Source organism: Anaeromyxobacter oryzisoli, from assembly GCF_022690765.1.
Classification (GTDB): domain Bacteria; phylum Myxococcota; class Myxococcia; order Myxococcales; family Anaeromyxobacteraceae; genus Anaeromyxobacter; species Anaeromyxobacter oryzisoli.
This window is the reverse complement of the sequence record NZ_JALCZA010000002.1, coordinates 113,703-162,291: the sequence shown is the minus strand read 5'-3', so window position 1 is coordinate 162,291 and position 48,589 is coordinate 113,703. Positions and strand designations below refer to the sequence as shown.

23 protein-coding genes (1 of these 23 running past the window's edge) are annotated in these 48,589 nt (G+C 65.3%); 4 read left to right on the top strand and 19 right to left on the bottom strand.

All coding sequences use genetic code 11. From position 1 onward, the window contains the following. Positions 1-777 precede the first annotated feature (777 nt). Positions 778-1,209, top strand: coding sequence for a very short patch repair endonuclease (locus MNZ27_RS01335; protein WP_308197886.1), 432 nt, complete (start codon positions 778-780; stop codon positions 1,207-1,209). Next, on the top strand, positions 1,193-2,644 hold the full coding sequence (locus MNZ27_RS01330) for a DNA cytosine methyltransferase (protein ID WP_242392218.1): 1,452 nt from the start codon (positions 1,193-1,195) through the stop codon (positions 2,642-2,644). Before MNZ27_RS01335 ends, MNZ27_RS01330 begins: the two co-directional genes overlap by 17 nt. On the opposite strand, the gene MNZ27_RS24195 is transcribed toward MNZ27_RS01330, so the two are convergent. The 7 genes from MNZ27_RS24195 to MNZ27_RS24185 all read right to left on the bottom strand — a co-directional run bounded on the left by MNZ27_RS24195 (position 2,619) and on the right by MNZ27_RS24185 (position 20,343). Beyond that, positions 2,619-3,554 (bottom strand): PD-(D/E)XK motif protein, encoded by a 936-nt coding sequence (locus MNZ27_RS24195; RefSeq protein WP_408629671.1) that lies wholly within the window; start codon positions 3,552-3,554, stop codon positions 2,619-2,621. The two genes, MNZ27_RS01330 and MNZ27_RS24195, sit on opposite strands and share 26 nt — an antisense overlap. A gap of 9 nt (positions 3,555-3,563) precedes the next feature. Continuing rightward, positions 3,564-5,891: a Z1 domain-containing protein gene (locus tag MNZ27_RS01325; protein ID WP_242392217.1), complete on the bottom strand. Its 2,328-nt coding sequence runs from the start codon at positions 5,889-5,891 to the stop codon at positions 3,564-3,566. Between the two features lie 796 nt (positions 5,892-6,687). Beyond that, positions 6,688-7,890, bottom strand: coding sequence for a RecB family exonuclease (locus MNZ27_RS24190; RefSeq protein WP_408629670.1), 1,203 nt, complete (start codon positions 7,888-7,890; stop codon positions 6,688-6,690). A 14-nt stretch (positions 7,891-7,904) separates the two neighbouring features. Beyond that, positions 7,905-14,576 (bottom strand): DEAD/DEAH box helicase, encoded by a 6,672-nt coding sequence (locus tag MNZ27_RS01320; protein ID WP_242392216.1) that lies wholly within the window; start codon positions 14,574-14,576, stop codon positions 7,905-7,907. A 19-nt stretch (positions 14,577-14,595) separates the two neighbouring features. Further along, complete coding sequence (locus MNZ27_RS01315) at positions 14,596-17,694, bottom strand: hypothetical protein (protein ID WP_242392215.1); 3,099 nt, start codon at positions 17,692-17,694, stop codon at positions 14,596-14,598. Between the two features lie 501 nt (positions 17,695-18,195). Beyond that, on the bottom strand, positions 18,196-19,914 hold the full coding sequence (locus tag MNZ27_RS01310; protein ID WP_242392214.1) for a tyrosine-type recombinase/integrase: 1,719 nt from the start codon (positions 19,912-19,914) through the stop codon (positions 18,196-18,198). A 3-nt stretch (positions 19,915-19,917) separates the two neighbouring features. After that, entirely contained in the window at positions 19,918-20,343 is a 426-nt protein-coding gene (locus tag MNZ27_RS24185; protein WP_408629669.1) for a helix-turn-helix domain-containing protein, read from the bottom strand. Between the two features lie 312 nt (positions 20,344-20,655). Between MNZ27_RS24185 and MNZ27_RS01305 the strand changes: the two genes are divergently transcribed. Then, positions 20,656-22,098 carry a toll/interleukin-1 receptor domain-containing protein gene (locus MNZ27_RS01305; protein WP_242392213.1) on the top strand — a complete coding sequence of 481 codons (1,443 nt, stop codon included), beginning with the start codon at positions 20,656-20,658 and terminating at the stop codon, positions 22,096-22,098. Beyond that, positions 22,070-23,611 carry an argonaute/piwi family protein gene (locus MNZ27_RS01300; RefSeq protein ID WP_242392212.1) on the top strand — a complete coding sequence of 514 codons (1,542 nt, stop codon included), beginning with the start codon at positions 22,070-22,072 and terminating at the stop codon, positions 23,609-23,611. The genes MNZ27_RS01305 and MNZ27_RS01300 overlap by 29 nt, the downstream gene beginning before the upstream one ends. A gap of 116 nt (positions 23,612-23,727) precedes the next feature. Here the strand turns inward: MNZ27_RS01300 and MNZ27_RS01295 are convergent, their stop codons facing one another. The 12 genes from MNZ27_RS01295 to drmD form a co-directional block, all read right to left on the bottom strand. Continuing rightward, entirely contained in the window at positions 23,728-25,440 is a 1,713-nt protein-coding gene (locus tag MNZ27_RS01295; RefSeq protein ID WP_242392211.1) for a DUF429 domain-containing protein, read from the bottom strand. After that, the gene (locus MNZ27_RS01290) at positions 25,437-27,233 is read right to left on the bottom strand and encodes a DUF262 domain-containing protein (protein ID WP_242392210.1); all 1,797 of its coding nucleotides are present in this window, start codon (positions 27,231-27,233) and stop codon (positions 25,437-25,439) included. Before MNZ27_RS01290 ends, MNZ27_RS01295 begins: the two co-directional genes overlap by 4 nt. An 89-nt stretch (positions 27,234-27,322) precedes the next feature. After that, a complete protein-coding gene (locus tag MNZ27_RS01285; protein ID WP_242392209.1) occupies positions 27,323-28,627 on the bottom strand; it encodes a hypothetical protein in 1,305 nt (434 codons plus the stop codon). 34 nt (positions 28,628-28,661) lie between these two features. Further along, positions 28,662-29,468, bottom strand: a complete 807-nt coding sequence (gene drmC / locus MNZ27_RS01280; RefSeq protein ID WP_242392208.1) for a DISARM system phospholipase D-like protein DrmC — start codon at positions 29,466-29,468, stop codon at positions 28,662-28,664. Then, entirely contained in the window at positions 29,465-31,309 is a 1,845-nt protein-coding gene (gene drmB / locus MNZ27_RS01275) for a DUF1998 domain-containing protein (protein WP_242392207.1), read from the bottom strand. Before drmB ends, drmC begins: the two co-directional genes overlap by 4 nt. Continuing rightward, positions 31,306-35,040, bottom strand: a complete 3,735-nt coding sequence (gene drmA / locus MNZ27_RS01270) for a DISARM system helicase DrmA (RefSeq protein ID WP_242392206.1) — start codon at positions 35,038-35,040, stop codon at positions 31,306-31,308. The genes drmB and drmA overlap by 4 nt, the downstream gene beginning before the upstream one ends. Positions 35,041-35,092: 52 nt before the next feature. Next, complete coding sequence (locus MNZ27_RS01265; protein WP_242392205.1) at positions 35,093-37,204, bottom strand: UvrD-helicase domain-containing protein; 2,112 nt, start codon at positions 37,202-37,204, stop codon at positions 35,093-35,095. A gap of 58 nt (positions 37,205-37,262) precedes the next feature. Continuing rightward, positions 37,263-39,092 carry an AIPR family protein gene (locus MNZ27_RS01260; protein ID WP_242392204.1) on the bottom strand — a complete coding sequence of 610 codons (1,830 nt, stop codon included), beginning with the start codon at positions 39,090-39,092 and terminating at the stop codon, positions 37,263-37,265. Positions 39,093-39,381: 289 nt separating this feature from the next. Further along, positions 39,382-40,413: a hypothetical protein gene (locus tag MNZ27_RS01255; RefSeq protein WP_242392203.1), complete on the bottom strand. Its 1,032-nt coding sequence runs from the start codon at positions 40,411-40,413 to the stop codon at positions 39,382-39,384. Between the two features lie 172 nt (positions 40,414-40,585). Continuing rightward, the gene (locus MNZ27_RS01250) at positions 40,586-41,659 is read right to left on the bottom strand and encodes a PGN_0703 family putative restriction endonuclease (RefSeq protein WP_242392202.1); all 1,074 of its coding nucleotides are present in this window, start codon (positions 41,657-41,659) and stop codon (positions 40,586-40,588) included. A 122-nt stretch (positions 41,660-41,781) separates the two neighbouring features. Next, a complete protein-coding gene (locus tag MNZ27_RS01245) occupies positions 41,782-45,975 on the bottom strand; it encodes an Eco57I restriction-modification methylase domain-containing protein (RefSeq protein ID WP_242392201.1) in 4,194 nt (1,397 codons plus the stop codon). Beyond that, positions 45,975-48,589, bottom strand: partial view of a DISARM system SNF2-like helicase DrmD gene (gene drmD, locus MNZ27_RS01240; protein ID WP_242392200.1) — the 3' portion only. 532 nt of this gene lie beyond the right edge of the window; 2,615 of the gene's 3,147 nt are visible here — the last part of the coding sequence; its start codon lies beyond the right edge, outside the window — the gene reads right to left on this strand; its stop codon occupies positions 45,975-45,977. Before drmD ends, MNZ27_RS01245 begins: the two co-directional genes overlap by 1 nt.

Genomic DNA, 48,589 nt, shown 5'->3' with positions numbered 1-48,589 from the left:
GTGCGCGACTGGAAGCTCACGTTCCGGGACAACGGTGAAGCGTCGCTGTGGGCGGAAGCAGTCGTCTCTCAGCCCTGATCCTGCGCCACGCGCGCTCGCGTCAACACGGGGAGCGGCGAGGACTTACGGCCGCTTCCATGCGCCCGGGGCTTCCCTGTCTCTGCGATCTCCCCAGGATCGACCACCGCACCGATGAAACTGGGAAGCCGACGAACCAGGGCGGTGAAAGATGGTGACACGCGGACGGTGGAAGAGCGTGGGAAGCAACAGGGCCCACGTCCGACTGAAATTCGAGGGCCATCGAGGCGTTCTTCCCGGCCGAGTGCCGGTAGATTCTGGGTCTCATCGGTGAGCTCTATGCCATCGAGAAGCCCTGCCCCACCGCCCCGCCCGGCGACGAGCGGCGCCGGAAGCATCGCAGCGAGAGGTCGCGCGAGATCCTTGCCCCCATCCAGCGCTGGACGAAGGCGGACTTGACCATGGGCCAGAAGCCGGCGAAGTAGACCTACTCGGCGGCGTCGCGCCCCGGTGATCGGCATCGGCCGGAATGGCCGATCGGCTTGGCCGGAATACGCAGACGGGCGACATCCCAGGGACGTAAGGCGAGCGGCGGGCGCGGCCGCCGCGGCTGCCGCTCGCCCTGAAGTCCAGCCGATCAGCCGGCCCGGCGCCCCGGGCGGAGGGGCGTAAGCTTGGGATCGGACAGGCCGAGGGAGTCTGACCAGCAACCTTCGGCGCTCGAGTCCGACAGGGCATCGTGGTAACTTGCCATGCATCGTGAGAAGGGCTTCGAGCCAACCAACGGATGAGACCCGCGCGCGGATGCGTGCCGTGAAGCGATCGGGGACTACACCGGAGCTCCAGGTGCGCAGGGCTTTGAGCGGGCTCGGGATTCGCTATCGCTTGAATGTTCGAGCGCTGCCGGGCTCGCCCGACATCGCCAACTCCACGAAGAAGTTTGCGGTCTTTGTGAACGGCTGCTTCTGGCACAGACATCCCCGCTGCTCTGCGGCGACTACTCCCTCCAGCAACAGGGCCTACTGGCTCAAGAAGTTCGAACAGAACGTTGCGCGCGACCGAAGGAAGTCGGCGCTTCTGAGGAAGCAGGGCTTTCGGGTCATCGTGGTTTGGGAGTGCCAAACAAAGGCAAACACACTCCAGAGTCTTCTCCGCAGGCGCTTCGAGGGAATCCGTGCGTCACCAGCTTGATCTCGTGGCCCCAGACTTTTCCAACGCTTCGCCGCTCGTCGGCGAAGCGTTCGACGTCGATTCGAGGGGGCGTGTCGGCAAGAGGGTCGTTGCCGGGGCTCTGGAGGGTCCGCGTGTGGCCGTGGCGATGCCCCCGGAAATGCGGCACGTCGCCGACCTCGACCTCCGATCGGTCTGGGACCAGCAGTTGCTGCGCGCGCCCGAGGAGCCGTCGCCGTCCGACGCAATTCCGTTTCGGAAGGCATTTCGAGTGGTCGACGTATTCGCCGGCTGTGGAGCGATGTCGCTGGGGGTGAGGCTTGCGGCGCAAGCCCTCGGGTTGCGATTCGAATCCGTGTTCGCTGCCGACTTCGAGGAGTCGGCCCTTGGAGTCTACGAGACGAACCTTAAACCGGTCGTAGTTCACGACGGCGATATCCTGGACCTTCTCGAGCCCGGGTTCTCGCTCGCAGACGGTCGTCCGTCCCTGAAACCTCGTTGGAAGCAGCCCGGATGGGCCGAACGGCGCTGGGACATCGACCTCCTCGTCGGAGGCCCGCCCTGCCAAGGCCACTCTGACCTCAACAACCACTCCAGACGCGACGATCCGAAAAACCAGCTCTACTTGGTCATGCCGGCGCTCGCGCTGCTGATCAAGCCCAAGGCGATCCTCATCGAAAACGTCCCCGCAGTCGTTCATGACAAGACTGGCGTGGTCCAGGCCACGACGCGCCTCCTTGAGGAGGCCGGCTACCACGTCAGCAAGCTGATCGTTTCGATGTCCGAGCTCGGGATCGCCCAACGCAGGAAGCGACATGTGCTCGTCGCGGTGCGCGAAGGTAGAGTGGACCTTGCCGGAACGCTTGAGGCACTGTCCGCGGAGGAGCGATCCGTAGAGTGGGCGATCTCGGACCTGCTTTCCGTCGATGGTGACCGCACCATCGACACGGCCTCGAAACAAACCGAGGAGAACCGGCGGCGAATCAAGTGGCTGTTCGACAACGCTCAGGACGACCTCCCGAATCGGTTGCGGCCGCCCTGTCACCGGCTGAAGGCACATTCCTACATGTCGATGTACGGTAGGATGAGATGGAACGAGGCCGCGCAGACCATCACCAGCGGCTTCGGCTCGCCTGGGCAGGGCCGGTTCATCCATCCAAAGAGACGAAGGACGATTACGCCGCACGAGGCCGCACGGCTCCAGTTCTTCCCGGACTTCTTCCGCTTCGAGAGCAAGCGAGGCAAGCTGACGCGCGGCCAGCTAGCGCAGATGATTGGAAACGCGGTTCCCCCCAAGCTGTCCTATGCAGCAACTCTTGCAGTCTTGGCGGCCACTCGCGCCAAGGCGATGGAGCCAGATCCGATGATCATGAAGGATCGGACCTACGAAGGACTCCTCGCCTACTCGGCAGCGACGATCGACAACGCGCTCAAGCGGACCCCAACCCGCGGATAAGCCTCGCCGCATCCTCTTGGGGCAGGGCCCGGTGCCGTTCCAAGCGAGCCTCGTATCGGACCCGGATGACTCCGGGATCCAACTGCCTCACCTGGGGAATGGAGTCGGTGGGGAAGACGAGAGGGGCCTCCAGCAACACGAATCGGGTGGTGTAGAGCCCCGCGTCCGAATGCGAATAGCCCGCCTGGGCGAGTTTGCGTTCGAACTCCGAACTTTCGGGAAGACGGCTCGTGACCCGCATGACAAGATCAGGAAGGGACTCGCCCGCACTCGAATCGTGTCCCACCCACAGCGAGGCAACGTAGGACGGCACGTCGCCTCGGGGCCGACCCGCCTGGCTGGCGGAGAAGTGGTGAACGAGCTGCCTCGTGGAGGCCTTGCACTCTAAGGCGACTCCGCCTCCGTGAAAGTCGACGTTCTCGTCGTCGGGACCCGTCCATGCCAGGACGGCTTCCTGCGGAGAACGCGCTAGCGATAGGAGCCGTAACTCCGCCCAGAGGCCAAGCTCTTCTTCTGCCGATAGATGACGGAGCCGGCGGAAGAGCGCCTCCCAGGAGTCCAGGACCTCAAGAACCGTGCTGGCCGAGCAGCCGGTCGTAGGGAGGCGAGCAGAAGCATCCGTAGCCAGTGCAACGAAGGTCGGAAGCACTGCCTCATCGAGGCAGCGAACGATAGCAGCGGACGCTTCCCACTGCCGCGTACCCACGTCGAACCGGACTCTTTCGAAGCGCACCTCGACACGTCCGAAGACGCGCGGGATGGCAGGGGTCTCGGCGGACAGCGCGACCATGTAGGCTGCATGCCCGTCTGGAGCCCTGGCGAGATATCCAACAGTCAGTGCTGCACGAATTTCGAAGTGCGCCCCACCGTGAACCCGCGGGGCTCGAATCGCATCCAGAGCCGTTGTCATTCGGCGTGCTTACTCGGACGCATTGAAGACGTGAACCCCCATGTTCGGTGGGAAGACGACCGTAGGGTGCCAGAACTGGACCGCGCCCCAGCGAGCCGCGGCACCAGCGTCGAGTTTTAGGGCAAAGAGCGTCGGCAGCCTTCTCGCCCGCGCCTCGTTTTGCTCTGGACCACCGATGGTCCCCGTGGGGAACACCGGCTCCTCACGACGCGAAGTGAACTCGCGACAAAAGATGAGCGCGCGTTCTCCGTACATGGCCTTGGTCGCGCGCAAGACCGCACCGATCGCATCAGGGTCCCATTCGCTGTCTTCGTCATCGAGAACGCGAAACTCGTGCAGCAGCTCGATGATGGACTCGATTGGCACCTCGAGGAACTCGTCATAACGCACTGGTCCGCCGAAGGCTCGCTCCAGCAGGCGTTCAATATGACGGGAGCTGTTGCCGACCGCATTGCTGTGCCACGCTGGTTCCACTGGGTAGACCTGTTGGCCGGGACGGTAGGCGAGGATCTCGTTCCGATCCAGGACCCCGACCCGGGTGGCCGCGGTGCCAGCGGCAAGCTTGATGGGAACGCGGGTCGAGCCTGGGTGACTTCCCAGCAGCGCACGTAGCTGTTCCTCGGCTTCCTGAAACTGCCGGAATCTCGCTGCGAGGGTTCGAGGAATGAACACGCGCATCAGCGGCAAAATCTTGCTCCGGTATCCGTACATCCGGGCGTGTTGAAGCGCTGTGTCCATCTGGGTGCGCTGTGCACGGCGGAAGTAATACGTGGTCAGGAGGTCGTCGATAGTGAGTCCTCGGCCCAAGATGTTGCCGCCTACGACGAAGTTGTAAAAGCGGCCATACCGAAGCACGTCGCCTGCCGAGTTCACCTTCAGCATCGTCCTGTTAGGCGCTCTGCGATGAATGAACTCGAGTAGGTCGCTAAGCGGCGTGATGTTCGGGACGGTGCGAGCCAGTTCGTCGTGTGCGGCCTGGAGCTCGGTCAGGCGGCCGGCGTCGATGTTGGCGATGACATCGTTGACGCAACGAGCGATCAGGTTCCACAACGTATCGTGGTCGATCGTTCTTTGACTCGTGTGGCAGAGGAACTTGAAACCATCCTTCGGCACACCGTGCGACCTGAAGTAGAGCGCACCAGCCACGAGGAACGAATGGACCGCGCTCCGCAGTCCACCGGGCACCTCGTGCGGAGTCAGTTGAATGCGCTGCGCCTCGGACTCGTCCACGAATACGAGAGGTGGTTCCGAAGGATCTTCGATGGAAGCAAAGAACGTCTCGCCGCCCGCATATCCCTGTCCCGGCTCAAGGAGCGAGGTGAAGCCCTTGGCGCGAAGCGCGCTATCGAGATTCTGGAGGAGGAGTGCGTACGGCGTCGCCGTGACCTGCAAGAACACGTTGTGATGAAGAATCTCGCGGAGCGAATCACCGATCTCGTCAGGCCTGTCGTTGTGGACGATGCGACGGAAGATGGCGCTCCCGAACCTGGGAGCGTTGGTTCTGCCCGACGAGCGAGCGCGAGTGGTCGTGTCGGGAGTGGCCTGGTCCGCTTCGTCATCCAGGATAAGGGACGGGTGCCGGTTCGCCCCAACGTCACGAAGGAACTCGGCTAGCGCGGTCTGGTGGTTGACGTTCTTCGCGACGATGAGGACGAGGCCACGCCGCGGCATCTCGCGACGAATCGTCTCGATGTTGGCGTTCCAGTCGTACTCGCCAGCACCATTCTGGCGGGACGAGTACACCAGCGGACCGTCGATGACTTCGAATCTGTTTCGGGTCTGCTCCACGAGTTCGAGCGAATCGGAAGTCACGACGACAATGACACGAAAGCCATTGTCCACCGCAAGGGCAGACGTGACAATCATCGCCGCCGTCTTGCCGCTCTGGATTCGCCCGTAAAGGAGCCCCGTTGGGCAGCTTCCCGACACCGGGGGGGAGTCCGTCGTGACGGTGCTACCCGTCGCTCCGACCTCTCCAGCTGCTACGTCCCTCGCGTAGGTGCGAAGGATGTTCTCCATGAATCCAATGGTCTGGCCTCTCAGCGCGTCTCGCGCGTCCTCGGCCAGCGGAAGGAACTCAAGGGTACCCGTCAGGCAGGGGCCATCGGTCTTCATCACCACGGGAATCTCGGCCGCAGCATCCAGGGGCGTAGCGGTATCGGGCGTCATCGTCTCGGTGATTGTGCGTTGGTGCTTCTGGTCAGTGCGAGGAAGAGGGAGCTCCGGCGCGAGGACGTACTCGCGCCACCGTTCAAGAGTATGTGCGCGGCGCTCTGCGGTAGTCGGGTTGAGACGCGATCCGGACCTGATCCGCTCGACGAGCTGCTCGCGCGTCATGTGCCGACCATCGAAGAAGTCCCAAAGCGGGGCGAGTTGGGGCGCAGATCGAATCGCTCGGAGAAGCACCTCGCGCTCTCTCGGCGACCGCGGCGCAGTCCGAACGAGAGCTCGTCCACCGCGAGTTGGTAGAAAAGTCCATTGAAAGCGCCGGACCAGACCGAGGGTGGTGGCCGCCGCAAGGTAGTACGCCACATGCCGAGGTGTCGCCTTCCAGACGTTAGCTAGTAATTGCGGGGTAAGCCCGCCCGCGAAGGCCTCGACAAGCGCTCGAACCTTGTCGAGTCTATCAGCCTGAGGGATCTCGCCGGGCACGAACGGACGCGATGAGATCGAAGTGGCGCGTCGAGTGGTCAGAAGTCCCTTCCGGAGGCGTACGGTCACATCATGCCACGAGCGGCGACACGACGCTCAGGGAGACGTATGACGTCGATCAAGGCGGGGCGTCTGAAGCCTTCTGGCTTTCAAATTCGGTCAACACCGTTAACGAGTACAGACCCAACTGCGTATTCGAGAGCCCGCACGCGCGCGCGATCGCTCGGTTCGACTGCCCGGCTTGGAGCTTCAGCCTGATGATCTCTCGCAGCTTCCGCATCGGTAGCCTCTCGGCCGCCATCCCGCCTCCTTGGTGAAGGCGGCATGAGCGGCGGACTACCCAGCGGCGTCAACGCGCCCGGGCGATCGTTAGCGGTCTCCTACAGGTTCATGCGTTCAGCGATCGGCTTGCTCCGGAATCAGTGATCGGCTTGCTCCGGAATCCGTGATCGGCATGGGCCGGCACCCGCACGCAGGCCAGTCACCGACCGCTATACACCCTGCTCCCCACCGCGCTCCTCCAGGGAGGACCAGGGGCGTTCTCGTAGAAATTACGCGGATGGACGGCTAGTCCGTGAGGCCGAACGTCCTCCGCTGGCTCCAGGCCGAAGAGAAACAGCTCTTGGCTGGCCTGTAAGGACTCAAGCGGGCGCGCCTGCGCGAGGCCTTCGATCTGAACGTTCCGCCCCGCGGGATCTCGCAGCCACACCGACCAGCCACGCGCAGAGGCCCGGACTGAAGTTACGAGTCCCCTCGCATCCCACGGCAAGGGCCTTGGATGTCCGCCGCCATTCGGCCACCACCCCGGAACCACTTCGAGATAGGCCTTGCAGCGGTGGCGCACTCGGCAGCCCACGCAATGGGTTCCGGGGTTCGCAAGGGATGAAGCGCTCGACGCCTGCCCTACGGGATGCGCTTCGCTGATGTCCCGCAGCCTTGCTCTAACCTCTCTCCGTTCCTGGTCGCCCCACGACAGTTCGCATTCGGCACCACCGCTCACGAAAAGCCGCACTCGCCTTCCTGGAGCCAGCGCCTCGGCCATGAGCGCGTAGAGCTGCAACTGGAACCGAATCGAGTCCGCGACATCCCCGGTTTGATCGGTCACCCGTCCTGTCTTGAAGTCAGAGATGGCGAGAGTACCGTCCTGCTCATACCAGACTTCGTCCGGACGCCCCTTCAAGCGGAGCGCACCGCAAACCCACAGAGGCTCGACCCCGACTCCGAACCGATCCGCATGCGTCTGGGCACATGCACTCTTTGCCATGGACCGCGGTGCGTGCGTCTCAGATGTGCCTGGGTACGGACCCTGCGCCGTCGCCCACGTGTATAGGCGCTTGGTTCGGTCGTTCCACCTGTGCCACTCGAGGTGGCGCTTCAGCGGGACCAGCTCCGGCTGACCTCCTTCCACCAAGTCCTTCTCGACCTCATGAAGGAGCTCCGCGAACAGCTCCTTCATCGTCTCGCGAGGATCGCCGATGCCGCCCCAGGTCGCACGGAACCGCTTCCTGGCCTCGTGCAGGAGCGTTCCAAACACCGCCTCTGGCGCAGAGGGAAGCAGGTCGGCCGTGCCCAGCTCACCCCAGACTGCAAGCGGACAGGACTCCAGCTCGCTCCACCTTGAGGGCCAGAAGAAGTCTGGATTGGCGACGGACTCCAGTGCGGAGGGAAGTAGCGGAAGGCCCATGTGCGACGCCTCCGCTACGCTCCCGCTTCACTTCTGATCTGCTCGCGAACGAGCACTTGCCGACGTTCGAGGTTGAACGTATCCCACGCAAGTGGTGCTCCATCCGCACCATCGTCCTCCAGCGCTTCTTGTGCGGCCGTTTCCAGGATCGTACCCGGCGTCGGCCCAAGGTCCTTGTCCCAGTCCCACAGCGGGTGGGCCACGAGGACCCAAGGACTCATCTTGCGCCGGCCGGTCGCTATCGTGAATGCGGAGAGCTCACCGAACTTCTTCGTCCTCCCTCCGAAGCGACTGGCCATCTCGTTCGCAAGTCTCTCGGCCTGCAACCGCCACAGATGCAGACCGGGGACGTCGAAGTCCTTGTCCAGGCCACAGCTGAATGATGGATCCACCATAGCCCTGAGAAAAGTCATGCCTAGCTGCCAGTCCAGCAGTCCGTGGAAGGGCTGATTCCCGTACCTGAGGAGGCAGCGATAGCACCCGGTCACGCAAGCCTTGTGGGACTCGTGCTCGAGTTCACGCCGCGGGTACTCATCGGGATCCTCGAGCATGGAGCGAATCAGCTTCGAGAGTAGGACCGCGCCATTCTTCGGTTGCGAAAGGGTCCGACAGAACCCAGCACCGTTCACGAGATGGTCTGTAAACTGCAGCAGTGGTGCCCGAGAGTCCGCCCCGTAGATCCTGGGTTCCATGACGTCGAACTCCTCGGGGTCGATGTCGAGGTGCAGCGATGCCCGATTCACGAGGAAGTACGTCGCGGACAGCGCCGCCGACCGGACGCCAAGCCAGCGCATGCTCGCAGCTGCTGGGTCGTCCGAGCGGGCGGGCAACCGATGCAAGCTCAGGCCCGGGGAGATCTGCGAAGGCAGCAGGTAGATGGAGTCGGTAGTCTTGGGCGCTGCGAGCCAGATCTCCTTCGCTCCGCCTGCTTCTGGCCGAAAGTCCTTGGGCCTGAGATGCTTCTCTGAAGAAACGATCTGGCCCGGCAACAGTAGCTTCGGATTCCACGGGAAAGGTTCCTCCCCGCTCTCCACCCGGAACGCCTGTCTCCCGTCCTCCGCCGCAGGACCGCGGTTCAAGCGGAACGTGATCGCCGTCCCGTCGAATCCCAACCGATAGGCCCCCAGGTGCCCGTCGATCTCGAGCTGCTGGTCCTCCAGTTTGAGTTCCTTGCCCTCGGCCTGAATCGAGCGGTGCCGAACTCCGGAATCGGCGTCCTCCTGACTCGTCTTGGGCTTGAAGTTCGTTCGGAATGCCACTGGCACTCGGCATTCATGGCTCTGAGCTGCATCGAGGGCTTTGCCGCACCCTTTGCAGGTCCACTCCGACTGCGCTGCAGCCGCCGCCTGGGTCCATGCGTGACAGTGGTTGCATTCGACGAGGTCGAACCGCACGCCCAGAGCTTTTTGGCCCTTGAAAGCCTTGACCAGCTCTTCTCCCTTTCGCACCCGAATCGGGTTGCTGAGCTCAGGCGTGAACCCGACGGAGAGGTGTTCCTTCTTGTCCATGACGACCGATGCGCCAGGCGCGAACTCGTAGATAGCGAGATCGAGATCCCTGTCGACCTTGCTCCACTCCTTCCGCTTTGCTTCGGGATTCCACCGCAGATCGAGGTAGAGCTCCCTCACTCGAGTGGGCATCCCGTACATCGGAAGCCACCCTCGCTCCGCCAGGGCGTGAGCAAGACCGTCCACCTGGACGTCTCTTACGGCCGTCGCGATCTGTTGCCTTAGCGATGCCTCATCTTGACGCAGCGCCTCAGGATCAACATTGGTACCCTCCACCAATGCCCGAATGACGGCGTCGCGCTCCCCTATGGTCTCGGCCAGGCCCTGAGAGAGTCGCTGCTCCCACTGTACGCCGCCGGCTTCAGGCCAGAACCCGGCAGGCAGGAATTCTCCGTGGATGTCGGGCGGCGACATCAAGTCAGCTGGGTAGACCTCTGTGGCTGCTCGCGACTCGTCCCGAACACGCCGGAATGCAGCCGTGAGCCACGCCCTCCTGGCGAAGCGCTCGGCGATGTTCTGCATCGTCTTCGTGAGGAACGGCGTGGGTGGAACGTCGCCCGTAATCAGCTTTGGGCTGCGGAAGTAGTGAAGATCGTGACTCTTCGTTCTGCAGATGGTGAGTGCCATCGAGAACGCCTGTCCGCGGCGTCCCGCGCGGCCCACGCGCTGCTGGTAGTTGAACCGTTGCGGCGGCATGTTCGCCTGCAACACCACCTGCAGCGGACCAATGTCGATTCCGACCTCCATGGTGGTCGTCACGGTAAGGAGGTCGATCTCGGCCCTCTTCCGGTAGATCGCTTCTGTGGCCGTGACGACCTTTTCCGGCGCATCGTCACCCTCGTCCTCGGACTCGCCGCCATCCCTCTCTTCCTCAAGCCCAAGGCCACTCCACTTAGGGACGAAGATCCCCTTGAACTCCCGCTGTCGGCTGGCCGGATCCTCGGTCTGGCCCGTCAACTCTTCGCAGTGCAGCCGGAAGCTCCCGCTCGCATCCGCGAACTCTTCTCCCGCCTCGCCGAGCACGGCCATCACCCGTCGCGCCAAGTAGTTGCGGTCGTGAATCTCGGAGACTGGGATCTTCGCGAGACCTTTGATGGAGGCGAAACACCTCGTGCAGCACCCGGTCCCTTCGTGCAGGTGCACGCGTCCGCATTTCAGGCATCGGACGAAGGTCGAGTCGGGCTCCGTTAGGCGGAACGCGAGGCTTCTGATTTGGAGGATCCCGTTCCCGTGGCCGCACACGGCCAGGTCACGCAGAGCCTTCTCCACCTTTGCCGGAGCTGCGTCTCCCCAGGAGGCCTTGGCGAACTCCTTTACCTTCTCGTTCGTGATCTCTTCGAATCGAGTCCAGGCCTTGGTCTCATCCTTGTCGTCATCCCTGTACGGGTTCGGATCGAAGCGATAGGAGTCAGCTAGCACCCGCATGAACGCTGCGAGCTCTCTGAGCCAGGTCTCCGGCTCATCTGGCAGGGCCCCGCCGAGGAGACACGGATACCCGAGCGCAGACTCTTCGAAGGAGAAGTAGGTCCTGCTGAAGATCACGTCGACCAAGGAGGCGTAAACGGCCGAGACCAGCGCCTGCCGAGCAGAACAGAGAATCGGATGGTTCGGCTGGTCGGCGGGACCGTCGTCATCGGCCCACGCCAGGGGTGCCTTGATCGAGAAGAGCTTGACCCAGTCGTAACGCTTCGACTCGTCTCCTTGGCTCCCCTTCGGCTTGTCGAGTCCATTCTCGTCGGAAGGGTGAATCCCCTTCCGAACGAGCGAGGCGATGTACGGCTTGACCGGTGTGCCGCGCTTCTCGAGCGCCCCCACGTCCGGCGCCTCCAATACCGCAGACAGTCGGACGGCGCTTTCGGTTGATTCGGATAGTTCTCGCTCGAGCTCCTTCACAGTAGCGCCCATCTTTGCGACCTCCGAGAACTCTCCGCGCTCCACCGCAGCCTTGATCACGGCCTTTGCGGACTTGAGCTCGTCTTTGACCGCCTGGATGGGCCGGCGTGCGGCCAGCGCACCCCGGAGGCTCACCACGAGCAACTCCCTGCGCAGCTCCTGATGGTGATTCTTCTCGATGGACAGAGCCGCCTTCGCCGCGTCCTGTCGGCTATCGGAGAACGAAACGAGCTTGGGTGACGCGTGCGGGTTGGCGGCCCTCTGAACATTGAACAGCTCCGTTGCTAGCAGCTGCGTCGTTTTCCCGAAGCCTGCCCTGAAGTTTCGAATGGGAGACAGGCGCATCTTCCTGCTCCGCTTCGCATAGGACGTCCCACAGGACGGGCAGCCGAAGGGAACGTTCGTACCCGGGGTAGAGCAACCCCGGTCGTGACGGTCTTTCTTGTTTCCGTCCCTATGGTAGTAGCGCCCCTCGAGCATGCCGGGCTTTCCGGCCGCCTTGTCCGCTTCGAGGCCGATCTTGATGCCTCCCGACGACACCTCCAGCACCGCCGGGACCCACTTCGCGGGTCCGTCGTGTTTTCCCACGACGGGGTCCTGCGTCTTGGGCCAGAACACCGCGTACTGATCGTAGCTAAGGTCTTCGAACCGCTGCGACGCAGAAGCGTCCGGTAGCCCTTCCAGCCTGGGTTCGTGGGGAAGGAGCTCCGTGACGTAACCGTCGTTGTGCTTCAACGCCGCACGCATCCCGGAATAGAACAGGTCCCCACAGGCCTCGCAGTAGATCAGCTCGAATAGCCGCAACGACTCGACACGCCCATCCGCGCCTTTGACTTCTATTCTTTGCTCCCGCTCGATGCTCAGCTTGCCGACGCTCGCGTTGCGTTCTTGGAACGGCCCCGGATCCACGCCGGCGTTCTTCACGGCTGGCGCGAACAAACCTTCGATGCTCCTAAAGAAGGTGTGGAGGCGGAAGGACGGAGGAGCTACCTCCCATGGCCCCAACCAGTCGCCCAGAGCGTCGGCTGCGCCTCGCACGAACAGCAGGGACCTGACGGCCTCCAGTGCGTGTTGCTTCTTCTCTTCCCTAGTCTCGAACCGAAACAGCTTCTCCGAAACGCTCGCGGCTGCCGAACTTGTAGAGCCGCTTTCGCTGAGCGGCATGGCGCGATATCGGCCAACGTCGGGGTCGGCGCCTTCCTGTTCCCAGCATGCCCACCCTATCCGCTGGGCGACCTCCTCGACCGCGAACCTAACGGAGTTTCGCAGGTCGAGCGTCTCAGATGCTCCCAGTACGGCTGCAACTTGGCGCCACGCATCTTCTAGAGGGGAGCCGGGCGTCGGGACGAGCGCCCGAGCGATGGACGACGCGCTACTCCCATTACCACTCCTCTCGCGAGCCACATCTAACAACCGCAGGAAGGGGGCGAAGGGCACTTGAGCCGGCTGCTTTTCGCGGTTGTAGCGCGAGGGCAGAGCTCGGCCAGGCACGATCGCCTCTCTCCAGAGAGCCTTGGACGGCTCCTGCCCTGCCGTGACCAAGCCGTAGGGGCCGAACATGTCCCAAAGGTACGTAGCACTCTCCTCTGCCTTCTCCTCAGGCGCGTCCGGCAGCGATGCACTTGAAGCCAGGACGCGGACCTTGTGCCGCATCTCCGCGCGGTCGAGGCCCAGACGCCGCAGAAGGACACGAAGCAGGTATGAGACTTCTGTGCCCGCCGTACCACGCTGGAGATGCAGCTCATCCAGGACAAGATAGAAGCACGCATCTGAATCCTGCTCGAGCCACTCCTTCGTCTTCTTGAAGATGTCGTCGTCGACTTCCCGGTTGAGCATCGCGCTCAACATCGACACGTTCGTGATCAGAATGTCCGGCGGGTGCGCCTGCATGTCCCACCGGGTGACCATTTCCGCGCCATCGACCGAAGGGAACAGGAACGGAGCATCCTCTCCGAACGCCGAGGCAGCAGCCTTGGCGTCAGCCGCGGTCAGTGCAAGAGCAGTCAGCTCTTCGACCTCTAGTGCGTTCGGGGCCGAGCCCACGTGGGCTTCGAAGTCCTGAAGGAGGGCAGCGAGTTGCCGCTTTCCCGCGTCGCGTGCTGCCTTGATGAAGCGCTCAGGAACTACGTGGCCATCACCGTCGCGTTCCTCTGCTCCGAGGAGCCGTAGCAGCTTCAGCCTCGAAGCTTCGTCGAGCGCGAACAGTCGCGCCTGAGCTTGGCCGGCTTCCGCGTCCACCATGAAGTCGAACTGCTGGGTGAGCCGGCGCTTCCTCCTCTCGAACTCACTCTTCCGCACCTCCGCGAGTTCGACGAAGCCGTCCTCCTTTGCCGCCTTGTGATCGGGGAAGTACGTCTTCTGACCAGCAAGCGCTGCAGGCTTGGACTCGAGTAACCTTGTGAGCCCCGGGTGAACGTGGTGACCAGTAACCGGAGCATGGCCCGTGTAGCGGCCGAAGAAGATCCTGTTACCCCCGAACTCTGCATTCATGACGTCGCGGGCCTCTGCAGAGTCCAGGGCCTTGCGCAGTCGCACCATCTGGTCTTCGACTAGTGCATTCATCGGGTACAGGATCAAAGCTCGAACGGCAGCAGTGCGAGTCTCTCCTTCCCGGTGAGGCGTAAAGGGCGAGCGCACCGGATGAGCACTGTCCGGACGAAGTGCATCAGGGATCGCCGTGTACGTGAAGACCGTCTCGCCCTTCTTGTTCTTCTTGGCGTAAGGCGCGCCCGAACTCGGATCCTGCCACCAGCGTCGATCCAGAAACTCCGGCTTAGGCTTGGCCCACTTCACGGCCTCTCTTGTGATCTGAGCCAAGATCGGCAGCAGAAATGATTCCGTCTTCCCTGAACCGGTACCTGAGGTCACGACGCCCGGCGTTCCGCTCTTCACCCCTCTCCGCAGCATCGCGATCTGATGCTGGTAGGGATTGAAGACTGGGACGCGCTTACTCGGCACGCCGCCATCGACGGAGCCTGCCCGCTTGGGACGCGAAGGAAAGAGCCCCGCAAGCACGAGGTTCACGAAGGCCTGCCGCGCGTTCGCCGGGAAGCCCTTCAACGGATCGTCATCCCGGTTGCCTCGAATAAGGTCGGCGAACCCCACGGAGTCCGATTGGTAGCGCGGCATTGGTTCGATCAAGGGATCCGTACAGAGGGTCCCCGGAGTTCGGAGTAGCCATCGCCGCTCTGCCGCGACGCCCGGATCCGCGATGCGGAACGCCGTATCCAGGTAGCTGATGTAGAACTCTCGAACCTGCTCGAAGCTACCGACTGGATCTTGCATGAACCCTCCCTGTCTCTCGCTAACGGGCAATCCAACTGCCTGGGATGACCGATTGGAGCAGACCTAGCAGCCCCTTGCCGAGCGGATACTCGTAGGATCTCACCTTCCCCGACTTTTCCTCGAATCGAGGTCCAGGAAGTCCCGCTCCCGTGAACGCGCACAACCTCGCGATAGGCAGGGGCAGGTGCACGGGCGAGGCCCCCCTGCAGACGAGCGCCCCGTCCGCGCGCGCGAACGGGCGCACACCGGCCATGTCGTAAGCGAATAGAAGCGCCCAGTTGCGCGTGTATGACGAAGCCACCGGGAGACCCTTGTCGAGGACCACGTGAACGGCGCTGCCGTCCGGGTGAAGTCGCCGATGAACGACAACACCGGCCCTTCCGGCCTTGCCGACAGCGGCCTTGGAAAAGACGAGCCTCTCCCAGTCCCATGCGAAATGCGTCTTGAACGCATTCGTCGCGAGATCCGGCCTTAGGTGGCGGTAGGCCGTCGTTACATCGAAGTGCTCTGGCACTTTTGACAACGAGGGCCAGTGAAGCCATTCCGAGGGCTCGAATTCCGCTTCTCGCGCGACTTCTGAGAGCGCCTTCTCGGTGCCGCGAAGACGAACGATGCTGGGTTGCCACCGGTTGGGAGCTTCCAGTTCCGACAGAGAGACCCGAAACCGGCTTGCGATTTGCTCGATTCGCCGCCTTACCGACGGGTTCAACAGACCGATGACCCTGCCTTCGACGCCAGGTCCCCGGCGAACGAGCACGAGTCTGGGCCGTCGCGTGGCGATGACGAGGTGCCCTCCACTGACCTCCCGTAGGACGTCGATCTGGCCGCACTCGGTCCACGCGCGGACCAATTGCTGCACCGCTAGAAAGTCCTCATGCCCCTGCTCTCTGCGCGGCAGGAGCCCCCCCAGAATCGACGCGACTTCCTTGTACCCAAGGCCCGCCCTTCTCGCCGAGAGCGCAGCAAGGGCCGAAACGGCCTCGTCCGTGGCCTCGTCGGCCGCGACCAGACCATCTGGCCTCTCTTCCAGAGCACTAAGCTCCATGGTCGGGCACGTTGCTGCATCGGCCGCAACCCGTTGATGGCGGCGATATGCGCCCAACGCCATCTCGACATGCGGATGCTTCCCGACGGAGTCGAAGTTGCCCTCCGGGGTCCGAACGAGAACCACCTTGGCGTTGCTGAATGCCTCCCGCCAGTGACGACGAGCTCCCGCCGAATCCGCACGCGCCTGTTCGGGCATGCAGGGCGAGTTCGGATTTCCCATGAACACGAGCGCTTCCGGGTTCTTGAAGGTTCCGAGAGCGAGCCAGTCGAACGTCGGCTGCGGCTCTCTGCTCATCTGCCCTATGCCGGGACCGAGGTAACGAACCTGCGTTTCCAAGTGGAACAGATCCGCTGAGAGGCATGCGTCGTACGTCGTGATTCCGAGCCCTACTGGTTCCCCCCCGCGAATCAGCATCTCGGGCTGCGTGCACGCCTCGATGTCGTAGCCGCCAAGCGGAGGCGGCTTGAACTCGACCGCATTCGACTCCTCGCGGAAGTTCAGCCAGGTCTCGGCGACGTCGAGCGATTCGGATGCGGCCCCCTTCCAGACGGCCCGTGCCAACACCTTTCCGTTTCTGGGTATGGAAGCAGCCGGAAGTTCCCATTCAACGCGACCTTCGTGGTCCACCTTTGCACATGGAATCTCCTGGCCGCCGCCGTCCTCGATAACGACCGTCGATGCTCCGTCGGCGTGCAGGTGGGGGAGGAAGTGCAGCGCCCTCAAAAACCCAGCGTCGATCCTGATCCCATCTGAGGCAGAGACGACGCGTGGGAACATCGTGGGCAGGAGTTGGAGAACCCGCTCCAACCCTTGAGGCAAAGATTCCTCGACTCGCACCGCGCACTCGGTCACTGCGGTCCATCCGTCCAAGAGAACGTCGGCCTGTTCACCGCCGAAAGCTCTCAAGAACGGTTCGAGGAGGTCGTTGCGAACGAGTGCTACGTTCACCCCGTGCGCCTCGCTCCCGGACACGACCGCAAACGAGGCAGATGACTGCTCGCGAAGGAGAAGAACTCCCTGGTCTACAAGTTTTCGGTGCGAAAGGCCGAGCAGGTTCCCGTAGACGAATGCATCTTCGACTGGCTCGTCGAGGGCGCCGTCATGCCCACGCAGGTAGACGGTCAGATCACCGACGGGCTCTGGGAGAGCACTCGACGTATAGCCGTTCGGTAAGTTCCATCCCTCGACGCCACAGACGAGTGGCTGAAACCCGTCCTGCGTGTCGGCAACGATCAACTGGACCGGAGCAAGATGGCGTCTGCGTGTTTCGTTCTGCTCGACGCAAGGCGAGAGCGATTCTTGGCGAACGGCACGCCAGAACGCGCTGCTCTTCGCCGTAACGGACCCCTGAGAGAACGCATCCTCGAAGTCCTTCAGGTCCTCATTGAAAGGTTTCGAGAACTCCCGCTTTCGCGCTGCGAGCAACCGGAGGACCTTGTGCACCGGTGGTTCGAAGCCGACGAGCCCTTCCTCCCATAGGGCTCGCGCCAGTTTGCTGCGGTCTTCGGCGTGAGGGAACGTAAGAAACCACGATTGTCCGATACCCTTTCGCTTCCCGACTTCCATCGGCAGCAGTAAGGTGCGGTATGGTTCGCCTCTTCCGTTCGCGGCCGCGAGCCACGCCTGCAGGTCATTCCAGAGCGGTGGCAGGCAAATGGGGTTCCCGCCGCCCAACTCCCGTTGAAGATTGTCGATTTTGCCTAGCAGTTCCCACATGCGCTTGTGGAAGGGGAGGCGCTGGTTCGGGTAGCCGTGCGCCGCCAGGCACGTGAGCCACAGCATTCCGAAGAAGTGCGGTGGCTCTCTCGAAGCAGTGCTCCACCCCTTGTAGTCGTAACAGTAACTGCCGAAGGTCTTGCCCCTCGGAGGCACGTTCGCGCGTGCATTCGCGAGGAACGCCTCGACCACCGCCGGAGCATTCGCCTCACGGTCGTTCACCAGAACGAGCAGTTCGTCGGGCGTGGCCTGGATTCGCTCTACCGGGTCCCGCTGCCACTTCGACGTCGAGCGAAACACGTGACGTAGGAGCGCCAAGTTCCAGTCGGCGTACTTCCATTCCTTCCAGTTCACACTTCTCCCCCCGGAAGCTCAGCCACTGCAAGACCTCTCGCGTGGAGGTCCTCACTGCGTCCGAAGCAGCCTCCGCTTGGGACGGACACCTGGCTTGTATCGAATTTCGGAAGAACTTCGCGTTGACCTAGAACACGAACGAACCCAGCGTTCAGGGAATCCCCGGGTGTGCAGATGCAGGTCGTTCCGGCCGGCGAACCGCTAATTAGGTCGAAGGGCGTCCTCTCGATGCCGAAGAGCGGCCGCTCCCGTCGCGTCCAGATGACCTCCCGCCTTGCGGCAGCGCTTCGCGAGCAGCGCCACCTCCGCGCAGGGCGCGTGCTGTGGCGCGATCCCGAGAACCGGTGGGACAGCCTCACCTGAAGGACGGCGTCTGGGATCGCACACTCCAGAGTTGGATGGAACGCGTGCAGCGCCTGGCCGGCGTCGAGACTCACCGGCAACATCCACATCTGCAAGAGGCTGGCGATGGCCGGCGTTCCGACGCGGGTCATAAACGGGTCATAAGGAGATGGCCGGACACGCGTCCATCACCACGACCGAGCGCCACATGCACCCCGCACCCGGCTCCCACGGAGGAGGCGGTCCGGAAGTTCGAGGCGCTGAGCTTTGGGGTTTTGGTCGCGGAGGCCCCCGCAACGACCTAGAAAACAGAAGGCCTCGGAGTCCTTGCGGATTCCGAGGCCTTCCTGAGTCGGGGAGACAGGATTTGAACCTGCGACCCCTTGGTCCCGAATCGCGGCTGGGGGTCCTAGCACCGGTTCGCACTGCCCGCACCAGCTCGTAACCGCTCGGGATCACGAGGGCCGGCTCGGGGCCGTCCGACGCATCATCCGCACTGCCCGCACGGGTTGTGGTGAGCCGTGGTGCGCCGGTGGTGCGCACGGCACGGCGCCCCTTTCCGCTCACGACGGCGTCCGAGGGTGGCTCGGGGTCGCGGCCTACCGGCAAGGAGGGGGTCCGAAAGGTGAGCGCCCGCTCGATCGCGGCGCGGTCGTCCTCGAGCTCGCTGTGGTCGTACGTGCCGGCGGTGATCTCTGGGCTCGAGTGGCCCAGCGCCTTCTGTACGGTCCCGAGATCCACCCGCGCCTTCCGGAGCAGCGTCGCGTGCGTGTGGCGGAGATCATAGAACCGCACGGCACGCGGCACCCCCTCCGCCCACAACTTCATGCCGCACGTCGGGCACAGCCGCTGGTCGCCGTCCTGGTGCCGCCACGTAAACACGGCGTTCGTGTCCCCGCTCTTGCGGGCGTTCGACTTGCAGCGCCGGCACGTGTGGTCGTAGCCGATGACGAGGCCTGCTCGCCGGAGCGCGCGCCGCAAGTGATCGACGAGTAGCCGACGCGTGTCGGGCTCGAACGACGTCCCATCCGCGCGCGGGAAGACGAGGTGGTTCTCCGAGAGGTCCATCGCCTCGACGAGATACGGCTTCAGTTCCGGGACTATGAGGACGGTTCGCGGGTCGACGTCCTTCGGCCAGGGGTGCATCCACGAGCGGCGGATCGTCAGCGTCCCGGCCTCGAGATCGACGTCCTCCTTCCACAGCCCCATCGCCTCGCCCGGTCGCGCTCCCGCGTACAGGCAGACCGCCGCAGCACCGCGCCACGGACTCCCGAGCCTGAGCTCGGGAAGCGCGTCCAGGACTGGGCGGACTTCGTCGCGCCGGAGCGTGTCGTACCGGAGCTTCGGGACCTTCCGGCGCTTGACCCACTCGACCGGGTTCTCGCCGGCCCAGAGGCGCGCCTTGGGATCTCGCGCGCACCGGAAGATGCGGAACACGCCGCCGCGAAGGTGGTTGAGACTCTTCGGCGAGAGCTCCTTCGTCTCTTCCTTCTTCGCGAGGAGCGTGTCGAGCGCGTCCGCGAACGCGCCGCCGGTCGCTCGCGTCAGAATGAACGGCCGGAGCGATTCGAGGTGCTTCTCGAGAAACGCGCGGAAGAGGCGCTTCGAATCGTCGCGCTGCCGCTGGCCGTGGCGCTCCCACCACCAGTCGAGAAGCTCGCCGAACGTGACCCGCTGCGGGTCGTCGATCTCAAGCCCCTTCACGAGCCGCTCGGCCTTACGCTCCATGTCGCGAGCGTAGTCCTCGGCCTGGCGCTTCGTGCGGTCGTTCGGGCGGCGCTGGTATTTCCACCCTCCCGGCGCGGTCTCGTCGCGCCACTTCGCGACGAGAACCTCGCGGCCGGTCCGCTTGTCCGTTCGCCAGAATGCGGTCGCCATGCGTCACCTCTGAACGCGCGGGTCTGACCGAATTGAGATATCAGGTCGCCCTGGCGCGCGACCGCGCGGCGGCGGGCGCCACCCATCGCGGAAGGCCCGAACGACCTTCGGATCGAAGATGATCCGCGTGCCGATGCGCGGAAGAGCGGGCAGCTCACCATCGCGCTCAAGGTTCCGTATGGTGGACTCGCTCACGTTCAGGAAGTACGCGACCTCCTGGACGCCCCAGCTTCGATCATCGCTCAGCGGCGGACGTGCCTTCGCCTGGCGTCCCGCGTTGCTGTTCTCGGTCGTGTCCACCGCGGCGATGCCCGGCTCCCGTCGGGCCTGCGGCGGAGTGCCGCCGGTACGACGATCATTCCGCCCGACTCGACGCTCCGAGTACGTCGGCGTTCCTGTTAGGTGCTCAGACGTTCCGTAGGTATTCATGGCGTTGCTCGATGTGGGTGCCTGGCGCACATGCGATGATGGCGCGGCATGAGGTGCATGTCAACAGGATGCCTGTTAGCATCTATTGCGCTGCTTGTCCGTGCACTGGCCCTCGGCCGCGGCCTCACGCTTCGCGGCCCGACGCTGGATGTCGGACTGGAGGGCTAAGCTCCCGTCCTCAAAGGGAGGTCGAGGCGTCTGCCTCAAGGGATCGCGAACTCCTCGTCTGCGGTGACGGACGCGTCGCGGAGCACTCCGCATGCTGCGTTATGAGGACTCCGCGCTCTGGCCAGCTGACGCCGTCGAGCCGTGATGACACCACTGACCAAGGACTTGTTTCTCTGTCACAACGGAGCAGACAAGGATTGGACTCGCGCGCTCGGCGGTCGCATCGAGCAAGAGGACTGGGCTGGGCGGAAGCTCACGGTCTTCTTCGATGAGTGGGACATCGAGCCCGGCGCCAACATCCTGTTGAAGATCGACGAGGGCCTTCGCACGAGCCGGCTCGTCGCACTCGTGCTCTCCCCGGAGATGCTCAGGTCCGACTGGTGCGGGCTCGAGTGGACCTCGATCCTCTCCGCGGACCCGGTTAACAGGCTGGGACGCCTGGTCCCCCTGCTCCGACGGGACATCGACAGGGCGAGCGGCGGGCGGATCGAGATCCCGCCGATCCTCCGCCCGTTCAACTACATCGATTTCCGGGACGACAAGACCTTCTCGCGCGGCTTCGCGCGCCTTCTCGCGAAGGTCCGAGGGGAAGCGCCACCGCGCGGCGCCGCCCGCGGAAGCGGCCGCGGCGCCGTCGGCAATGCCGCTCAGCCTGCGCCGGTGCTCGCGACGTTCGCGGCCGAGCGGCAGGAGCCGGACGGCATTCAGGAGACGCTGATCAGCAACCTGTTGCCCGTCTGCGACATGCCGAAGGTGGTCTGGTCCGCTGCGACGTCACTCAAGGCGAAGACGGATCTCCCGCGGGGCAACGCACTGCCTCCCTTCATCCTCCGGGAGAACCAGATCTACACGTTCGCCGACCTGTCGAGGCCGGACAACGCGTTCAAGCCGTGGCTCACTCGCAACGAGTGGAAGCGCAGCGCCGTGACCGACTGGCGCACGGACCCCGACCGCTGGCGATGGGTGATCGAGCTCCTGAACCTGTCGTTGAAGGCTCACCTGGGGAGCCGGGGCATCGCGTTCGACCCCGACGCGAAGCGGTTCTACTTCCGCCCGCGCAAGCCGGGCCGGTCGGTGCGCCTGAAGTGGGGCGCGGGCACGAAGCGCACCGTGGTCCGGGCGCCCGATGCCGAAAAGGGCGGGCACTGGGTCCACCAGGGCGCGCGGCTCTCGTTCGAGACGCTGGGCAACCGCCTCTTCCTGGCGGTGGAACCGTGCTGGGTATTCACGACGGACGGGCGCAATTCCGTGCGCAAGCAGGACATCGGCCCCCTCGCGATGCAGTGGGGCGGAAAGGAGCGGAACGGGGCGATCGTGCGGCACGTGCTCATGTGGTCAGACGTGCTGACGAACGGTCGCCGCACCGGGCACATCCCGTGCGGCGACAAGCCGATCGTCATCGGGCGCCTCCCCGCGACCGTCGGGATGGGGGTGGGCGTTGCGGATGACCAGGTCGCCATCAAGGCCCTGCTGAAGTTCACGACGGCGGAGCAGGAGCTCGAGGTACCCGAGGAAGTGGTCTTCGGGTACGTGGACGACGCGGACGAGGGCGGCCCGGATGACGACGAGACCGATGAGGCCGCGTAGGTTCCGCGAGGACGGGCAGGATCTCGCAGCGCGCCTCCAGGCGCAGCCGTCGGCCCTGAAGTCGTGGCACCTGCCCGAACCGAATCTGTTGTTCGCCCGCGGCGGAACGTCCCCCGATCCAAAGACGGGCCTCTCCCTGTTTGGGCCTTGGGGAGTGGAGGACGGCGAGCCCTTGCTGCAGATCCGTGTCGGCATCATCGGCACCGGCGAGACCATTTCGGAGGCGCAACAGTGGCTCGACCGGTGCCGGCGAAGGGTGGATCCGACGGAGAAGCAGGAAGCCGACGTGGTCCTTTTTCCTTCCTTTCCGGGGATGGAGGGCCCGCAAGGGTTCGGTTGCAAGCTCGAGGTCCCGAAGCAGCTGATCGAGTGCCTCACGCCTGCCGAGGTGAAGCTGTGCGAAGGCGCCGGGACTCGCGATCTCGCGGTCGAAGCGATCAGCCGGATCATTGGGGAGCGGCTCAGGGTGCTGGCGGCGAAGGAGAGTCCGCCCGACGTCGTCCTCATCGCGCTGACGACCGCGATGCGCGCACTCGCAGGCGGTGGAAGGAATCCATCCAAGCGGCCCCCGAAGCCGAAACCCCAGCTCGCGCTCTCGTTCATGGACGAACCGCGCGCCGAGGACGAGTCGATCTCGCGTACGCTCCACAGGGCAATCAAGGCGGAGGGGATGCGGGCCGGCCTGTGCACGCAGCTGTCGTGGCCCAAGACCTTCGCTGGGTCCGACGATGTGGAGGACGACGCCACGAGAGCCTGGAATTTCTGCACCGCGCTCTACTACAAGGCGCGGGGCATCCCCTGGCGCGTCACGGGACTCGCGAAGAACACCTGCTACGTCGGCGTGAGCTTCTTCCGGCCGATCCGCGAGCCGGGCATGCTCCAGACGAGCATGGCGCAGGCGTTCTCCGATCGAGGCGAGGGGGTCGTGCTCCTGGGGGAGACCTTCGAGTGGGATCCTCGCAGGCAGGGAGCGCCTCGTCTTCCTCGCGCGAGCGCGCGGAAGCTCCTCGAGAACGTCATCGCGCTGTACACGGAGCACCTGCGTCAGCCGCCCGCCCGCGTCGTCGTCCACAAGTCGTCGATGATCGCGCCCGACGAGTTGGAAGGCTTCCGGGAGGCGATCCCGAGCACGACGCCGTTCCACGACTTCCTCTCGGTGGGTCGCACATCGATACGGTTCATGAGGGCGGGGGCCGAGCCACCTCTGCGCGGAACGCTGATCGAGATCGCCACGAAGCGCTACCTGCTCTACACGCGCGGATATGTGCCGTTCTTGCGCGTCTACCCAGGCCTTCGTATTCCTCGGCCTCTGTACATCGCGCAGCACGTCGGGTCGGGCGCCGTAACTGAGGTTCTCTCCGAAGTGCTTGCCCTGACGAAGATGAACTGGAACTCGGCCGTATTCGGCCGCTCGGAGCCGATCACCCTCGGATTCGCACGTACAGTCGGTCTGATCCTCTCGGAGCTGCCGAAGGACGTCGTCCCGAAACCGTTCTATCGCTACTACATGTAGACGGGCGACTGGCACACCGTCCGTCGATATTGCAAAGAACGGCGCTCGCGCACATGTCCTAATGGAGAGATAAGTACCTGCCTCCGCACCAGGCAGTTCGGCATCGGGAGTCCTCTTCAGCGCACCTCAGTGCCCGCGGCGATGGTTCTAAGCGTCTTAAGCAGCGCTTGGTCTTCCGCGTCGGTCCACCTTCTTTCCGGTGGCACCGCCACGATGTCTCCGGTCACGCGCCCTTTCTCCGCAAGTATTCGGCGCACTTCGTCGAACACCGCACGATTCCGAGCAATGACGCGGTAGGCGTGTTGGGCGGCAGCCAGGATCAGTGGCTGCGGAGTGTCTCTTGCCTCGGGCGGAAGAACGCCCGCGATCACCAACGCTGCTCCGAGCTGCGACAGGTCGTTCTGCGCGCCCTTGAGCAACATCTGGGGTTCTGCCACAGCAGCGACCAACTCGCCAGCAATACCTCCGACCTTCCCGAGAGCACGACGAAGCGCCTTCACCGCGGGAGGATGCGGCGCGGTGCGGTCCCACTCGTTCTCTCTCGCTTCCGTCCAGCCGTGGCGCACGGCATTGCCAACGCGCGACGTTCTCACCTCAACCCAGTCGATGGGCACGCCACACGCCGCGAAGACGATCGCATGTCCGGCCTCATGGGAAGCGGCGAGCTCGGGCGATGGGACCGGGTTGGATTCCAACGCGCGCCACCGCGGCTTCTCAATGGCCGAGTAGATCCAGCCCTCGCCGCTCGCGCACACTACTGATGGTGCGCCCGCGAACGCCGAGGCCCAAGCTGAAGCGGCGGCCAGCGCCGCGAGAACCGCGTCGCAGGCGTCGCCCTCCTTGTCATCGACGATCTCCGTCACGTCTGCGTCGTTCACCGACATCCCTGTCGATGCCTTGATCTTGGCTACGAGGTCCCTGCGCTGGCGTTTCGCCTCCTCACCCCGCCCCTTGTAGCTCGTCACGCACCCGAGCCACTTCGCGACAGCGGCTGGAAGCACCTCGACGACCACACGGGTTCCAGCGAAGGCCCACGGGGGAATAGCCACCGTCGTGCCGCTCATCGCCCGAAGCCCCCAGTACGTCTGTTTGTACATTCGCAGGTTCGTAGGGGCGAACGGCGCGGCGCGCTCCTGATCGGTCACGCGCTTCCTCTCGGCTCCGACGGCTTCCCGAAACTCTTCAGGTGTTCGATAGCAGCTCGCCAAGCTCTGACCGAGCAGCGCCGGTCCACCCGTGGGCAAGCGAAGGGAGGAGATGTGCCCCTGCTCAAGGCCGAAGCAGAAGTCCAGACCTGCGACATCGTACGTTTCGCTCGAGAGGTACTTCCCGAGCGCCGCCGAAACGGTCTCAGCGCCTCCTTCCGAGAACGGACGCCGGATGGCCTCGAGACGGGGAGCGCCTGCGCCGAACACGATTTCTGCGACCCACACCTTCCGAGGTGCGTCCGCGGCGCCGCTCCAGTCAACGCCAACGACTCGGCCTTCGTTCGGGAGCCACATCGTTTTGACAGGCGGCGCGGGGACGTCAACCGTAGGCAGGACGGGCTCTCCAGTTTGGTGGATGGCCGTTGCCGTGGACTCACCGTTCCCCTCAGGGGACTGGGGATCAAGCACGCTCCAGCGCACCTTCCCCAACGGAACGGCGCCTTGGTTCTTGAAGTAGGCGTGGAAGCGCCCAGGCGAGCCCGCGATGTAGGTCACGATCCTCGTCTTCGTTTCCCCTTCGATGCGGACCGCCTGCCCCACCTCGAGACGTACGTCCCCGGTGCGTAGCGATCCCGTATCGTTGTTGATCGTCTCGAACGCCGTGCCTTGGAAGGCGGTCACGCGAGCGCACCACCGAACTCGCGGAACACCTCGTCCGAATCCCGCCCGGTCACCGCCTTCCCGGTCGCCTTCTCGATCGCATCGAGCAGTCGGGCGGCACGGTAACGGACGTGACCATGGAAGTCATCCGCCCGAAGCAGAGACGGATCGACCAGATGAGTCGCCACGATCTCGTTCACCCGCGCCGCACCGAGCTTGTCGTCGACCGGGGCGAGGTACTTGCTCGGCGCCTTCCCGCCGATGCGACGGTTCGTGCTCGCCGTCAACGGACCCTTATTGATCACGCTATTCCAGAACTTTCGGTCCAGCTTCGCCTTCTCGCAGTAATCGGCCGGAAAGATGTGGTGTATGTCGACCGAGTCCTCCATGTACGTGGTGAACTGGATCGGCTCGCCCGAGATGAAGTCGAGGCTGCCGCTCACCATCAGGCGCGCCATCAGGCCCTTGTACGCGGCGCTGAGACGCGTCTGTAGGGTGAGGAGGCGAACCGGCGAGAAGCTCGAGTCAGAGATCGTGCGAGGCTCCGGCCCGCCCTCGAGCCACGCTGGCACCTGCTGAACGTCCAAAGCGAACCGGCTCTCAGAAGCGCCGCCGTACAGCTCCCCGAAGACGCCGCACCAGTACCATTGCGCGAGCTTCGTCTTCGTGGTGTCGATATCGAAGCGCTCCCCGATGAGGGCACAGATCGCCGAGAGCGGCACGAACTGCGTCTGGTACGGGAGGTTGTTGGTGACGAAGACCTTCTCTCGCATCAAGAGGCGGGCGGCCCGATGTAGCCCCGCTTCGATTTCAGGCGCACAGGCTTTGTACTCTTCAAGCCCGAGCCGCAGGATGTCTTTCCGCTTGCATCCGACGGCGCCCTTCCCCGCGGCGCTGCGCCTGCACGTGGCGAGCAGCGTGACGGCCTGGAGGAACTCCGTTTCGCTGAGGTCCGCGAGCAGCTCGTGCTTGTCCTCGAGCCTCTTCTTGCGAGCCTCCCAGTCATCGCGCAGCTTGAAGTTGTTCGCTGCGTAGGTGGCCGTCATCAGTTCGAAAACGGTCAGCGCGACGCCGCCGGTGTTGACGTTCTCGAAGACCTCGCACACCGCTTCCTTCGGCGTTCCCTTCAGCAGCTCGATCACAGGAAGCTTGAACTGCTGGAAGGGGAGCCAGACCTCTCGCTCGAACTCGCTCCACTCGGCGAGCTTCTGTGGCGCGTAGTTGTGGAACTTCTCGTAACCCTGTCGCCACCCGGCAAACCCGATCTGATCGTAGATGAGTCGAACCGGGAGAAGCCCGAGCGCGTACTCGCGCTCAGCGGTGCTCGCGTCGAGCTCCACCTTCCGCTTGAAATCGGAGAAAAGCTTGCGCTCCTCTGGAAGCGCCAGGATGGCGTCAACCCGGTCTACCTCCTGGTCCAAGCACTTGCGAATGTCGAGGTAGTAGTAACGCCGAATTGGCTCCTTCTTCTCCGTGAACGTCTCGACGGGTCCGTCAGACTTCAGCGCGAGGAACAGCGAGGTGAGCCGCTGCTGGCCATCGAGGATGAGGTGCTCCGGAGCCGGTGGTGCACCGGACAGTTTCGCTCCCGTGACGAGGCGCGGCGCGAACCGAGCTTCATCGCCGCCTGCCTCGAGCAGCATCGCAGCGCCAATCGGCCTCGCAAGAGACACCGATGCCAGCAACTTCTGGATCCTTGCGTCGTCCCAGACCCACTTCCGTTGGAAGTCGGGAAGCTGGACAACTCCGCGCTGAACGCGATCGAGAAGGTTGTGTAGCAGCGGCTCGGCCGTCCTGAATGTGTTGCCAATCACGTAGTGTCCCCTCCAAGCGCTGCGTATTCCAGGTGCGCGTTGCGGCAAGTCCCGGGCTCACGGCGTTGCTGAGCAGCCTAGTGCATTCGCTACCCCATCCTACTGCACGGGACGTGCAGCGTCTTCCGTTTACCGAACACCCAGCGTTCTAGTGGCGTACCGATAGTCCGAAGCGCCACCGGCACGTCACGCGTTGTGTTGAGGGCGCGGTCGAGCTCGTTCAACTCCCGACCGCTCACGAGCGCCATTCTCTCCACGACGAACTGCCCTTGCACCAGGTTCTCTTGCGTCGTGAGGGTCCAGAGACTTCCCATCCTCGTCGTGGGAGCCTTCTCAAACCGATAAATGCGCGGCATCCCGACAAATGCGTCTGGCGTGAAGGCAGTCTCGATCCTCGAAGCCGCCCCCATTCCTTCAGGCACGATAATCCACGGCTCTTCGTCCTCGAACAGGCGGTAGTACCACGCGCGCACGTCGACCTCTTCGTCCGGATCATCCTCTTCCGCCTGGAAGACGACGACCCACTCAGCGTCGGTCGACCCTGACTTCTTTCGCAGTAGGATGAGGAGCCACTGCGACGCCGCATCGACGGCGGGCACTTCCGCCGGTTCGTCTGGTGCATCCTGTAACTGCGCGTGGCCACGGGACGGCCGAGCGACACTGCGTTCCAGAATCGCGAGGGGCAACTTCGCTAGCGCCTCTTCGGCCGCAACTCCCCAGGCCATCGAGTAGATGTTGGGTTCAACGACCCAGACCTTCCATCCGCGCTCCCTGAGACCCTGCTCGAGCTCCTGGAAGTAGCCACCTTCCGGAATGATTAAGTTGTCGTCCGTCACGACGGCCCACACGGGCAGGGTGGTGAGGCAATGGGCGAAGCGACCCGCCGCCATGATGCCTTTACCAGCAGGTTTGCTCGCGCGAACACAGATGTTGTGTACGAATGCCCGCTGCCCCGTTACGCAGGCAACGATCGCTTCTGATGGGAAGAAGATGTTCTCCTGGAACGGCTTAAGGTCGTCGTTCAAAGGCTCATCGATCTGCACGTACGCCACACCGCGCCGGTCGGATGGCGGGAGCGCTTTCAGACCTCCACAGAACCACGTTGCAAGGCGAACCGCGGCTTCGCGCCCTCGCTTGCTGGTGCACACAGCGACGATGCGATCGAAGTCACTCGAATCAACTGGCCGAAGCGGGGGAACTTCATCGATGCGCGATTCGTCAATTGGGCGACCCTTCCGCGCTCGGCTTGCCGCGTAGGCGCGCGCCGAGGTCGCCTTCTTGCTGCGTGGCGCCAGTGCGGAGCGCCCTTGTGTTCGCTTCTGCGGCGCTCCCTTCGATTTGTTCCTGCGGCTCTTCGCCTTCTCTTTCGGTACGTTGGTTCGCTTCTTCGACATCGGCAGTTCCCCCCGCTGACCGAGCTTCCTTCCCTTACCGAATGTCCTCGAGCACGCGCTCCGCAATGAGGTCCGTGAAGTGCCGGCTCACTCGGCCGGGTAGCTCGCCGCCAGTGACGAGCACCCCGAGCTCCATATTGAGCGTGAGAGCGTACCCGGTCAGATTGGCGCTGGAAACGAAGAGCACGTCGTCGTCAGCGACGGCGCACTTCGCGTGCAGAGCGCCGACCCTGCCCTGCGGATCCCTGGGACGCCGATCGAGCGGCCAGACGTAAACGGCGGCACGCTCGGAGAGGGGGCCGAGCGCGAGGGCTGCGTCGAACGTTACCTTGCCGCCGCTCTGCTCCTTGGACTCCATGACGAAGATGATCTCCACGTGCCGCGCCTCGGCGGCGAGGAGCGCCTCGCGGACCTGTGCGACGTCGTAGGCTGCGTAAGAGACCACTAGGAGCTTCCGGCGCGCCTTTCCGATGACCTCTAACAGCGCCTGATCGGTCCTCCGCAGAACACAGCCATCTGGCGCTGGGCCCGTCCACACGAGCTCGAGCGTTCTTCGCGCGCGCTCTGCGCGGTCTGCTGCCTCTGCCGACCGCAACGCCCACGCCAGCGACCGAGGCCCTGCGCTGGGCGCCGCGGCGTTGAACTGCGCGACCAGATCCGCCGCCCGGATCCGGAGCTCGGGTTGTGGCAACTCCGCCATCGCGGAATGCCATGGCGAGGCGTCTTCGCCGAGCTCGAGCCGCTCGAGCCCAGCGCACACGCGCTCGAGCACGTCGTGCGGCACGTCTGCGGCAAACGCAGCGATCGCATCGACGACAGGCTCGTGGTCGCGCGCGCTCACCGGAAGAACGCCCCCACGCTTCCGGCCACCGTATCCACAAGTACGCCGCGATCCAGGTACCGGTTCCCCTTCTCGCAGCTCGTCTCGGGAGCGAACATACACGCGTGGCAGGCGGCGATGTGGAGAGAAGTCCCGTCGCGCACAGGGTGATGCTCGGCACACAGCGGGTCGGAGGCACAGAGGCGCATGTCCTCCAGCGCCGCGTCGAGGTGCCGTTCCAGCGGCTCCGGCGCGCCGAGCGCCACGAGGCCGCCAAGCGTCCCTTCGCTGTCCGGCGCCGCCGTGTACAGCAGGAACCCAGCCATGGGGCCGCCGGGCTCGCCGGCCTCGCGCGCATAGAGCCGCTCCCGCAGGCTCGCCGGAGCGTACCCGCATTCGAGCGAGAGCTGGCGCATCAGCGCGTGCGCGAGCGAATGCACGAGAACGAGGCGCATGCCCTCGAACGGAGGCGCCTCGTCCACGCCGCGCTGCTGGTACCAGCGGCGATGCGCTTCTCTCAGGTCTCGCTCACGTTCCGCCTGCGTGGAGATCCAGTTCGCGACAGCGACCTCGCTCAACTGAACGAAGATTCCCTCTCCGCGCACCTCGGAGGCAGGCACGAATGCCGGCGGCGTTCGCGCGAGCGGGGCACGCGCGCCCTCTGGCGGCCCTTCCGGCCCTCCCAGATCGTACGGAGACTGGACGCGCGTGAACCCCACGAGCGCAGACACCTCGCGCAGCCTCTCCGCAAGGATCACCCGCTCGATAACCGCCGCGTAGCGCGAAGGCGGGGGGACCGCTCGAACCCTGAAATCGACGCCGAAGGGCGCGTGCGCGGGGTCCGAGAGCACCTGCCACTCCGGGGCCTTGAGATCCATCCCCTGCGCTTGCGCCGGACCGCCCACGCGTCGCCGCTGAATGGCTGCCCAGATCTCGGCGTCACCGTGGCGCGCCAGATCACCGAGCAACCCCTGCCTCCGCAGGAACCCGAGCACTCCGACCGCGTCGACGTCCTTGAGCGTTCCCCAGGCGTCTTCGACGAGTTGATCGAGCGGGTCGGCCGCCTCCGGGATCGCCAGGGCCGAGAGCGTGAGCCCGAACCAGGAGTTCGATGCGCCGAGCAGGAGTGTCCGGAGCGGCGCGGCGCACTTCTCCGGGTCGAAGTCTCGCAAGTGTGGACGACGGCCGCGACACGCCGGGAGGTCCGCGTCCGTCCCGAAGGCGTCGGCCATTCTTCGCGCCGTGTCGCACGACGTGCAGCGGATCTCCACGTCCGCGGCCTCGCCGCTGACGCCCATCTCACGAAGCGTGAGGTGCGCATCAGCGCAGACGGGCCTGTCCCGGTGCACGAACTCGAGCCACGAGAAGTCGTCCAGGTGGCCGCGCTCGCACGCCACTACGAAGCGCGCCGGGATCATGGTCGAGGGCAGAGGCCCCCTCCGGCTCATCGCGGGTCTCGAGCAGTTCACGTGGACGAACCGCGTCTTCTCGGGGCGGTACGGATCAGCCTTCAACTGGACGAGCGAGGAGCGCAGGTGTAGCAGGGCATCGCAGCGCTGGCACCGCATCCAGCGAGGAAACGGAGCGACGGGAACGCCGACGTGAGGATCCTCGTCGAGCGCCGGCAGGAGGTCGCCGGCCCCCGTCGGGCGGGGCGGGGCGACGAGGGTCTCGACCTGTGCACCGAGCCTCTGACGGACGGCGGCTAGGAGTCGCTCCTCGGCAAGCGGCTGGCACCGCGCCCGCTCCCAGTCGTCGAGGCCCAGAACCATGGCGGCGAATCCGGGTAGATCGACCACGGCTCCGACACCGAACGTATGGAGCAGCTGGCTAGGGCGTAGCTCGCCGACGCGAACGGTCACGACGCCCTCCAGTGTGGCCTGTCTTCCATCGGGCGCTCGTCGAGGACAAGGTTCACGCCAGGCTCGACATCGCGCAGCGATGTGAGGCAGGTGAAATCCTTCCAGCGTCCCAGACCGGGCGGGTCCAGGAGGCCGCGAGTCGAGCCATCCTTTTCCATGCGATAGCCGAGCCTGGCGAGACCCACGGTGCGTTGGGCCTCATGCAGCCAAGTGTCAAGGCGGCGCTTCAACAGCGCGCGGACCTCCTCTCCCACGGCCTTGCTCCCCGTGACGTGCTCGGCGCGACGAACGATGCGCTCGATGGCTGCGATCACGAGCGGGTCCTCCCGTTCCACGCCCGACGCGGCCGCGTTCGGGTTGTACTTGCGTGCCGCCAACCGCACGAGCGCGACCATCAACGCAGAGAGACCGCGGTCGAGCGCGCGGGACGAGAACGGCGTTACCGACGTGGCTTCGACCTGCTGGTAGAACGTCGCGTGGTACTGCTCGAAGCGCTCGTAATGCGAGAGGTCTCGCGGCCGAGCCCAGTTGTACACGGTGCAGACGATGCCCGGATGCGAGCGGCCGACTCGGCTCGTCGCCTGGATGTATTCGGCGGTCGTCTTCGGCTGACCGGCGACGACCATGAGACCGAGGCGCTTCACGTCGACGCCCACGGAGATCATGTTCGTCGCGAGCAGCACGTCCAGCGGCCGCACGCCACCGCGCTCGGCGGCGGGATCGAACGGGATCTCCACTCGCGCGAGTAGCTTCGGAATGTCCGTCGATCCGATTCGAGACGTGAGCTCCTGCGGCTGTCCGAGCTTGCGGCGGGCGAGCCCGCGACGGTCCATGTCGCGGCAGCGCGTGCGCACGTCGTCCTCCACGAGGCGGCGCATCCCGGCGAGCTCGCGAATGGAGTTGAAGTATCCGACGAGCGTCATCCATGGGTCGGCACGGCGGCCCTGCAGCTCGTAGAGACGCTGTGCGGCAGCAAGCCATGCCACGTAGCTCCGGATGAGCACGGCCTTCAGGCGCCGTCCCGGAGCGCAGATTCCCAGGTAACAGCGCCCGGCCGCGTCCTCTGGGCGGCGCTCCAGCGCGAAGAAGCTGTCCTCGACGTCGACGCCGTGCGGGGGAAATACCTGCACGTCGCGAAGAAAAAGCCCGTTCACCTGCTCTCGCGCGCGCCGGATAGTGGCCGTGGATGCGATCACCTTCGGGCGAACACGGCGACCGTCCACATCCCAGGTGCAGAGCGCGTCCACCGCGGTCTCGTACAACCCGGTGAGCGTCCCGAGGGGCCCACTGATTAGGTGAAGCTCGTCCTGGATGATGAGGTCGGGCGGTCGCAGTGGCCGCTCGATGGGCTCCGTGCGCGCGGGTCCGAGCCGGCCGGCGGCGGGGTGCGAGTCCGAGTCCTCGATGCCGGGGGACCGGAAGCCATGACGCGAGCAGCGCCCATCAACGTGGCCGAACAGCATCTGGATCGTGCCGTTCCATGGCATCTGCGCGAACTTGTCGACCGTAGCGACCACCATCGATGGGAGGAGGCGGTAGATTTCCTCATCGACGACCACCACAGGCAGACCCTCCCGTGGAGCCTGGCGGCGGCTGAATGGACACTCCCCCGCGCGATCTCCGCAGTACGCGAGCGTCCTGCCTGCGCCCTGACCGAACTGCTCGACCTCCATGTCGTTCCCGGGGTCGATCCGAGTGCCGCACCAGGGACAGTGCTCGAGTTGCTGCGGGCTGCCGCTGCCCGCCGGACCCGGCGCACCGCGATGCCCGTGAGCCTGGATCAGCGCTTGATGCGCCTGATCGGTCCAGTTCGGAGTCGTGCGCTGACCGACCCAAAGGCCGATCCGGAACGGCTCGTCGCCGAGGCGTCGCTCGCCGCGCGCGAGCTCCTCGCGCCGGAGCACTTCGCATGCGCAGAGGAGCGCCGACGCGCGCTGGAACTGCTGGATCGTGAGGACGCGCAGCGTGTACCGCATGAGAACGGCGACACCGACGTCGCCGCGACGTCCCTCGATCTCACCCTGGAGCCGCCGAAGCGCCATCGTGAACGCCGCGAGGCCCAGGTACGCCTCCGTCTTCCCACCGCCGGTCGGGAACCAGAGGAGGTCCGCGACGGCCTCGGGAGCATCGGAGCGCTCGGGATGATCGAGGCGAGTGATCCCAGGCAGCGCCTGCAAGATGAACCCGAGCTGGAACGGATACCAGGTCCGGTTCTTCGGCACGTTCACGTCGGCCAGGTCGGCGGGCTCTCCCCGCGCCTTTGCTTCCGCGAGCAGCGAATGCACGCGCTGGAGCGCCATCGCTCGATTCGCGAACCGGAACGCTTCGCAGGCCGCCGCGTCCGTCTGCAGCAGCGCAACCCCTTCACGGATGCGCTTCGCGGCCCGCTCGCATCGAGCTAGCGCCGCTTCCGCTGCCTTGCGGTGACCGGTGAGCCCGTCCTTGCCTTCCAGCGCTCTCGCCCGCTGCGCCTTGATCCACGCCGTATACGCGGCGGGGAGTGGCTCGAGTTGCGCGGCGAGTCGATCGGGGTTTGCCCCGGCGAGCTCGCCCATGTCGAGAACGAGCCCCCCGAGGTTGGGGTCGTCCTCGACGGTCCTGGGCGTCATTCGCGGAACGTCGTGGTCGGGGAGCGGAACGGTCCGGACACGCACGGCCCGCTGGGTGTCGCCAGGGGCGAGATCCCAGGCTGCAGCCACCCCGTGCCCGACGGCGAATTCGATCCGGTTCCGGTAGAGCATCGTCATGGCGGCGGCCTCGTCGCCTCGGCCTCCGTCCAGCTCACGAGCCGACCGTCGCGAAAAGACTGGCTTCCCGTCCGCGGCTACCTCGAGCGTCACCTGGAAGAGCCACGCCTGGTCGCGTTCCTGCTCCGGCTCGTCCTGACCGTTGACGAGGAACAGCGTCACGACGCGGCCGCCGGGATGCGTGCGCGCGACCCCTTGGATTGTCACGAGCGGCTGCACGGGATCGGGCGGGATGGCGGGAACTTGCCCCTCGGTCAGCTTCACGCGAACGGAGCCTCCCGCTTGGCGGCGCCTCCAGACTCTCTTGGGCTGACCCGTCGCCGTCGTCGCGTTGGCGCTCGGCGCACGCTGGTAGTGCCCCCATCCCGCGGTGACGACGACCTCGTCGATGTCCTCGCTCACGCAGAAGCTGAGCCCCGCCGAAGAAGGGAAGATCGACGGCGCTGCCGGGCCGCGGTCGGACGGTCCGTCCTCGTCGTCCTGCGACTCGAGGGCCACGTCCTCCTGCTCTGGCTCCGCGACTCGGCGCCGCCGCGGCGCGAGGAGGCCGACGAGGTAGCGATCGGAGACGTGCGACTCGTTCACCTCCTCGGTGTCGCCACCTGCAGGGCCCAGGAGATCGGCTCGCACCATCTCGACGAGCTGCGAACGGAGCGCCGCCAGTTGAGCCGGGGTCGCTGGCGGCGCTGCTGGTATCGGGCCGGGAACCGCAGGCGGATTGGCGCGCTCTTCGCCGCTGTTCATGGGCAGTGACTGACATGCGGCGATTACGACGTCCTGGAACTCATCCGGGATCGTATCGGGCCCGATGACGTGGCCGTCCCGATCGAGTGCGAGGCCGGTAAGCAGCGCGGCGATCCGATCACGCGGAGCGACTCGCACAGCGGACCAGTCGAGCACGATGCGGCCTTCGCGGAGCGCGCGGTTCAGCTGGCCGACATCCGACAGCGTCGAGAGATCCTCTGGCAGCTTCACGACGTTCATAGGACCGTCATCCTAGCGCGGGTAGGGACATCCGCCCCGGGCTGCCGAACCTTCAGTTTCCGCCCTGGCCGGCTTTGACCTCATGCCACAAGGCAGGGTCGAACCCCTCGAGCACCGGGTTGTCACCGCCCGGCGTCGTGACCAGGAGCAGCCGCATGGCCCGCGTCATGCCGACGAAGACCGTCCTGCGGGCTCGCGCGAGCGCCTCGAGTCTCGCCTCAAGGGAGCTGTCCGGCTTCAGGGACGGGAACGTCGACTCACCGAAGCCGGCCAGGGCCACCGCCGGGAACTCGAGCCCCTTCGCGGCCTGAAGCGTGATCACCTTCACGCCAGGTTGCCGCAGGTCGAGAGACTTCGAGTCCATGAACGTCGCACTCACGCCGAGGTTCTTCAGTCGTTCGGCGATGGCGCGCCCGCAGTCTCGGCTCGGAGCGAGGATCGCGCAGGAGCCGAGCGTGAGGTGCAACTCCTTCGCGGCGGCCCTGCAGAACCGAGCGAGCAGCCGAGCTTCGCTGTCCGGCTCCGATGCGCGTGCCACCACCGGAGGATGGTCGCCCTCGTGAACGTACACCTCCTCCGGCTTGTCCTCATCGAGAGCGCCGCCTCCGAGATAAGACCGGGCTGCCTTGCCGATGCGGGCGGTCGAGCGATGGTTCCGCCGCAGAATGCCGGTGCGTCCCTGGAACTTGAGTGAGGCGTGCACGTCGGACCAGCGGAACCCAGAACCGTAGATGGACTGGTCCGCATCCGCCGTGAGGAAGAGGCGGTTCGGCTCGGCGCACAGACGCACGAGCATGCCCAGGACGACGGGATCCAGGTCCTGCGCCTCGTCGACGACGACTGCATCGTACGGCGGCGGGCCCTTACCCTCGGCCACTACCTCCGCGGCCTTCATGCGGGTCTGCGAGAACGTCCGCTTACCCGAGGCGGCGAGCTCGGAGTTCCAGGTAGTTCGGAGGGCCCATACCGCTTTTCGTTGCAGTGGCCCGAGCGCCAGCTTTCGGCCTGGCCGCGCGGCCGCTAGGTACACTTCGAGGGTGTCGATCCCGCGTGCGTCGATCACACCGTTCAGCTCTTCGAGCATGTATTCCGGCGCCAGTCTCGAGAGCGCCTGCGCCTGGGCGGCCTGCTCTACCTTGTTCCCTCCGAGCTCAACCTTCTGGCGCGCCATCGCTAGCGCGTGGAGCTGCTCCTCTCCGCTCGCGATCGCCATCTTGTGGCCTGCGCGCGACGCGATGAGTGTCACGAGGCTGTCGGCGGTGCGAACCTCGATGAGGCTCGCGCGGTCCCCCAGCAGCTGCTCCAGGAGCTGCTCGGAGACGGAGACCAGCGCGTTCGTGTACGTCGTGAAGAGGACACGGGGCTTCTCGACCCCATTCGCGAGCAAGCGATCGAGGATCGCTTTCACACGGTACAGCGCGACCGTACTCTTCCCGGTCCCCGGCGCCCCCTTCACGAGCGTCGGTCCTTTCGAGTTCAGCGCCCAGCTCACGAAGCGTTCCTGGTCGGGATCGAGCTTGAGCAGGAACCCGAGTAGCTCACCTTCCTGATAGCGGAACAGGTCGTCCGGGTTCGCGACTACGAGATCGGGTTGTCTGCCCGCAACCTCGAGCGGCCGGTTCGTGAGGGCCTCCGAGACGAGAAGGCGGATCTCCTCCGGCACCGATTCACAGCCGAAGAGCTCCTCCTCAGTCGCGATGCCCACGAGCGCACGGTGATGCTTCGCGTCTACCTTGAGGGCCTCGAGGATGCCCTTCGTGACCGGCCGCGGCAGGGGAGTCCCGGAAGGTTTTGAAGATGCCTTATCCACCTTGCGTGCGCGGTTCTGTGGCTCCGCCGGCGCAGGCGACTGATAGTCGAGCCCTCCTAGGAAGTCCGAGGCCGGGACCGCGTCATAGGTGTCGTCGTCCTTCCGATCGAGCCCGAGAACCGAGACGTACTTTTCGTCAAAGACGTAGAAGATGCGGTAGTCGCCCGCGCGGATGCGGTGGATCTTTCCGTCGAAGTGCTGGAGCCGCTTCTTCGTCTTCTGGTCCGCGACCGGATCCTTAAGAAGGAGATCCAGCTTCGCCTGGACGAGTCGGTTGTCCTTCCCATCCAGCGTCATCCACTGAGCGAGGAAGGCGGGCTTCAGGGTGAGCAGGCGGTTGGAGCCTTCGATCATCGCTTCCCTCAGGCATGCCTCGTGCGCCGCGGCGACTTGAACCGGACTCTCTTCGCTCTCACGCGGCGTTTTCCTGCTCCGAAGCGGGGGTGGTCTCGTCGAGATCCTTGAACGCTGCGAACGGGTCGACGTTCTCCCGGAGCTTCAGCTCCCTCTGGCACTTCTCGAAGGCTACGGCGATCGACTCGGAGTCGCCGCTCTCGAGCGTCATGAAGTTCGCCGCGATCTCCGCGCGGATCCTGGACTTCGAAGAGTTCAGGATCTTTCGGATCTCCTCGCGGAACACGCCCTGTCTCCCGTACAGCCTCGTACCCCAATCGGCCACGAAGTCGGCCATGTCCTCGCGAGCGAGATACCGGGTCAGCAGGCAGATCGTCTGGTACAGGAACCGCGGCGGCTTGGGGCCGCCCGCTTTTGGCGCAAGGTTGAGATCCTTCTTCAGCACCAAGCCCACGATGTCGTGCAGGTTCTGAAGGAACGTGAGGAACACGATCGAGTTGAGCGTCTTCTTCTCGTCGAAGCACGCCTCGTACGCCTTGTCGGACTCGAACAGGTCGTTCGGGTGAAGGGCCCAGCTCACCTTACCCATCGCGGCGGCCAGTGCTCGCGCCAGCTCGTGAATGTCGACCCAGTTGCCTTGCGTGTTCTCGTACTCGTCCTCGAGGAGGTCCGGGTTCGTCGCCCAGATCGCGTCGAATGCGCCCTCCTGCCGCTGGTACAGGATGCGCCTGTCCTTGAAGCGCTGCTCGAGCCGGATCTGGACGGCGTCGTTTGAACGCAGCGCCGCAGGTGACATCGAGTTCTGACGGTTGTTGTTGACCGTCACCGTACGAACGAGGTCCTCGTCCGACGTCTCGATGATCCGGACCGGGACGGCGACGCGGTCCCAGAGCTCAGGCTTGATGCGGTCGCGCACGTTTCTGTCGTGCCGGAACAGAAAGGCGTTCTTGATCGTCTGGCACCCGTTCAGCACGTACGGATCACGGAGTCGAACCTTCTCGCCGTCGACGGTGGCGCGCTTCGCGAACACAGTGACGCCGTTGTGGAATGTCGCGAACCGTTCGGGGTCGGACTTCCCATCGACGGACATCTCCTTGAGCGTCGCGCGCATCTTCCCCGCCGGGCCCTTCTCCGTGTTCTTCTTCGAGGTGAGGAAGTACCGGACGTTTCGCGAGAAGAGACCGTCCCGCCTCACTCCGTACAGGTCGACGAGATCCGCGAGGTGACCGACGCCGGTGATCATCTGGCACGTCGCGCCGGCCGAGAACTGATACGCCCCCCGCAGCCGCATCGAGCTCTCTTCCGGAGGTACGACGACGATCTGGTGGGGTCCTAGAGCCCGTGGCCCCACCTGCCGGATCGCGCACGTGTGATTCGGGAGCTCCTTCTCGAACGTCTCCTTGAGCCTCTCGACGGCGGCGCTGAACTTGTTCGCGAGGATCGCTTCGTCTTCCGCCGCCAGGTGAAGGACCTGGAAGTCGATGAGGATCGCACGGCGCTCGTCCGCCGTGAGCCGATTGAGCGCAGCGCGGAGGTTCACCAGCACCTTGTTCTGGATCGGCTCCTCGGTACCGATCCCCTCGACGCTGCGGGCGACCTCCGGCAGAACTCGCTCGAGATCTTTGAACCCCTTCGCGATCAGCTGCAGCGATTCGGTGAGCTTCGCCTGGACGAGCACGAGCCGTCGACTGCTGCCTTCCTCCTCCAGGTGGAACGCGTCGATCCCGAAGTCGAAGCTTCCGTCGGAACTTTGCGCAAGCGCCTTCACCTCAGGTAACTGATAGATTTGGTGCAGGTACCAGGGGGCGAAGCAATGTTCCTCGGCTCCAACGAAGCCGGTCCTCTCGCGGAAGCTGCCGACCATCTGCCTTACGAGCGACGCATCCATGTCGTTTCCTATCTGGATCAGCCGGCGCCGTGGAGCGCCGAGCGCGGGGTCAGAAGTTCTAAGCTTACGAAAGGGGAGCCAGCAGCCCGGGTAGCTTGGGAGTGCTCTCGCCGTCCCTCACGCCTTCGGCTTTACCTTGCCCCTGGTCGCTACGATGACGACGACGCTTACGACTGCCGACAACACGGGAGCGGCCGCCTTCCAGAACTTCGACCACCTCTCCTTGCCCTGCACCTTACACGCAGGGCACGGAACAGCCTCGGCTGAGGGGCGGCCGCACTTCGGACATTCAGCCATCTGAACCATCCTTCGGTTCGGCGAGGATCTCGCCTGGAGTGAACTCGGTGAGGAGCGGCTTCGGAGCACCGTTGAGCGCCGAAGCAGACGCGCGCGCGGCGGGCAGAACCCGATCCTCGAGCACGGCCCATGTGCGCTGCGGGTCGAAGATGCGGGAGTACGGCACGTGCGGCGCCAGCTCGCGGAGGCGGCGCGCAGGCTCGGCGAGCCCGTTCGCGAATTGGCCCAACGCCTCGCGAGCCATGTCCGGCTCGCCGAGCTCCTCGTGAACGAGGATCATGGAGCGGGTTGCCAGGGCCGCGGAACGCGCATCCTCCTCGAGGACCCGGTACGACTCGGCGAGCTTCTCCGACGGAGCCTTGGCGAACGGCCGGGCGCTCCCGGTTGCTGGCCGGAGCAGCCTCGCCTCGGCCGCGATGCTCGCCATGAGCTGCCCGCGCCCCGTGGCGAGGGTCTGGAGCGCGGAGTGCAGGGCGCGGTGCCGGTTCTCCACGTCCCTCGCCGCCAGCGCCTGGCCGTACATCTGCTCGCCGGCGATAACGTACCCGAGCCGGTCTGCTCTAGCCCCGGCGAGAACGCTGTCGAGCTTCGCGTCGAGGTCTTCGAGCTGCGCGACGACGCTCGCGATCGCAGACTGGAGCGCGAGGTTGTTGAGCGCTGTGAGCCCCTGCGTGCCCGCATCGCTCACCTCGCGGAGTCGCAGGTGCTTCACGATCTCGCTGTTGTCCTTCAGCCGGACCACGGCCGGGAGGGAGCCGTCCACGGCCTTCTCCCAGACCGCCTTGCCGGTCCGGAGTGCGCCGAGCGCCTCGGAAGGCCACTCGATCACGTAGGTCTTCGCCGCACCGAGACCTCGCGCGAGCTGCACGAGCGCCGGTGTCGAACGGAGCGCCGAGAGCAGGCGGTTTCGGTCCGCTTCGAAGCGCCGGGCGAACTGCTTCACCGACTCCGCCGCATCCGACAGGCGGATCGCTCGCGGAACGACGCGATCGATCGACCCAGCCGACTCCGTCCCGTCCGACACTGTGCCCCCCTTCTCCGCACTCCACGAGCGTACCCCAGATTGTGCCGCCATAGGATGCCTCGGACCCCGGACACGACTGAGTATCCGGGTGCTCCGCTTGACGACCGTCAAGGGACCCGAAGGCCGCCCTGTGCTGCTCGGAACCGCTCACCCGTCGCGCTTCACCGCGAAATCAGGAGGTGACATACCGCCGCACCAGGTACTTCCCCCAGTCTGCGTCCGGCGCGTGCGCGGCGAGCGCGTGCAACAGCGCTCCGCTCTCGATCCCGAAGAATCGATCGTCGGATGCGATGCTGCGCCAGACCTGGTGAACGTCATCGCCACGACCCGCGAGGCGGGCCGAGGTGACCCGCTTCATGAGATCCACGTTCGCCACAGGTGCTACATGCAGGACGCAGGCGAACGTCGCGCCCATCTCCGGATCGCCCATGGCGCCCGCGTGCTCGATCTCGCCGGCGAGGAGCTGGAGGCGCATGATCTGGTCGAACGGGTCGAAGAACAGGTCCTCGTAGTCGGCATTCCCAAGCCGCGCGACCTGGGACCAAGGCGCCTCGAGCGCCGGACGGTAGATCTCCAGGCGATCGGTCCCTGAGTCCGAGTATCGGATGCTCTTCGACGCGTACCGCTCCGTGTACTTCCACTCGCCCAAGAGCAGACCCGTCGCACCGCTCGCGAGCCGCACCCGGACAGCGAAGTCGGCGCTCGTGAAGCCCTTGCCGCGGTCCCGCTCGTCATCCGCGGCTACACGTCCGTAGGAAGTCTCGCGAAGGTAGTTCTTGCGGCCGATCCACTCGAACGCGACGTAGCCGGCGGGGCTTCCGGGAAGGTCGTCAAGCTCGAAGCGGAGGACCTCCGTGATCCGGAGCCCCTGCGGCTCGAGAACGGCGGCCAGCACCTTCGTTAGCGCGCCGGGATGGTGGCGGAGCGGGAAGAGGGCGTTCACGCAACTGCACTGCGAGCAGCAGAGATGGTTGCTCGGCAATGATCTCGCGGGCTCATGCCTGCTGCGTTTTCCCGGGGGCAGGCCGGCGTGCCACTCGATTCCGCGGGCGCGGAAGTACGCGATGGCTTCGTCGCGAATTCCGCGCCACAGATTCTCTGCTGAGTGGTCCTCGTGGATGCAGAAGTTGCGTCGCGACGTAGGTCGCTTGGAAGGAGGGTACTGCCCGTCGCACGCAGCGGCACCGGTATAGAGCTCGGCCCGCAGTGCCGCCTGGCGTTCCCGTTCTCGCTCCCGGAATCTCATGCGCTCCTCTAGGAGTAACGACCATCGGCCATTCCCAACCGCGATGCACACAAGCGCAGGTTCCCACGAGGAAGACCTCTTCGGCGGCTCTGTTATCGCAACGGAGGGCGACGCCGCGGGACCTAGAAAAGCGTGCCTTGGCCACCGCTCCCCGTGGGCTTCCTCGAGCCGTTTCCCTTCGGCTTGCCCTTGCGGTTCCCGGTTCCAGTCTCGTGGAGTCCCAGTTTCACCTCGTCGGAATAGCGTTCGTGATTGAGTTCCAGTAGGCGCGAGAGGATCTCGCCGCGCGCAGCCGCGCTGATAGCGAACCGGGTACCAAGCTTCGTTTCGCGAAACGCGTGGTCGAGAGCCACGTCACCCCATCCGTAGGCCCGAAGCGCCGCCTCGTCGAGCGCGACAAGTGCTGCTCGCGCTTCAGCGACATCCGAAGAATCGAGTTCCTCGGTATGGAAGGCGTTCCAGAAATCCGTGAGCCCAACGACCTTGCTCTTGTGTACGGCATGGCGCGTAGCATCAAAACGCTCCGCTGCCGCCTCCAATCCGTTGCTACTGCCTCCGGGCAGCGGGAAGGTTTCAAGGCAGTCGGTCGGAGTGTATCGCCCTCTTGTTTCCAAGGTGGACTGATACCTTCGAACCCAAGCCTCGTGCAGTGACGACTGAAGCACGGCCTGCAGCTTCCGAGTCGCCGCCGGAAAGACAACCACCGTGTCGCTGAATACCCAGTCCGCAGAGACCGGCACAAAGGACAGGTACTTGCTTACTCGCGCCGTTCCCAAAGCAAATGGGGAGATGCTCAACCGATCATAGAGTTCCACTCTTGATCGCCAGAACTGCCACCATGGAGCAGCCGCTACTTCCTTAGACTTGGACTTACGTTCGGGAAGCACCGTCTGGCGCACCCGCTCCAGACACGAGGGATAATCGCTCGCACAACGCCCTTTGTACCCCTTTTCTGCGTCCTCCCTGCTCAACGGCATGTCCCCGAAGAAGATTACCCAGCGGCTCGGCTGTTGGAACTGCGACGAATTGAGGTCGTCACCGTTCATGTAGGGGCGCAACACTTCTCGCGCGAAACGATCCCGCGACGCGAGATGAAGCATCTCCTGCTCATTCAGCACGAAGCCATCGCCAAACGGAATCGAGCCCTGAAGAGCTAGGCCCATGTTCGATGCGAGCCGGAATGGCTGTTTCGAGGCGTGGTCCGCGCCGTGAAGCGTGCCCCCAATTACTTTGACTGATACTCCATCCGCGGTGACGGCGCCTCGCCACTCACCTCGACGGCCCCACACCTCAGAGATCTCTAGCGCGGCCGTTCCCGGCCAGGGGCGACTCGACGTTGCGCGATAGAAGGTCACGCCGCGTGCCAGCAGTTGATCGAGGCCGACCTCGCGCGAGTCACCTTGAGCGATGGTGTTCGTCCCGATCAGCCCGTACGTTCCCCCTGTCCTTAGGACCGTATCAACTCGCAAGAAGAAGTAGCAGCACAGATCGGCCGTACCACGCCTTCCGAATGCGACTCGGTTTACCAGATGCGAGCGATAGTCCGCGCCAAGCAGTCGCGCGATTGCGCGGGCCTCAACGAAAGGCGGATTGCCGACAAGGGCGTCGAATCCGCGAGCCGCACTGGTGCCGCCGAACACCTCTGGAAATTCCAACGCCCAATGAAGCGGTCGCCGGCGCGCTGCGCTCCGAGGCTTCCCGTTGCTCATCAGCTGTTGGACTCGGGCAGCGAGCTGCTCGCGCGCGCCAGCGCGCGACGAAGGCTTCGATTTCGGATCGAGCGCGGCACCGACGATTGGTGCGAGCCGCTCCAACTCCGCCGCATAGGAGTCTTCACCGACATCAGAAGTCGCTAGTGCCGCTGCGACCACCGCATCAGCGACGAGCCTCACGTCCGCAAGGGCCGCGTTCGCTTCTCCGAGCAACCGCTGCTTCTCCTCCGCGTCCGCGGCGCTCTCGACGGTAAAGCTCTCTAGCCTTCGTCGCTTCTCGAGCGCGGCCTGGAGCGCCGGCTCGCAAGCCGACGTCCACGCGAACAGGTTCTGGTGGATCGCCCTCCCTTTCTCGGGGTCGACGTGAAAACAGGCGATCTGCTCCGGGGCTGTCACGCCGAGGAGCGAGTCGCCGCAGCGAAGCGCGTGATCGACGAACGTGAAGGGCCGATCCTTCTGAAGCGTCACGAGCCAAAGCGACAGCTTCGCGATCTCCACTGCCATGGGATTCACGTCGACGCCGTAGAGGCACTTCTCCGCGACGGCCCGGCGCGCGAGCGTGATCCGCTCCTCGGCGGTCCTCGGGATCGGCCGCTCGCCCGGAGCGCCGGTGGCGAGGTCGCCCTCGGGCGTGACGACGAGCTTCCCCCCGGCGTTCGCTTCGGCTTCCTCCCACGCCTCGACGAGCCGGTCGCCTAGCCAGCGGCACGCCTGGGCGAGGAACGCCCCCGAGCCCATCGCCATGTCGCAGATCCGCAGTGAGAGCAGCTCGCGCGCCGACTTGAGCTGCCACTTCTCCCGCGGCCACCCTTCCGACGGTCCGCGGTACGCCTGCGGCTCTAGCGCGTACTGCACGACGGGCTCCGTGAGGCTCCGCGGCGTGTAGTGCGTGCCTGTCGAGCGCCGGTCCGCGCCAGCCGTGACGTACACGCTGCCCTTGTGGATGACGAGCGGGTAATCGCTCGAGTCGAGCCGCAAGAGGCTCGCGTACGGCTTCACGACGTCGCGGAGCTTCTCGTCATTCGCGCATGCCTGGAGGAGTCTGCTGGTCGCCTCGATGTCCGCTTCGCTCGCCTCCGACACGAGCTTGCGCAGCGTCTTCCCGCTTCGGCCCGTTTCCTCCTCGAGGAACGCCACGAGGTCGTCTTCGCCGCGGTCGTGCGCCATGACGATCGCCGAGAGCGGTATCTCGGGCTCCACACCCTTCGCGCCCTCCAGACCGAGCACCGGCTCCGGCGCACGCACGGCCGTGTGATCGAGGAGCCCTTCGTAGACGTGCCCGATCTGCTCAACGTCGAGCGCGCGGAACGAGAGCCGCCGCGCCTCTCTGCCGCCGCCCGGCATGCCCATCTCGAGCACCTGCAGCAAGCGAAGCAGATGGTAGACGGTCCGGTCGGAAACTTGGATGGGCGCCGCGGGCACATCACGCCAGCGCGTTCCCGTCGCGCGGCCTTCGAGGAAGGGAAATCGGTCCGGGTCGAAAAGCGTGCCGCCATACGCCGGTAGCCGGAAGCGGTCGTGTTCGACGCCGCCATGGACAGCGCGAAACGAGGCGAGAAGACGCGCCCAGGCGGCGAAGCGGCGCTCGAGAACCTCCTCGCCGTGCTTCGTCGCGACCTCCTCGAGTTGCGGCAACAGTGTTGAGATCGCGTAGTTCGAGTCGTAGAGCGGGTCGCCCAGGAGGAGCAGCTTCCGTTCCTCGGCTGCGAGGAGGAACACGAGCCGCATCATCACGGCGACGGCGCCCTCGTAGAGCGTACGCTCGTCGACGCCACGCAGGACTGCGCCGCGGGCACTTCGATCGGCGCGGTCGATCGCCTGGACGAGGACCTCGACGGCATGGCGCACCTGAGCGCCGAGCTGGTCCGTGACCTCCTGCTGGTTCGCAGCGCTCTCCGCGAGGAGCGCTTCCGTCGTGTCCGCGTCGGCGACCCCGAACAGCCGCTGCTCGCCCAACAGGGCACGGAAGGCCGCGAACAGCCCCGCCTCCTCGAGGAACAGCGGTGCGTTGAAGGTCGCGTACGTCGTGGTCTCGCCGCGGCGGGCGTGGACGAGCGTCCAATCCACGCCGTTCGTGACGAGCGCGAGCGGGACCTCCGTGGCGTGGCACAGCTCCATGGCCCGCGTCGCCGGGGACGCCTTCCATCGCTTGCCCTCTAGCGAGCGGTCGAGGTCCTGCCCCGGCGGGAACACGAGCACGAGCACGCGGCCGCGGCCTGCCTTCGGTCGTCCCGGGGGCTCCACGGCCACGAGATCCGGCCGGAGCTTCTCGCCATGCTCGGCGATCGTCGCGTCTAAGCCAGGCGGCAGTGCCTGCCCCTGCTTCACGAGATGCTCAGGCCAGCCGAGGATGTCGGAGAGGACGAATCGAACGAATGAGCCGTGGACGCCGGGATCGCGGCGACCCTCGTCCTCCCACCCGTCGAGCTCGACGCGCAGGCGGCGTCGAAGGTCTGAAACGCCCTCCTCCTTTGGAAGCCCCTGAGGGAAAGCACGGGTAAGGACAGGGAGGGAGAAGAACGGTCCAGAGACGTCGACCAGCCGGAGCCAGTCGGCGTGATCGCGGGCCGCGGAGAACGCGCGCGGGCGAGTTGGCCGGGCCATCAGCGGCTCCTCCCCGCCGACGCGGGCACAAGGTAGGTGACTGCCACCGGGAAGAACCGCGCGACCGGCTTCGCGTAGCGTCGACGAACGGCGTCGGTCTCACGCTTCAGCTCGCCGGGGATCGCGTCGAGGCGCGCCTGCATCGCGGCGCGGTTCCGCTCGAGCTGGTCCTTCTCCTCTGACGTGAATAGCGCGAGCTGCGGCGGGCCGGAGTCGGTGAGCGCCTTCGCGATGCCCGCCCTCAGCTCCTCGAGGAGCGCAGCGACGTCTCGTGCCTCCTTCTCGGCTCGCTCGGCGAGGACCCGGCGCAGGCTCTCGGCCCGCTCCTCCGCCCGGGCTTCGACTGCGGATAGGAGGTTATCGCGGTACTTCGGCCAGAGCTTCCTGAGCCGCTCCTTCACCTCCGCAGGTGCGTCCTCGTCGGTCACGGCTTCGAGCGCCGACGCGAGCGCGGCGTTGGACTTGAATCTGGCGAACCGGCCTTCGGTCAGAACGCCGCCCGCGGTCACGAGCTCCTCGTGGAGCTTCTGGTTGTCCGCGCCGAGAATCACGAGCCTCGCGTGAGCGACGACCGCTGGTCCGGGGAGTTCCTCTCTGCGGACCACGCGGGCAGCGACACGGTGGAGCGGGCGAGCCCCTGTGGATTGCCACACCTCGGCCCTCAACAATCCGAGGCACATCTGGACGAGGCGATGATCGAGGTGAACCAGCACCACGTCCTCACGCCCTTCCGCCAACGCATGGTCGAACACGATTGGCCGGATCTTTTCCGTGAGCGGGTGCGCAAGCCCATCCGCACAGCGTACCCATGCGCCCCGCAGCTCGGGCAAACGGAAGACCGGGCATGACGTTCGCTCTGGGTCTGGCCAGAGTCCCTTCACCTTTGCAGGAATGAGCGGGGGCTGATCGGCGAGCGCGAGGCCGACCTCGACGACCCGCTGAACGGTCTCGGGCGAGATGCCCAGCTCCTCCTTCGTCTCGCGGAGCTGGGCCGCGAGCTCTGCGACGCGGGCCCGCACGTCGCGCTCGATCTTGAGCATCCTGCGAGCGGGTTCCGCTTCCGCGACCGCGCGATCGATGTCGAGCCGGGTGCGGCGCCCCAGCATCGCGTCCTCGACCTGCGCGGCGATCACCGGTCCGACCTTGCCGAGGTCCTCGCGGATCGTCTCCACCTTGTGCGCGGCGCGCGCGAGGAACTCCAGATCGCCCTCCAGACTGCCCGGTGGCCGACCCGCCGCTCCCGCTTCGCGCCAGCCCGTCCCGACGAAGTGGAAGATTCGGACGATCTTCTCGCGCTGCCCGTGGCGATCGACACGGCCGTTTCGCTGCTCGAGCCGGTTCGGATTCCAAGGGATCTCGTAATGGACGAGGCGTGCGCAGTGGTTCTGGAGGTCGATGCCCTCCGAGGCTGCATCCGTGGCGAGGAGGATCCGGACTGGCGACTCCTCCGACTGGAAGGCCGCCTTCACCTTCTCCCGCTCCTCGACGGGCATCCCGCCATACAGGATGGCGAGGCGCCCCTCCTCGCCAAGTCCGGCGCGATCGAGGATGCCGTGCAGCCAGCGCTGTGTGTCTCGGTACTCGGTGAACACGATGGCGCGCCGGTCGCTCCAGGCGCCTGCCGGTTTCACGGTTTCCTCTAGCCACGCGACGAGCGCCTTGGCCCGGGCGTCCGGCTTCGAGTCCGCCTTATCGGCCCACTTTCGCAGCCGCTCGAGAAGACTCTGCGCCTCGCCGTCGAGGTCCGCGAGCGCGCCCGTTGCGAGTGCCACCGCGTCCTCCGCGGCCTCCTCCCACGCCTCGTCGTCAGCAAACTCCTCGTCCACGCCGGCCGCCTCGCGCTGGAGTGCCGCCAGCGAGGCCTCGGTCGCCTTCCGCCCCAACGAAGCAACGTGCTTCGCGAGCGTTCGGCGGAACGCCGCGGGCGACGAGAAGAGGCGCTTCTTCAGGAGCTTCAGGACGAACTGCAGCGCGAAGACTTCGGCCGGCGCCGCCGCGCCCACCGTCCGCAGCTCGGCGTAACGCGCGAGATCGTCGTGCGCCTGGCGCTCCTCCTTCGGGAAGTCCACCTCGATGGCAGTGAGCTCGCGCTTCGGGAAGCGCGGGGTACCGTCCCACAGCGGCGGAAGCTCGGACTTGAGCCGCCGGACCATGATCGTGCCGAGCTGGCGCTGGTCGATGGGAGCGCCCCGGTGGAAGCGCTGGTCGTCTACGAGCTCGAGCAAGGCCTGGAAGCTCTCGCTGTATCCGTTGTGAGGTGTCGCCGTGAGGAAGAGCTTGTGCTCGAAGTGCGGGACGAGCGCTCGAACGGCCTGCGTCCGGAGCGAATCGATCGCGTAGTTGCCCGAGCCGGAAGGCGCCACGTTGTGTGCCTCGTCCACGATGAGCAAGTCGAAGCGGCGGGGAAACGCAGCTTCTCCCTCGGCCGGGAGGACCTCGCGGAAGAGCCGGAGCGGCCGGTCGCGCTTCAAAAAGTCGATGGACGTGACGAGGCGCGGGAAGTGAGTCCAAGGGTTGACGTGGAGGCCGCGCGTACGGCGGAGCTCCTTCAGGAGGTCCGAATCGACGATCCTGAACTCGAGCCCGAACTTGTCGCGCATCTGATCGCGCCACT

Excerpts from the sequence above, each read along its gene's own strand:
- MNZ27_RS24195 (WP_408629671.1), bottom strand. The coding sequence starts at position 3,554 with ATGACAACGGCTCTGGATGCGATTCGAGCCCCGCGGGTTCACGGTGGG.
- MNZ27_RS01325 (WP_242392217.1), bottom strand. The coding sequence starts at position 5,891 with ATGACGCGCGAGCAGCTCGTCGAGCGGATCAGGTCCGGATCGCGTCTC.
- MNZ27_RS24190 (WP_408629670.1), bottom strand. The coding sequence starts at position 7,890 with ATGGGCCTTCCGCTACTTCCCTCCGCACTGGAGTCCGTCGCCAATCCA.
- MNZ27_RS01320 (WP_242392216.1), bottom strand. The coding sequence starts at position 14,576 with ATGCAAGATCCAGTCGGTAGCTTCGAGCAGGTTCGAGAGTTCTACATC.
- MNZ27_RS01310 (WP_242392214.1), bottom strand. The coding sequence starts at position 19,914 with ATGGCGACCGCATTCTGGCGAACGGACAAGCGGACCGGCCGCGAGGTT.
- MNZ27_RS24185 (WP_408629669.1), bottom strand. The coding sequence starts at position 20,343 with ATGAATACCTACGGAACGTCTGAGCACCTAACAGGAACGCCGACGTAC.
- MNZ27_RS01305 (WP_242392213.1), top strand. The coding sequence starts at position 20,656 with ATGACACCACTGACCAAGGACTTGTTTCTCTGTCACAACGGAGCAGAC.
- MNZ27_RS01300 (WP_242392212.1), top strand. The coding sequence starts at position 22,070 with ATGACGACGAGACCGATGAGGCCGCGTAGGTTCCGCGAGGACGGGCAG.
- MNZ27_RS01285 (WP_242392209.1), bottom strand. The coding sequence starts at position 28,627 with ATGTCGAAGAAGCGAACCAACGTACCGAAAGAGAAGGCGAAGAGCCGC.
- drmA (WP_242392206.1), bottom strand. The coding sequence starts at position 35,040 with ATGAACGTCGTGAAGCTGCCAGAGGATCTCTCGACGCTGTCGGATGTC.
- MNZ27_RS01265 (WP_242392205.1), bottom strand. The coding sequence starts at position 37,204 with ATGATCGAAGGCTCCAACCGCCTGCTCACCCTGAAGCCCGCCTTCCTC.
- MNZ27_RS01260 (WP_242392204.1), bottom strand. The coding sequence starts at position 39,092 with ATGGATGCGTCGCTCGTAAGGCAGATGGTCGGCAGCTTCCGCGAGAGG.
- MNZ27_RS01250 (WP_242392202.1), bottom strand. The coding sequence starts at position 41,659 with ATGAGATTCCGGGAGCGAGAACGGGAACGCCAGGCGGCACTGCGGGCC.
- MNZ27_RS01245 (WP_242392201.1), bottom strand. The coding sequence starts at position 45,975 with ATGGCCCGGCCAACTCGCCCGCGCGCGTTCTCCGCGGCCCGCGATCAC.